Source organism: Nostoc parmelioides FACHB-3921, assembly GCF_014696625.1.
Classification (GTDB): Bacteria; Cyanobacteriota; Cyanobacteriia; order Cyanobacteriales; family Nostocaceae; genus Trichormus; species Trichormus parmelioides.
In genome coordinates this window covers 57,672-99,957 of the sequence record NZ_JACJQL010000024.1, presented here as the reverse complement: position 1 = coordinate 99,957, position 42,286 = coordinate 57,672, and the positions used below count along the sequence as shown (strand labels likewise).

General features: G+C 41.8%; 36 protein-coding genes and 2 tRNA genes. 19 read left to right on the top strand and 19 right to left on the bottom strand.

All coding sequences use genetic code 11. The annotated features are described in order from the left end of the window. Positions 1 to 522: 522 nt before the first annotated feature. A tRNA-Ala gene (locus H6G14_RS16980) sits at positions 523 to 595 on the bottom strand. Positions 596 to 1,142: 547 nt separating this feature from the next. On the opposite strand from H6G14_RS16980, the gene topA reads away from it, so the two are divergent. The 3 genes from topA (at position 1,143) to H6G14_RS16965 (ending at position 4,781) form a co-directional block, all read left to right on the top strand. Further along, a complete protein-coding gene (gene topA / locus H6G14_RS16975; RefSeq protein WP_190568517.1) occupies positions 1,143 to 3,329 on the top strand; it encodes a type I DNA topoisomerase in 2,187 nt (728 codons plus the stop codon). Between the two features lie 62 nt (positions 3,330 to 3,391). Then, a complete protein-coding gene (locus tag H6G14_RS16970) occupies positions 3,392 to 4,228 on the top strand; it encodes a sulfite exporter TauE/SafE family protein (protein WP_190568516.1) in 837 nt (278 codons plus the stop codon). Between the two features lies 1 nt (position 4,229). Then, positions 4,230 to 4,781: a DUF1634 domain-containing protein gene (locus H6G14_RS16965; RefSeq protein WP_190568515.1), complete on the top strand. Its 552-nt coding sequence runs from the start codon at positions 4,230 to 4,232 to the stop codon at positions 4,779 to 4,781. A gap of 19 nt (positions 4,782 to 4,800) precedes the next feature. On the opposite strand, the gene H6G14_RS16960 is transcribed toward H6G14_RS16965, so the two are convergent. After that, positions 4,801 to 5,595 carry a peroxiredoxin-like family protein gene (locus H6G14_RS16960; protein WP_190568514.1) on the bottom strand — a complete coding sequence of 265 codons (795 nt, stop codon included), beginning with the start codon at positions 5,593 to 5,595 and terminating at the stop codon, positions 4,801 to 4,803. Positions 5,596 to 5,802: 207 nt separating this feature from the next. Beyond that, positions 5,803 to 7,725, bottom strand: coding sequence for a DNA primase (gene dnaG / locus H6G14_RS16955; RefSeq protein ID WP_190568513.1), 1,923 nt, complete (start codon positions 7,723 to 7,725; stop codon positions 5,803 to 5,805). A gap of 159 nt (positions 7,726 to 7,884) precedes the next feature. Between dnaG and tftA the strand changes: the two genes are divergently transcribed. Beyond that, a complete protein-coding gene (gene tftA, locus H6G14_RS16950) occupies positions 7,885 to 9,237 on the top strand; it encodes a hormogonium tapered terminus morphoprotein TftA (protein ID WP_190568512.1) in 1,353 nt (450 codons plus the stop codon). A 32-nt stretch (positions 9,238 to 9,269) separates the two neighbouring features. On the opposite strand, the gene dprA is transcribed toward tftA, so the two are convergent. The 3 genes from dprA to H6G14_RS16935 all read right to left on the bottom strand — a co-directional run bounded on the left by dprA (position 9,270) and on the right by H6G14_RS16935 (position 12,056). Further along, positions 9,270 to 10,388 (bottom strand): DNA-processing protein DprA, encoded by a 1,119-nt coding sequence (gene dprA, locus H6G14_RS16945; RefSeq protein ID WP_190568511.1) that lies wholly within the window; start codon positions 10,386 to 10,388, stop codon positions 9,270 to 9,272. A gap of 146 nt (positions 10,389 to 10,534) precedes the next feature. After that, positions 10,535 to 11,191 (bottom strand): DUF2301 domain-containing membrane protein, encoded by a 657-nt coding sequence (locus H6G14_RS16940; protein WP_190568510.1) that lies wholly within the window; start codon positions 11,189 to 11,191, stop codon positions 10,535 to 10,537. Positions 11,192 to 11,255: 64 nt separating this feature from the next. Continuing rightward, positions 11,256 to 12,056 (bottom strand): SAM hydrolase/SAM-dependent halogenase family protein, encoded by an 801-nt coding sequence (locus H6G14_RS16935; RefSeq protein WP_190568509.1) that lies wholly within the window; start codon positions 12,054 to 12,056, stop codon positions 11,256 to 11,258. Between the two features lie 112 nt (positions 12,057 to 12,168). Between H6G14_RS16935 and pirA the strand changes: the two genes are divergently transcribed. From pirA to proB, 12 genes are all read left to right on the top strand, one after another. Continuing rightward, positions 12,169 to 12,324, top strand: coding sequence for an arginine synthesis PII-interacting regulator PirA (gene pirA, locus H6G14_RS16930; RefSeq protein WP_190568508.1), 156 nt, complete (start codon positions 12,169 to 12,171; stop codon positions 12,322 to 12,324). Between the two features lie 213 nt (positions 12,325 to 12,537). Then, the gene (locus H6G14_RS16925) at positions 12,538 to 13,950 is read left to right on the top strand and encodes a metallophosphoesterase (RefSeq protein ID WP_190568507.1); all 1,413 of its coding nucleotides are present in this window, start codon (positions 12,538 to 12,540) and stop codon (positions 13,948 to 13,950) included. 310 nt (positions 13,951 to 14,260) lie between these two features. After that, positions 14,261 to 14,692 (top strand): hypothetical protein, encoded by a 432-nt coding sequence (locus tag H6G14_RS16920; RefSeq protein ID WP_242053462.1) that lies wholly within the window; start codon positions 14,261 to 14,263, stop codon positions 14,690 to 14,692. Between the two features lie 158 nt (positions 14,693 to 14,850). After that, positions 14,851 to 15,819: an arsenosugar biosynthesis arsenite methyltransferase ArsM gene (gene arsM, locus H6G14_RS16915; protein ID WP_190568521.1), complete on the top strand. Its 969-nt coding sequence runs from the start codon at positions 14,851 to 14,853 to the stop codon at positions 15,817 to 15,819. 15 nt (positions 15,820 to 15,834) lie between these two features. Beyond that, entirely contained in the window at positions 15,835 to 16,794 is a 960-nt protein-coding gene (locus tag H6G14_RS16910; RefSeq protein WP_190568505.1) for an inorganic phosphate transporter, read from the top strand. Positions 16,795 to 16,836: 42 nt separating this feature from the next. Next, positions 16,837 to 17,844 carry an arsenosugar biosynthesis radical SAM (seleno)protein ArsS gene (gene arsS / locus H6G14_RS16905; RefSeq protein WP_190568504.1) on the top strand — a complete coding sequence of 336 codons (1,008 nt, stop codon included), beginning with the start codon at positions 16,837 to 16,839 and terminating at the stop codon, positions 17,842 to 17,844. 745 nt (positions 17,845 to 18,589) lie between these two features. Next, positions 18,590 to 18,796, top strand: coding sequence for a hypothetical protein (locus H6G14_RS16900; RefSeq protein ID WP_041456929.1), 207 nt, complete (start codon positions 18,590 to 18,592; stop codon positions 18,794 to 18,796). Positions 18,797 to 19,002: 206 nt separating this feature from the next. Beyond that, positions 19,003 to 20,247, top strand: coding sequence for a GNAT family N-acetyltransferase (locus tag H6G14_RS16895; protein WP_190568503.1), 1,245 nt, complete (start codon positions 19,003 to 19,005; stop codon positions 20,245 to 20,247). 129 nt (positions 20,248 to 20,376) lie between these two features. After that, entirely contained in the window at positions 20,377 to 20,832 is a 456-nt protein-coding gene (gene ruvX, locus H6G14_RS16890; RefSeq protein ID WP_010997251.1) for a Holliday junction resolvase RuvX, read from the top strand. Positions 20,833 to 20,972: 140 nt separating this feature from the next. Next, positions 20,973 to 21,551: a DUF3727 domain-containing protein gene (locus tag H6G14_RS16885; protein WP_190568502.1), complete on the top strand. Its 579-nt coding sequence runs from the start codon at positions 20,973 to 20,975 to the stop codon at positions 21,549 to 21,551. Positions 21,552 to 21,834: 283 nt separating this feature from the next. Beyond that, positions 21,835 to 22,374, top strand: coding sequence for a YqeG family HAD IIIA-type phosphatase (locus tag H6G14_RS16880; protein ID WP_190568501.1), 540 nt, complete (start codon positions 21,835 to 21,837; stop codon positions 22,372 to 22,374). A 269-nt stretch (positions 22,375 to 22,643) separates the two neighbouring features. Further along, positions 22,644 to 23,753: a glutamate 5-kinase gene (proB, locus tag H6G14_RS16875; RefSeq protein WP_190568500.1), complete on the top strand. Its 1,110-nt coding sequence runs from the start codon at positions 22,644 to 22,646 to the stop codon at positions 23,751 to 23,753. Between the two features lie 345 nt (positions 23,754 to 24,098). Here proB and H6G14_RS16870 read toward each other — a convergent pair whose 3' ends face one another. Further along, positions 24,099 to 24,566, bottom strand: coding sequence for a hypothetical protein (locus tag H6G14_RS16870; protein WP_190568499.1), 468 nt, complete (start codon positions 24,564 to 24,566; stop codon positions 24,099 to 24,101). Between the two features lie 265 nt (positions 24,567 to 24,831). On the opposite strand from H6G14_RS16870, the gene H6G14_RS16865 reads away from it, so the two are divergent. Continuing rightward, positions 24,832 to 24,916: transfer RNA gene (locus H6G14_RS16865), tRNA-Ser, on the top strand. Between the two features lie 6 nt (positions 24,917 to 24,922). On the opposite strand, the gene H6G14_RS16860 is transcribed toward H6G14_RS16865, so the two are convergent. Next, a complete protein-coding gene (locus H6G14_RS16860; RefSeq protein ID WP_190568498.1) occupies positions 24,923 to 25,303 on the bottom strand; it encodes a hypothetical protein in 381 nt (126 codons plus the stop codon). Between the two features lie 127 nt (positions 25,304 to 25,430). Between H6G14_RS16860 and H6G14_RS16855 the strand changes: the two genes are divergently transcribed. Continuing rightward, positions 25,431 to 25,622, top strand: a complete 192-nt coding sequence (locus H6G14_RS16855) for a hypothetical protein (protein WP_190568497.1) — start codon at positions 25,431 to 25,433, stop codon at positions 25,620 to 25,622. 68 nt (positions 25,623 to 25,690) lie between these two features. Here the strand turns inward: H6G14_RS16855 and H6G14_RS16850 are convergent, their stop codons facing one another. The 5 genes from H6G14_RS16850 to H6G14_RS16830 all read right to left on the bottom strand — a co-directional run bounded on the left by H6G14_RS16850 (position 25,691) and on the right by H6G14_RS16830 (position 29,210). Next, a complete protein-coding gene (locus H6G14_RS16850; RefSeq protein ID WP_190568496.1) occupies positions 25,691 to 26,527 on the bottom strand; it encodes a DUF4351 domain-containing protein in 837 nt (278 codons plus the stop codon). Between the two features lie 141 nt (positions 26,528 to 26,668). Beyond that, positions 26,669 to 27,901, bottom strand: coding sequence for a bifunctional phosphopantothenoylcysteine decarboxylase/phosphopantothenate--cysteine ligase CoaBC (coaBC, locus tag H6G14_RS16845; protein WP_190568495.1), 1,233 nt, complete (start codon positions 27,899 to 27,901; stop codon positions 26,669 to 26,671). Between the two features lie 76 nt (positions 27,902 to 27,977). Further along, positions 27,978 to 28,190 carry a protein IsiD gene (isiD, locus tag H6G14_RS16840; protein WP_011320507.1) on the bottom strand — a complete coding sequence of 71 codons (213 nt, stop codon included), beginning with the start codon at positions 28,188 to 28,190 and terminating at the stop codon, positions 27,978 to 27,980. Positions 28,191 to 28,344: 154 nt separating this feature from the next. Further along, complete coding sequence (locus H6G14_RS16835) at positions 28,345 to 28,989, bottom strand: dienelactone hydrolase family protein (protein WP_190568494.1); 645 nt, start codon at positions 28,987 to 28,989, stop codon at positions 28,345 to 28,347. A 2-nt stretch (positions 28,990 to 28,991) separates the two neighbouring features. Continuing rightward, the gene (locus tag H6G14_RS16830; RefSeq protein ID WP_190568522.1) at positions 28,992 to 29,210 is read right to left on the bottom strand and encodes a hypothetical protein; all 219 of its coding nucleotides are present in this window, start codon (positions 29,208 to 29,210) and stop codon (positions 28,992 to 28,994) included. 190 nt (positions 29,211 to 29,400) lie between these two features. Here H6G14_RS16830 and purH point away from each other — a divergent pair, with 190 nt between their 5' ends. After that, positions 29,401 to 30,921: a bifunctional phosphoribosylaminoimidazolecarboxamide formyltransferase/IMP cyclohydrolase gene (gene purH / locus H6G14_RS16825; protein WP_190568493.1), complete on the top strand. Its 1,521-nt coding sequence runs from the start codon at positions 29,401 to 29,403 to the stop codon at positions 30,919 to 30,921. A gap of 299 nt (positions 30,922 to 31,220) precedes the next feature. On the opposite strand, the gene H6G14_RS16820 is transcribed toward purH, so the two are convergent. The 6 genes from H6G14_RS16820 to H6G14_RS16795 all read right to left on the bottom strand — a co-directional run bounded on the left by H6G14_RS16820 (position 31,221) and on the right by H6G14_RS16795 (position 42,091). Next, positions 31,221 to 35,114, bottom strand: coding sequence for a PAS domain S-box protein (locus tag H6G14_RS16820; RefSeq protein ID WP_190568492.1), 3,894 nt, complete (start codon positions 35,112 to 35,114; stop codon positions 31,221 to 31,223). Positions 35,115 to 35,983: 869 nt separating this feature from the next. After that, entirely contained in the window at positions 35,984 to 36,712 is a 729-nt protein-coding gene (locus H6G14_RS16815) for a DUF3891 family protein (RefSeq protein WP_190568491.1), read from the bottom strand. 213 nt (positions 36,713 to 36,925) lie between these two features. Then, positions 36,926 to 37,618 carry a manganese catalase family protein gene (locus H6G14_RS16810; RefSeq protein ID WP_190568490.1) on the bottom strand — a complete coding sequence of 231 codons (693 nt, stop codon included), beginning with the start codon at positions 37,616 to 37,618 and terminating at the stop codon, positions 36,926 to 36,928. Positions 37,619 to 37,789: 171 nt separating this feature from the next. Continuing rightward, the gene (locus tag H6G14_RS16805; protein ID WP_190568489.1) at positions 37,790 to 38,062 is read right to left on the bottom strand and encodes a GlsB/YeaQ/YmgE family stress response membrane protein; all 273 of its coding nucleotides are present in this window, start codon (positions 38,060 to 38,062) and stop codon (positions 37,790 to 37,792) included. Positions 38,063 to 38,558: 496 nt separating this feature from the next. Then, on the bottom strand, positions 38,559 to 39,446 hold the full coding sequence (locus H6G14_RS16800; protein WP_190568488.1) for an ABC transporter substrate-binding protein: 888 nt from the start codon (positions 39,444 to 39,446) through the stop codon (positions 38,559 to 38,561). Between the two features lie 11 nt (positions 39,447 to 39,457). After that, positions 39,458 to 42,091 (bottom strand): TonB-dependent hemoglobin/transferrin/lactoferrin family receptor, encoded by a 2,634-nt coding sequence (locus H6G14_RS16795; protein ID WP_190568487.1) that lies wholly within the window; start codon positions 42,089 to 42,091, stop codon positions 39,458 to 39,460. Between the last annotated feature and the right edge of the window lie 195 nt (positions 42,092 to 42,286).

The following is a 42,286-nucleotide window of genomic DNA, read 5'->3' as shown; positions in this document are numbered from 1 at the left end:
ACCCTTTTATGTGGGGACTGAAGGGAGGGAACTTCAGGAGGAGACGGCTCCTCAGTAAAATAGGCTACTGCCTCTACGCACAACTTTCACGTCGCGCATCTCGGCTCGATACCTCAACGGCAAGAAAGCAACATTGGAGCAAAATATAGAAGAGTATTGTGAAGAAATTCGACATATCACTCAGAAGCTTCGCAATCAGGGAATATATCCCTCGGAAAAACGTGTATCAGAACAAATGACTATGCCAGGATACTTAAGATATCCGAAAGTTCGTTTGGCATTGCAATAAATGCTATGCCAGTTAGGTAAGTGAGTATATAGCTAACTTCGTTTAAGCAAAAATACTTATTGTATTTATAGCTATCTTTGATTCTTCTTTCCTTTTTACTAACTGATTTTTTGTGCGACAATTGACAAGCATAAGTTGTTTCTTGGCAACTTTTAGTGGAAGCATAAGCTTGCCGTTGCGGCAAAGTTATGGGTAAAGTCACAAAAACTAACAATAAATATTTAATGTATAAATGGAGCTAAGCGGGTTCGAACCGCTGGCCTCTGCAATGCCATTGCAGCGCTCTACCAACTGAGCTATAACCCCATAATTTTGATTCACTAAGATTTTTTAAAATTTTTAGTGATATACAAGATTATTTCGCTTTACTAGTATGCAGGTTTATGTAACTTAAGTCAAGACATATATATTAAGTTGTGTGAGAATGTGGGGTGATGATCAGCTACTCTGCTTTTAAGTTACACAATTCATCGTGATGGCTGTTGACAGTTAAACGTCTTTATTAGTAGTTATGCAATTTAGGCGCGCATTAGGTTATTGCTATATGGGGCGTGAGAGTAGAGTAATTTTATTTTTGCTGTTCCCTAAAACATTTACCAAAAGCCAGGTAAGGTTAATGCCTGTTTTAACTTAATTAACGAGCTAAATGCTGAAATAGTGGTTGATTTTGTTTCTTATTATTGTCATCTATGCAATATTTCGTATAGTACACAGATACTAAATTGTACTATACTTTAGGGTTGTCTAGTACAAAAAAACAAATCATATCAATTCTCCAAAATTCAGCAATAGATCGATTTCTCAGAAACCCTTGTGATATGTGCTTTCCTTACTTTTGAACTTGGAATTGTTTATGCCGAAACGCCTGCTAGTGGTTGAATCTCCGGGTAAAGTGAAAAAGCTCAGTCAGATTTTGGGTTCTGAGTGGATTGTCCGTGCTTCTTGTGGACACATTCGGGAACTGAGTGATGAGGGTGAGGATGCTTTGGGGTTCAGCATGGATGGTAGTAGTGTGCAGTGTCACTACGTACCGCGTGACCAACGCTCAAAAGAAACTATCCAGCAGTTAAAGAGTGCAGCGAAGCAGGTGAGTGAAGTTGTGTTAGCGACTGACCCGGATAGGGAAGGAGAAACCATTGCTTGGCATCTCAAGGAAGTTTTGGGATTGAGAGAACCGAAAAGAGTTGTCTATACAGAGATTACAGCCTCGGCGGTACAGAGTGCGATCGCTCATCCGCGCAAACTGGACTTAAATTTAGTCGGGGCGGGATTGTGTCGAGATTGTTTGGATAAGTTGGTAGGGTATAAGGGTAGTCCTCTGGTTTGGGCGTTAAATAATGGGGCTAAGAGTGTGGGGAGAGTGCAGAGTTCTACACTCCACCTAATTTGTCAACGGGAGAGAGAAATTCAAAGCTTTGTACCTCAAGATTATTGGAGTGTTTGGGTTGATTATGTTGAAGGTTTCCGCGCTTTCTATAAAGGTGCAGTCAACACTCGCTCAGACTCTCCAGAAGCAGAAGTAGAAATTCATGATGATGCGGCGGGAAATAGCACGACTGCGCCTGAATCTACCCGCGTACTGGCGGAAGCAGAAGCTAATCGTTTAGTAGAAGAAGCACGCCGTCATCCCCACCAAATCGTGCAGTATGAGGGAAAAGTTGCCAACCGTCAACCACCCCCACCTTTTATTACTTCCACCTTGCAACAAGCGGCTGGTTCTAAGTTGAAGTTTGCGCCAGAGAAGACGATGCAGTTAGCCCAAAAGTTGTATGAGGCTGGGTTGATTACATATATGCGGACAGACTCGGTAATGTTGAGTCCAGAGTTTTGTGAAAGTGCGCGTCAGTGGTTGGAACAAAATGACCCCCAGAATGTGCCAAAGCAGGTTGCAAGACATCGCAGTAGTAAGACAGCCCAACAAGGACACGAAGCGATTCGCCCCACTGATGTGTTTCGTCCTTCCGCCCAGTTGCGAATAGAACTATCCACAGATGAGTTTAACTTGTATGTAATGATTTGGAAACGGGCGATCGCTTCCCAATGTCGTCCAGCTCAACTACGAAAAACCGTTGTCATTACCCAGTCTGGTCAAATTCTCTGGCAAGCACGAGGGCAAGTAGTAGAATTTCTCGGTTACACCCGCTACTGGCCTAACCTCAGCAAGGATACCCTCTTACCCACCTTACAACAAGGGCAAATGGTAACTTTAGAAAATGCTGGTCACGAAAAGAAACAAACCCAACCGCCACCACGCTACAGCGAACCCAAGTTAGTACAACTGATGGAACGTAAAGGCATTGGTCGTCCCAGTACTTATTCTCCCACCATTGCCACCCTGAAGAAACGGGGTTATGTGGAACTGACCAAAGACAACTTACATCCAACAAATCTAGGCTTAGAAGTTGATACTTTCTTACAAAAAGCCCTACCGGATTTACTAGAGGCGGAATTTACTGCCAAAATGGAGAATGCCCTGGATGCGATCGCTGAAGGTAAACAACCTTGGCAGATATACTTGACCACTTGGAATCAAAGTTATTTTGCCCCGGCTTTAGCAAAAGCCAAGACCGTTGCTGTTGATTTAGCCAATCCAACGAAAACTTTCCCCGTACGTAAATACGATACTAGCCGGACTCGTTGCCCTGATTGCAATAACTTTCTCAGCAAAATTCCCAGCAGTAAACTGAAGAAAAAATACTTCCTCAAATGCACTAGCGGTTGTGAAAACACAGTCTTATTTTGGAGTGAATTTAGTAAGACTTGGCAAGCACCCCGAACAAAAGATGACAAAATGGCAGAAAATGGGGAAAAGAATCATCTCTCACCTGCAACAAAACTTCCTACTCAGTTGACAGCATACCCCTGTCCAGTATGTAAAAAACCTTTGGAGGAGTATACTTACACCAAAGATGGACAGAAAAAAACTATGCTGCGTTGCTCTGCACCCTCATCTCGCACTGATAAAAAACATCAAGATGTGGCTTATTTCCACACTGCTAAAGGTTGGTGGAGTCCTAAGTTTGGGGAAATAAACAAATGAAAGACTATCCCTCTCAACGTAAATAGGGATAGTCTAGTTTTACCAATCGTGGGGGATAAATTTTGAATATACTAGAATTTTCTCTGCTAGTTTGGCTTGGCTCATTTAGCGCTGGTTTTATAGGTGCGTTAACTGGGTTGGGGGGTGGGGTTGTCATTGTTCCCTTATTAACTTCAGTATTTGGTGTTGATATTAGATATGCTGTTGGCGCTTCCCTGGTATCTGTAATTGCGACATCCTTGGGGGCTGCATCTACTTATATTAAAAAAGGCTATACAAATCTGCGATTGGGGATGTTTTTAGAAGTTTCCACCACAATCGGGGCGATCGCTGGGGCGATGATTGCTACATTTGTATCTGTCAAAGCTTTGACTATTGTCCTGGCGATCGTACTGATGTATTCTGCGTATCTTTCACAACGACCAAGACTTGAGCAAGTAGAAGACGATATAGCAGACCCCATCGCCAACTACCTGCAACTCAATAGCACCTATCCTACTACTAATGGATTAATGCCTTATCACGTCCACGCAGTACCAGCCGGGTTTAGCATCATGTTAGTAGCTGGGGTGTTGTCCGGCTTGCTGGGTATTGGTTCGGGAGGATTCAAAGTTTTAGCAATGGATCAAGCCATGCGCCTACCCTTCAAGGTTTCCACCACTACCAGCAATTTTATGATCGGTGTCACAGCCGCCGCATCAGCCGGAGTTTATTTAGCCAGAGGTTACATTGATCCTGGTCTATCAATGCCTGTAATGTTGGGTGTATTACCCGGTGCTTTTTTGGGTGCGAGAGTTTTAATAGGTGCGAAGACGCAGATTTTGAGGATTATTTTCAGTCTGGTGTTAGTGGTAATGGCTTTGAAGATGGTCTACAACAGTCTAATAGGAGGGCTGTAAAATGTATGAATATAATTCTGGTATTTACTGGAACTCAACAGTACAGTCAGAAAGTGAAGTTGTGGTTACCTCGGTGCAGCTTCCAGAAGCGAATGAGAGCCAAAAATTAGAAGAATCACCAATTAGCGCTGTCGGACAAATTACTAGCATTTGTGAAATTGATGTTAGCAGGAATTTTGTCAAAACATCAACTGAACAGCAATTAGAATATTTACTCAGCAATCTTTTAAAATATGGTGTTTTGACAGCTAGTGCAGTTGTCCTAATAGGGGGCATACTCTACTTAATTCATCACGGTACTGAGCCTGCTGATTATCATATTTTTCACGGTACACCATCAGAGTTTCGTTCACCATCTGGTGTATTCCACGCAGTATTATCAGGTAGCCGCCGTGGCATCATTCAACTGGGGTTGTTATTATTAATCGCTATTCCCGTTTTACGCGTTGTTATATCTTTACTTACCTTCCTGCTAAAACGAGAATTTATTTACGTTATTATTACCTCTTTAGTTCTGGCGAGTTTAACTTATAGTCTAATAGGAGCTTATTAATAAATAAGATCATTACTACTTACTCGTATAAGAAAGATAAGGGATTGCTCATATTTTCTGCAAAACCCAGGATACCGCGATCGCGGTGTTCATAAATTAATGTGCCTTGAGAATCAAAGAGAAAAGTTCCTCCGCGCTGGGTCAAATAAGATGAATTTGGTACATAAGTACTCCAGTTGCTCAAAACTTCAGTCATATTTCGTAGACGCAGGGTTGCTAGTTCAAAAGGACGCTGAAAGCCTGTTCCGCCAGCAGCTTTGAAAAATGAACCTTTCATTGGTGGTAAAGGTGTACCCTTCACAACTTCCTCATCAGCAATTAACTGGGGTGCTTTCTTATCACCCTTATAACCCCGAAAAACTTCCTTGAGAGTTCCGGGACTACCAATTCCTGCACACATCAGCATTAAATTCAGCCATGCTTTTTGTGAACTTGATAGTATGGGGAATTGTAGCGATAAACCGCGATAAAGACCCAAAATACTGTGGATTTCCGCTTTTGCATCGACAAACAACCATTCTTGCGGGAAATTTGTATATTCGCAAAACTTGAGTCCAGAATTGCGATCGCCTATTCCAATAGCCCGAATTATAATTCCTCTGGCTGCGATTTGTTCTTTTTCTCTTTGTAGCCACCAAGCATATTCTAAATTATCAAAATCCCCCAACTGTGACCAAATTAGTACAAGTAACTTGGAAGGATAGATGCAGCTATCTAGAACGGGTTTAACTTCTCCGTCGCTAACTCGCAAGCGTTGAGTTTGACTCAAAATCGAATAAATATTTAAGGAATTAGAGCTGGCTTGAATATTCATGCAGGTGGGGGGGACAGTTTTTTAGTAAAATTCTAGCCGGATTCGGACATTTTGTTTTTTGTATGGGATCTATAGCGCTTCTCGTTTGTATGCGATACACTCTGACCTCTCTCCTACAAGGAGAGGCTTTGATGCTTACTCCTCTTCCCTTGTAGGGAAGGGGTTGGGGGTTAGGTCTGTATTAAACTTAACTGCAAACCGCTATATTTACAACAATTCTGTTAGGGAAAATTGCCGTTGTCGGTCTAGTTCTTGTAGCTTGATTTTTTCGGTGTAGAATGCCTGATAATATGATTGCCATTTTTCTGGTTCAGTTTCAGGGTCAGTTTCTTGCCAGAGTTCCAGAAAGTGACGATAACGCTTTTCTGTTAATACTCGTTCCATACAGGCGATCGCTGCTTGTACAACTTGGGGAGTCCGCATAATCTCTTTTTTGGTTTTCTCATTGAGATGAAACAGATGAGAAATTACCCCAAGTTCTTCAGCTAGTTCTAAATATATATCTTGTAGTCGGGAAACTAAATCAATCTGTTCGCCTGGAGACTCTAAGATTTGTTGCCACAAAAATCTATGGTGGGATAGGCTAAACTCTAAATTTCTGGTTTCTAGTTCTTCAATAATCACTCGACGCTGTTCGGGACAATGGAGGTAAATCCGCAGTAATAGCGCCTCGGCTAGTTCTAGCAGGCTGCGATCGCCATTGAGGGGAGAATTAGGACTAGGAACTAGGGAAAGGCTTCTATTCGTCCTGGTTGACAGGGGTTTGCTATAGGTGGCGGTGGCTGGGGTGATTTGGGTGAGGAGATTTTCCACTCGCAGGGGGATGAGTCTGGTGTCTCCTAAGCTGAGGATTTCTGCACAGTAAGAAACGTAATAGTTGCGGGTATCGCCGTTAACTATATTTTTGAGTAATTTGACAAATTGCTGTGTAACTTGCTGAAAATCAGTCGCTTGTTTTAAATCACGGTCTTTGGTAATCTGCTGAATCTGCCAGTTCAACCATAATGGTGCATTTGCTAATAGTTGTCCATAATCTGCTGGTGTATGGCTACGCAGATATTCATCAGCATCTTTGCCATCGGGAATGTTGAGAATTTTCAGTTGCACTTCGCCTTTGTAAGCTAAATCGGCAATTTCCCCGATCGCCCGTTCGGCGGCGTTGGTTCCGGCTTTATCTGCATCAAAGTTGAGTACCAACTGTTTTGAGTCGGTGTAGCGCAATACGAGCCGCACTTGTTCTAAACTCAGGGCAGTACCCAAAGAAGCCACAGCATTATTAATGCCGGCTGCGTGGAGGGCGATCGCATCAAAATAACCTTCCACCACCACTGCTTGATCAAACTGGGAAATCCCCGTCTTTGCTTGGTCGAGGGCGAATAGGGTTTTACCTTTATTAAATAGTTCTGTTTCTGGTGAATTTAAATATTTTGGCTGTTCATCTGTCAACGTTCTCCCACCAAAACCAATTACCCGTCCTTGGATATCACGGATGGGAATCATGAGGCGATCGCGGAACACATCATAATATCCCGCGCCTTCCTTGCGGGGTTTAATCAAACCTGCTTTTTCTACCAGATGCACCGGGTAATGCTTGTCTTCCACCAAATAACGATGGAGAGTTTCCCAGCCTGCGGGTGCATAACCCAAGCCGAACTGTTGGATTGTTACTTCCTGGAATTGGCGATCGCTGCGTAAATACTGCATCGCCTTTTGTCCTTGTGATTGTCTGAGGGCGTGTTGATAAAAACTCGCCGCCGAAGCCAGCACCTCATACAACTGTTCTCGCAACGATATCTGACGCTGTAATTCTTGCCGTTGTTCTGGTTCCAGGGTTTGGACTGGGACTTGGTAGCGCCTAGCTAAATCTAACACCACATCAGCAAACGATCGCTTGCCCAATTCCATCAAAAACTTAATCGAATTTCCCCCAGCCTGACAACCAAAGCAATAATACATTTGCTTAGTTTGGCTGACAGTAAAACTAGGTGATTTTTCATCATGGAAAGGACACAAGCCGACAAAATCTTTACCCCGCTTGCGTAAAACCACATATTCCGATACCACATCGACAATATCAGCCCGATGTTTAACTTCATCTATCGTATCTGGATGGAGGCGCGGAATTTGCATTTTGGTTGGTTGCTAGTTGTTAGAGACGCGATTAATCGCGTCTGTACAATTGTCAGTGGTCAGTATATCTCTTCCCCCTCCCCATATAATTATTGTTGCCAAGCCCAAAATAGTGTATAGAATTGCTTACGCTTAATTTTATCAGAGGAAATACGGGAGATGGGGCGTATTTTTATTTCGGCAGCCCACGGAGGCAGAGAAGCGGGAGGAGTAGATCCAGGCTCAATCGCTGGGGGGACGACAGAAGCCAGAGAGATGATTCTGCTACGAGATTTAATTGTGACAGAATTGCGATCGCGGAGTTTTGAAGTTTTGTCTGTTCCTGATGATTTGAGTGCGGCTGATACTATCACCTGGATCAATGCTCGTGGTCGTCGAGGTGATGTATCCCTAGAAGTCCATGCTGATTCGGCGAGTAGCCCGGCTGTAAGGGGTGCTAGTGTGTTCTATATTGCGAGTAATAATGAGCGTAAAAGCAACGGGGAATTGCTGTTAGTTGGATTGTTACGCCGTGTACCCCAGTTACCAAATCGGGGAGTCAAACCAGATACAGACAGTGGTTTAGGTAGATTGGCCTTTTGTCGGCAGATTGCGATCGCTTCTTTACTCATGCAGGTGGCTTTTCTCAGCAGTCCTGAGGATCGAGCTTTGCTGCAAAATCGTCGGCGCGATTTCGCTTTGGGTATTGCTGATGGTTTGGCTTCATGGAGTCGAGTGATTGACCCTACTCCGGGAACCCCCGCAGACCCCAATTATCCACCCATCAATATTAATATTAACGGGCAGAATTATGCAGAGCAAGGAATCTTAGTTAATGGTAACGCTTACATTCCCATTGATTTAGTCGATCGCCTGCGGATTGATTTATCAAAAGCACCAAATGTCAATCGCATCACCTATCGGCGAATTGTCTATGTCAAAGCGGTGGAACTGCGAGATTTTAATGTAGCCGTTAGCTGGGATGCAGCAACACGCACCGTCACCTTACGTTCCAATTTGGTAGTGTGTCCTGGTCAAATTGACAGGATCATGTCCAATGGAACGACCTCAGAAGTGCAAATGCAACTATTCTTGAGAAACAATAACGAGAATGCCTTAGCCCAATTTCCTGACTTACCTAAACTCTATCGAGAAGAAGCCAGCGCCGAGGGCGTAAATTATGACATTGCTTTCTGCCAAATGTGTGTAGAAACAGGATTTTTACGCTTTGGTGGAGACATTAAAGCAGAACAAAATAACTTTGCTGGTTTAGGTTCCATTGGTGGCGGTACAGAAGCAGCAGCTTTTCCTAGTGCCAGAATTGGTGTCAGGGCGCACATCCAGCACCTCAAAGCCTACGCTAGTCTAGAACCCCTAGTCAATGAAGTAGTAGATCCCAGATTTCGCTTCGTCACCCGTGGCGTAGCAACAAAAATTGATGAACTTTCAGGACGCTGGTCAGCCGATTTAAATTATGGGTCAAAAATCACCGCTATGGTGAGACGTTTATACGAGTCCGCCGGCTTCTTTTAATAGTGAATCCGGTTTAAGCAAAGCCCAAAACTCTAACATTTTTGATACCTCATCCCTGGTAGCTGCGAAACTATACCCATCAATTCCAACTGTAATAAAGCACTGGAAACTGAACCAGCATTCATACCTGTTTGCTGAATAATCAAATCGAAGGGTAAAGCATCAAAGCTAATAGCATCAAGTACCCGTTGTAGTTCTGGTGATAAAGTTGGTAAACTCAACTGCTCTGGTACTGATGATTTATCTACCATATCCAATTGTGGTATTGCTCCCAGCATTTTTAAAAGTTCATCGATTTCTCGGATAATTAAAGAAGCGCCTTGGCTAAGTAATTTTAAACAGCCTTGGGATGGATGATCATCTACTCTGCCGGGGAGTGCATAAACATCCCTACCAAAATCATTGGCGTAGGTAGCCGTAATTAATGCGCCAGACTTGATTGGTGCTTCCATTACCAAAATGGCGCGACTTAACCCAGCAATAATTCTATTACGACGAGGGAAGTGAGCGCGATCGGGTGGGGTCTTGGCAGGATATTCACTCACAACCAATCCATTGGTCAAAATCTGCTGGTACAAATCCCGATTTTTATGGGGATAGACGACATCTACACCTGTACCCAAAACTGCGATTGTCCTTCCCCCAGCTTTTATAGTTGCACTGTGGCTTACCGTGTCGATTCCTTCCGCCATACCAGAAACCACAGTGAAGCCATTTTTAGCTAAAGCAGTGCTAATTTGCCGAGTCCAGCGTATGCCATATTCTGAGGGTTGACGCGTCCCGACAATGCCCACTAAGGGTTTATTTCCCCAATTTTCTTGTAAATCCACCTCACCCTGATAGTACAACATGGGCGGTGGGCTGGGAGTTTCTAACAACAAACGGGGGTAGTTGGTATCGGCTGGTGTCCAGAAATGGGGGTTTTCTTCCTCATGCTGGATGAGTAATTGTTCTGGGTAAAGACGCGATCGCTGTTTTACCACTTTTTCTAAAGTCTGTAAACCAAAGCCCTCAACTTCCCCTAACTGCGCCTGAGTAGCATTCCAAGCTGCTGCTAATGTACCGAAATGCTGCTGTAGTCGTCGTAGTAAAACAGGCCCAACCCCCGAAATTTGCGCCCAAGCTAACCAATAGGCTCGTTCTTCACCCACATTCCCATCCTCACACCCACTGGGTTGAGTATTCCCAAATTTGGGGGGTTGGGTATCGGGGGTTGGGGATTGGGGATTAGGGACTGGGAAAAGTTCTCCCCTGCCTCCTCTGCCTCCCCTGCCTCCCCTGCTTCTTATTCTGTCTCCTAAACTTTGACTGAGTTTTTATCTTTGAGGTAGGCAAATACGGATTTATCACCAATATCGGGGGGAATGGCTTGTATTGCCTTACGTACAGCAAATATTACAAATAAGATTGCCCAAGCTCCTAATAAAATTTGTTCCCATTGAGTTGGTAGAATGCCCACCATGTGTCCTAATAAAAGTGTGGGTACGAGGAAAGTTAGGACTTTGGTTTCTAAACGATAAAAGCAAAACGCTTCTTTGAAATAAATCCCTGTTAACGCTGCGAAGGTAAAACCAATTCCCAATATGGTCAAAGGTTGATTGTATACAGTCACAGCAAAAGGTTGACTGTCGGAATGTCCGAAGATAAACGCAGCAATGCTACCAATTATCCAAAAAACCTGTAATAGTCTGTGCAATGGTGCAAGATAAATATGAATCGTCAATAAACTTACTCCCAGCGCCAAACTGAAGCAAGTGTATAAGGGAGTTAGGGCTTGAATAGCAATAGGATTATTGGTGAATAATACTAAAGCAGTGCCAATGGCAAAACTCAAGGCTGCTACCATTAAACCAGAACGGTAAATAATCACACCATTGCGATCGCTCTGATTAATCGTAAACTCCCCAAACTGACCTTGATAAACTTCCGGTGCAGATATTGTTGATGTAGTCATTAGTCATTAGTCCATATTCATTAGTCAACAGTCAACGGTTCTCACCTTGCCTTTATTCACTAGTCTAATAACTAATGACTTCTAGAGGGTCTTGCAAGTTAATCTGTAGCTGTGAATGTGCATCACCACTGTTGATGGCAATTTCTACCCAGCCATGACTACCAATTAAAGCCGCAGCCTCTCCCAATTTCACATCACTATAGGTATCACACCCCGGAATCATCAAGCCACTAACTTGCACACACCATTTTTTGCCTTGTATGCAATCACCCGGAATATTACTGACTAAATTACCAAAGTAATCTATGTATTGAATACCACCAGACCAACCAGTTGCTGTCTGAGTACAGTTTTTCATATTCATCTGTACCAAACTGGCTGGTTCAATTTCTTGCCCCAGATGTTGAAGAGATACACCACTAGCAAGATGAGCGCCGACTGGGGCAAAAATATCTCTACCATGAAAAGTTTTGCTAGGTTCAAGAGTACGCCAATACTGGGAATTAGTTAGCTCCACAACTGCGATAGCTGGACTTTGAGCTAGTACACCGCTAAATATGCCATTATCAGGCCCCACTAGAAACCCATCTGCAAATTCTACTGCGATCGCCCGTCTTCTACTACCCACCCCCGGATCTACCACTACTATATGTACAGTCCCTTCTGGGAAGTAGGGATAGGCATTCATCAAACAAAACCTAGCAGCAGCAATATTTTGTGGTGGTATTTGATGGGTTAAATCCACTACCTGTAATTTAGGGTTAATTTGGGCAATTACTCCTTTCATTACAGCTACATACACATCGCGATCGCCAAAATCACTTAATAAAGTCAACACAGGCTGATCAGACCAATTTTTCGGCATAACCAATCAACGTATATATATTAAATTAATATTTTCTGTAACATACACTACGAAACTTATGCTATGTTAGGAAGAACAGACATAAAGCAGAAAAATTAAGAAGGTTAATCCTATGAGCCAAGCTAGATTTAAGGCAAATAGCACTGCCAAGGAAGTACACAGACAAAATATTCAAAGAAACATACAGCACCGCCTAGAAGTAGCTAGAGCGCAAGGAGATGAAAGACTAATTCGGCAACTAGAAGCTGAATTAAGACAATTTGCCTAAATTTAATACTCATTGTTCATAGTTTTGTTGTGTTTATCCCGCTTAGGCGGGTTTTTTGTTGGAAACTCACGCTAACCATTAATATTCTTCCTTCCCAACTCCTGCATAAAAACTAAAACCTCAACGTGTAACTCAGCAAGAGGTTCAAAGGCTAAGGCCAGACTTCCACACACAGAAAACGAGGTTGATTGTTTTTTCTACAGGAGATACAAGATGAAAAAGATTAATCGCAGAAAGGCAATTAAAACAGTATTTCTTACTAGCTGCGCTATGTTTGGTTTGCTAGCGCCATTTGGTACACAGATGCAATATGGTTTAGCGCAATCCAATGATAATTTCTCAATGATCATAGTATCAGATACTCAATATCCTTGGACAGCAAACACCGACCAAGGAATAGAGGAAACCGAAGACCAAAAAAAGGCGGGTTCAACTATTGCTAATCAAAATCATGTCAATAGTGTGAACTCATTGGTACAGCAAGTAGGTAATGTCAGAGGAACAATCCTGAATGGAGATATCACTGCTTTTGGACATAGTTGGCAGTTAGATAAGTACAAAGAAATCTGGACAAAGCTTTCCGTCCCCGTTTATCCTGGTCTTGGTAATCATGATTACGCCAATAACGTTGATGACTGTTACGCAAACAACTGCGCCATTGGGATGGTCGAGTATGTGCGGGATGCAATTAAAAAACTCAATCCCCGCAGTTTTGATTATCGTGAAAGTAACAGCTATAAATTTCCCGAACTCCGCACTGAATATATCGGTAGCCTAGCTTATTCCTGGGATGTGGGTAATATCCACTTTGTCCAAATGCACAACTATCCCGTATATGAAAGAAAATTCGAGGGTTTTGATGCTAGCGCAGCTAAACGCAAGATTGTGCAGATTAAGCATTCTTTGGACTGGCTAGAAAAAGATTTAACTCAAGCAAGAAATGAAGGCAAGGCTATCATCCTCAATTATCATGATTCAGATGATAACTGGAAAGATAATTATGCACCGGCAACTTATGAACAGCTAAAGTCACGCTTTAGCGACATCCTGAAAAAATATAACGTGTCAGCCGTTTTTGCAGGTCATTATCACACAAGAATTGGCAAAGCTGAACCATATAACAATTTTTCCAGCGTTTATGGAAGTGTACCTGTAATCTATAGCGGCTCCGCCTCTCAGAACAACTATCTACTGGCACGTTTTGAAAATGGACAAATGACCGTGGAAAAAGTGAGTAGCGCCAACGGTGGCGCGTTACGCACACCTGACGGTACATACACACTGAAAACAGGTACTCCAGCAACACCCATTGCACCTGCACCAGAACCAGGTTCGATTACATTTTTCAACCAAGGTGGCTATGTAGCGCGTTATAACCTCAGCTACACATCCGGCGGACAAAACGCATCATTTAGTACTGGGAATATGGCTTTAGGTAATAAGAAGCGGTACGATTTACCAGCCGATGCTACAAATATCAAGGTTCGTGGTGAAGCCAAAACTGGACTCATCTGGAATCCGTGGCGTGATATTTTCAATCGTTCAATCGAACATCCTCGTGGGTCGATATGCTTCAAAAGCTACAGCACGACCTTAAACGCAAAATGGAACAATAGCTGTAACTAATCAGCTGTGATACTAAGTTTCTCGGATAAACATCAAAGAAAAATCCGAAAAGTCTCATAACTGATGGGTAGATATGAGTATAGATTTTAATCCATAGGATTAGTATTTGATTTTTTAAATCCATGCTTGCTAGGTAATACTTATCAAAATTCTGATACTACATCCAAATCCCGAAACTTTTGCAGGCAACATACACCAAAAATAATCAAATCTGATTTTTATATCAGATTTGATTCAAGCTCTATCGCCCAGTGAAGTATAAATTAATCAAATTAATGGACTGAACATGAACATTTATTCTCAAAAAAAAATGAAGTCTTTGTTATTCATCTTAGCTACGACTTTAGGCACATCCTTATCATTTACTGGTAGTGTTAATTCTGCTATTGCTTCAGAACTAACAGCTAATAAAAATTCAGCAGTAAACGTTGGAAATATAGCCAGCCTTAGAACTTGTCCCAAATATGCGGGAGGGGGAAGATTATCAGCCAGAATTGAAACTCCTAATTTCATTATTCATCTTTGCGAGCGACGGAAAAAGCTGTTTTATACAGGCATTTCTAAGCACACAGGTAAAGGGATTTATTCTCTGCCAGCTTATGTGGAAGAAGGTACAGGATATGTCGCTAAAAATGGCAAATATGAATATATTGTTACTGGTGCCAGTCTAGATATTATCAAAAATGGCAAAGTTATACAGTCGGAAACTGTAACTAAATTTACCAGTGATTATGCCAATTAAACATATCTAATATCTAAGTTTTTATCATCCCTATTGTCTGTCAATGGGGATTTTTGGCGTTGCTGTATCCCGGTATGATTGGACTCCACTGCAAACCGCTATATATTGAGAATGCAGAGAATCAACTCTACAACCCAACACTCAATATCAAGACCGCCATGACCTATTTAGAAACAGCCGCACAGTTTTATAGTGAAGTTGCCCAAACGCCGGAAGTGGGTCTGTGCTGCGTTCAAAGTACACCTCTACAACTACCAGGGCTAAAAATTCCTTTATCCATGCAGGAAATGAACTATGGTTGTGGAACCACTGTTCATCCTACGGAACTTGGCAAGCAACCTACCGTCTTGTATGTTGGTGTGGGTGGTGGGTTAGAAGCATTGCAATTTGCTTATTTTTCTCGCCGTCCTGGTGCTGTGATTGCAGTTGACCCAGTTGCCGCGATGCGAGAAGCAGCCGCACGTAACCTAGAAATGGCTTTAACAGACAACCCGTGGTTTGAAAGTAGTTTTGTAGAGATTCGTGAAGGTGATGCCTTTAATTTACCTGTGGCAGATGGGTCAGTTGATATCGTGGCTCAAAATTGTTTGTTTAACATTTTCGAGCCTGAAGATTTGACCCGTGCGCTCAAGGAAGCGTATCGGGTGTTAAAGTGTGGTGGACGGTTGCAAATGAGTGACCCTATTGCCACCAGTCCCATCCCGGCACATTTGCAACAAGATGAACGGTTACGGGCTATGTGTTTGTCTGGCGCACTGACCTACGAAGAATACACCCAGCGTATCATTGATGCTGGCTTTGGTCAGATTGAAATCCGGGCGCGTCGTCCTTATCGCTTACTAGATTCCCAAACTTACAACTTAGAAACCCATTTACTTTTAGAAAGTCTCGATTCGGTCTCATTCAAAGTGCCTATCCCAGAAGATGGCGCTTGCATTTTTACTGGTAAAACGGCAATTTACGCCGGTTGCGAAGCATTTTTTGATGACAAAGCCGGACATATCCTACAACGTGGCATTCCGGCAACCGTATGCGATAAAACTGCTGCTAAACTAGCAACGGTAAAGCCAAAAGAAGTAATAATTACTGATTCTACTTGGCATTATAACGGTGGTGGTTGCTGTTAATTTATACTGCTCAAAATGTTGTTAATTAGTCTGTTTATTGCTACCCTGTTCCTGGCTTATGCTAATGGAGCTAATGACAACTTTAAGGGTGTAGCGACGCTGTTTGGTAGTCGGACAACAAGCTACCAAACAGCAATTTTGTGGGCAACTTTTACGACTTTTGCAGGTTCTTTGACTGCTACATATCTAGGTAGAACAATAGTTAAAGAATTTACTGGTAAGGGTATTTTACCAGATGCGATCGCTAATGCACCAGAGTTTCATTTAGCCGTGGCGATCGCATCTGGCTTGACGGTACTACTAGCTACTACGATGGGATTTCCCATTTCCACATCCCACAGTTTAATCGGTGCAATGTTTGGTGCTGGACTGGTAGCTTTTGGACTCCAGGTAAATTTTGCCATTTTAGGAATCTATTTTATTTTCCCCCTATTATTAAGTCCTATTATTGCTATTGCCTTCAGTGCAGGAATTTACAGTTTGATTAATTATTTAAGTATTAGGCTGAATTGGCAGTTAAATCAAAAACTAATTGATACCATTCATTATATCAGTGCTGGTATATTCAGCTTCGCTAGAGGATTTAATGATACTACCAAAATTGTCTCCCTAATCCTAATTATCGATTATTTCTCACTTGCTGGAGCAATGATTACCATCGCAATGGCTATGGGTCTCGGTGGTTTACTCAACTCTCAAAAAATTGCTGAAACCATGAGTACAAAAATTACCTCCATGAATCGTATCCAGGGATTATCAGCCAATATCATTACTAGTATTCTAGTGATTCTTGCTAGTAATTTTGGGTTGCCTATATCTACAACCCATGTCGCAGTCTCTTCTATTTTTGGTGTAGGATTAGTTGGTAGTAAAGCCAATAAATATATTTTTTATCAAATTTTATTAGTCTGGTTCGTCAACCTACCTATTGCAACTATTATCGGCGGTATCACCTATAGACTATTACAAGGTTAGCAACACTCCCATATTTTAACTTATATTCAGGAATATTCATCAATGACAACTACACCAAGCACTACCATAAATACAAACATAACTCCTTTTCATTCTCAGTTAAATGCTCCCTTAACTAAACAAAAAATCAAGGTTTTACAAATTAATTTAGGTAAACGCTGTAATCTTGCTTGTACACACTGTCATGTTGAAGCTAGTCCAAAACGTACAGAAGAGTTATCAACGGAAATCTGTGAACAATTAATCGAGGTAATTCATCGATTTCCGCAAATTAAAATTGTCGATTTAACTGGTGGCGCACCAGAGATGAACTATGGATTTAAGCCATTAGTAGCAGCCGCACGCCAACATAATAAACAGGTGATTGTCCGTTCCAATTTAACTATTTATTTTGTAGAGGGATTTAACGATTTACCTGAATATTTTGCTGCCAACAAAATCAGAATTGTAGCATCTATGCCTTGTTACCTAGCAGATAATGTCGATAAAATGCGTGGTGCAGGTGTATTTGATGATTCAATTCAAGCATTGCAATGGCTCAATCAAGTTGGTTATGGAATAGACCCTAGTTTAATTTTAGATTTGGTTTATAATCCCCAACTACCTACAAGTGAAAAATTTTCTCTAACTCCTGATCAGAATAAATTAGAGCAAGATTACAAAACTTTCTTACAAAAACATTTCAATATCGTATTTAACAACCTGTTCACGATTACCAATTTACCAGTTGGTAGAACTAAACTCTATTTAGAACGAAAAAAACTAGAAACTAGTTATTTGCAGTTTTTAGAATTGCATTTCAACCCTCACACGGTAGAAAATTTAATGTGTCGCAATCAATTATCTGTAGACTATCTAGGTAATATATATGATTGTGATTTTAATCAGATGATGGATTTACCAGCGAAAACTCTTAATGGTGATGCTCTAACTATTGCTAAATTAATCGAGGCTGGTAGTTTGGATCTGATTAATGAAATTCAAACTGCAAACTATTGCTATGGTTGTACTGCTGGTTGTGGTTCTAGTTGCAGTGGTGCTTTGGTGTGACAGGTAAGACTAAGCCGTAAATAATTGCTCTATGTCAGCAAAGGCTAATTTTGTTACAAACAGTGTTATTTCGCATTGAGAATAGCTGAGATTGGTTTATGATGTATTTAGTTTAAATCTCCTCACACCACATTAAAAAAACCGTGGATTACTCAATGTTTCTACGGTTTTTATTTTTTGATTAAAGATAAAAATATTACTCTTGACCAAATATTTAATGATATGAGTGAACTACCTACACTGACCTCTGGGTGAGACTTGAGATGAATTGCTGTTTCAGCTAAAATGTTGCAGTAGACTGGGATAAAATTAAACGCAAATGCACGCAGATAGACGGGGATAGAATTTCTGTTATTGCACTATTTTTAGCCTTGCCAAGCCAGTACAAACAACTCTAAGCGCCAATTATTAATTTCTTTCCAAAAAATCCTGTTACCAAAATTGTTACAGGTGTATCACTACTGGGCGGTTGCCCTATGATGGTCTTCAGTTAAGCTCCTCACACCACACGAAAAGCCGCGAAACAAGTAGTTTCGTGGTTTTTTCTTTGTCGTTGTATAGTCAGGGGCATAAGTTTTAGATGAGTGCTGAGTAAGATATTCTTCCCCTACTCCCTACATTTTCTCTAAAGCAAATGCAAACAACCGTTAAACTTCATTGCGAAGTAAGAAGCCAAGTGAAACAACGTGATAAGTTTTGATGATGTGACGCAATCGCACCAGAGGATAAGGAGAACACGGTGGCAATCGAATCAAACTTATTAAACGGCACAGTTCTACCAAAAGAAGAAATCAGCGAATATGTTGCCAACCTCCAGCTACACATGACTTTGCAAGCACGTAATTTAGTTCCACCCTTAAGGCAGACTCAGACTATAGAAGATAGTAGACAACAATTGCTGCATCAAACCCAAGCTAATTTTGAGATGCAGGCTTCTCGGCAAAGATTATAATATAAAAAGACGTAAAAATAACAGAAAAACAAATAAAATAAAAGCAGATATTGTTGGTTCCGCACCAAAAGTGTTACCCTCAAGTCTGCTTTTTCCATTTTTTGTAGTCTTCAGTTACGAAAATCACCCTTTGGGAGCAATAGCAAAGAGCGGAAAGCCGTTAAAATTATTGCAGCAGTTCCTCTGATCCAATCCGTTAAGGCTAAATGGCAGCTCACATCAACATGACTTCATTACTTCCTCGAAATCTTAGCGTTGTCATCCGGCCAGTCTATTATCGGGACTTGGACGGAATTGAGCGTATATCTCAAGAATCATTTGCAGCTCATACCCCCCAAGGCGCTAGTTCTATTGCTAATCGGATGCAATGGTTGCGTCGCTGGTATGGGTTACTCAAGTTTTTGAGTTGGTTCCCCAACCCGTTACAGTACCGCTTTTGCGCCTATGTAGCCGAACAGGGGCGGATGCTCTTAGGGATGATTCAAGTTTCGCCGTTTAACCGCACACGCAGCACTTGGCGAGTTGATCGGGTGATTTTGGATCGGGCTGTCGATAAGCAGGGGATTGGCTCACAGCTACTACGCCACTGTTTTGAAGGGATTTTAGAAGCTCGTACTTGGTTGTTAGAAGTTAATGTCAATGATACAGATGCACTAGCGCTTTATCGTCAAAATGGATTTCAGCGTCTGGCAGAAATGACCTATTGGGAAATAGATCCCGAATTATTAAGTGAATTAGCGCAAGCCGAGCCAGATTTACCCAATCTTTTGCCAGTCAGCAATGCTGATGCTCAGTTGTTGTATCAATTAGATACAGCATCAATGCCGCCGTTGGTACGTCAAGTATTCGATCGCAACACCCGCGATTTTAAAACCAGTTTGTTCGGCGCTTTAAGAGATGCAGTCAAACAATGGGTGACAAAAATTGAAGTTGTAAGCGGCTACGTGTTTGAACCACAACGCAAAGCAGCAATAGGTTATTTCCAATTACAGCTAGACCGCAAAGGGGAAACGCCCCATGTTGCCACGTTGACAGTCCACCCTGCTTATACTTGGCTATACCCAGAATTATTGTCTCAACTGGCACGAATTGCCCAAGATTTTCCCCAACAAGGCTTACAACTAGCCTCCTCTGATTACCAACCAGAGCGAGAAGAATATTTAGAACGTATTGGTGCCAAACGGATAGAACACACGCTGATCATGTCTCGTTCTGTCTGGCACAAACTGCGGGAGTCAAAATTTGTCTCTCTAGAAGGGATTCAATGGACTGATGTTCTCCAAGGACTGCAACCCGCGCGCAAACCCATCCCCGGAGGGATGTCTTGGGTACACACCAGACAGCAATCATCCCCAGATATCCCAGTACCCAGTTCATCAGAACCGATGGCCTTTGGGATTAAAGAAGTACCCAATCAGCCAGAGTTAGAAGATGGGGAGATTGGGGAGTAGGAAATAGGGGGCAGGGGGCAGGGGAAGCAGAGGAGGCAGGGGAAGCAGAGGAGGCAGGGGGGCAGGGGAAGCAGGGGAAGCAGGGTAAAGAAAATTGGCAACTGACAACTGACTAATGACAACTGACTAATGACTAAATACATTTCAGCCTTGGGATTGGATGTGGGGCGTAAGCGTGTTGGGGTGGCTGGATGCGATCGCACTGGGTTGATTGCTACGGGAATTACCACCGTTGAGCGCACATCTTTTGACCGGGATGTCCAGCAAATACAAAATATAGTTAATGAACGCCAGGTACAAGTTCTGGTTGTGGGTTTGCCATATTCAATGGACGGTTCCTTAGGATTTCAGGCTCGTCAAGTGCAGAAATTTACGTCAAGGCTGGCTAAAGCTTTGCAGTTACCTGTGGAATATGTTGATGAGCGACTGACTTCTTTTCAAGCTGAACAGATGCTCATCGCTGAAAATGTTTCCCCATCACGGAATAAAGGTTTAATTGATCGTAAGGCAGCAGCTTTAATTTTGCAGCAGTGGTTGGATATTAGACGAACTAATGCTCAGAGTTCAGTGGCAGTAGAGTATTGATACCTTTGAACATGATATTCTGAAAGCTGTTACACAGCAGTTGTATCTAAGATTAAAGCTATTTGCTTGACATGATATGTCATTCAAGAGCAAAGCTTTGTTTACATCTGTTGGTACTTATAAAGTCTCACACCTTGGCTATGTTTTCCTCTCCATTTTCCGAAGATAACGACAATGCTCCTAATGGTTCCATCACCTTAACCGATGAAAAAGGGCGATCGCTTGAATGTTATGTAGAACATTCGCTCTCGGTAGATGGACAAGAATATGTTTTGCTGCTTCCTGTCGATTCACCCATAGAAATTTTTGCTTGGGAAGGTGAAGACGAAGACGAAGAAGCAGTTCTAGTAGAATTTGATGATGCGATTATTGACGAAATTTTCCCCACTGCTCAGGCTGTCCTAGCAGAACAAAATTTAGTACTCAAGCAGACTGCTTATGCTTTGACTGTAGCTGGCGATTTACCACCAGTGGAAGAGTCGGAGCTATTCACTCTAGAAATTGAAGAAGAAGAAGCAGCAGATTTAGAACCAGAGCAACTCCAGTTACTTGCTAACTTCTATCATGACGAACAGGAGTATGCAATTTATACGCCTCTTGATCCCCTGCTGTTTTTCGCCAAAATTACAAAGACTGGTGAGCCTGTGCTACTCTCCCCAGAAGAGTTTCGTAAAGTGCAACCCCTATTAGAAGAACAACTTTTTAATGAAGTTGAATAATATCAAAAGTTTTCAGTTAAAAATTAAAAGATAACATTTTTAATTTTCAATTGAGGATTACCAATCATAGTTAGTTGCACCATAAGACAATTCGATCCCCAAGGTCAAGCCGTTTTAGGAACTATCGGTTGGCTAACTTTGTTATTACCTCACCACGGTAATCAATATAAATCTATACAGAATGTCAAAATCTCAAGATATGTGGGTTTTGGCATTTTAAATTTTGTAGGTGTAGTATTGCCTTGGGCTATTTCACATTTTAAGTTAAGCGCAGAGATAGAGTATGACTTGGCACAACTTTTTACAGCCGGATTTGATTTTGGCGGGTTCAGTGTTGAACCTCACACCAGATATTATTCAGCACCACCAGCTCAAGGGGTTGGTTTTGGATGTAGATGAAACCTTAGTACCGATGACAGTGGGTGATGCTTCACCGGAACTGAAAGAGTGGGTAGAGCAGATTCGCAGCGTTACGGCGCTGTGGTTGGTGAGCAATAACATGAGTGAAGCCCGCATTGGGGGAATTGCCCGTTCTTTGAACCTACCTTACTATTTAGGTGCAGCCAAGCCCTCACGCCGTAAGATTAGGGCGGCACTGCAAGCAATGAATTTACCCGTTGAGCAGGTAGGGATGGTAGGCGATCGCTTATTTACTGATGTTTTAGCTGGTAATCGCTTGGGTATGTTTACCATTCTGGTAGAGCCAATTATCCATCCTGATGCAGCCCTGCGCTCCCACCCCATCCGCAATTTTGAAGTTTGGTTCTCAGAGATTTTAGGAGCCTCTATTAACCCTGAGCATACAAAAAGTTACAAAAACTGACAAATGTTAAATAACTAAAATCTAAAGAAATAATTAAAGAAACCCATGAACAGCAAAAAATCGGGGATCATAGGTATTAATAACATGGGGTCAGCAATAAAAGACCCTAGTACATAACAAGTAACTATAAATTAGTAAAGCGTCAGCCTTCACTTATAGAGGGACTGGCGCTTTACTATTGAGTAGTTAGTCCAGAGTCAATAGTCCAAAGTCCAGAGTAAAAACTATTGACCATTGACTATTGACCATTGACTATTGACCATTGACCAATGACCAAAACAATTGTCGTCAAAATTGGCACATCTAGCCTCACCCAACCAGAAACCGGACAATTAGCCCTCTCCACCATTGCAACTTTGGCGGAAACACTCTCTTATTTAAGACAGCAAGGTAATCGGGTGATTTTAGTTTCCTCTGGGGCTGTGGGAGTCGGTTGTGCGCGGTTGGGTTTAACAGAACGTCCCAAAGCGATCGCCCTCAAACAAGCGGTAGCCGCAGTGGGTCAAGGTAGATTAATGCGGGTATATGACGACTTATTCACCACCTTGCAACAGCCGATCGCCCAAGTTTTGCTAACTCGCAGCGATTTGGTACAACGTAGCCGTTATCTCAACGTATACAACACCTTTCGGGAATTACTCGCCTTGGGGGTAATTCCTGTAGTCAATGAGAATGATACTGTTGCTGTGGATGAACTGAAATTTGGTGATAATGATACCCTTTCAGCTTTGGTTGCTAGTCTTGTAGAGGCAGACTGGCTATTTTTACTCACGGACGTAGATCGATTATACTCAGCCGATCCCCGTTCTGTCCCCGATGCCCGACCAATTTCTTTGGTAACAAGCATCAAAGAATTAGCAGACTTACAAGTACAAACAGGTTCTCAAGGTTCTCAATGGGGTACTGGGGGAATGATGACGAAAATTTCGGCGGCGAGAATTGCGATCGCGGCGGGAGTACGTACTGTGATTACTCAAGGACGATACCCCCGCAATATCGAAAAAATTATCCAAGGGGAACTGATTGGGACTCATTTTCAACCCCAACCAGAACCAACTTCCGCCCGTAAACGTTGGATTGCTTACGGTTTAGTGCCGGCGGGTAAATTATACTTAGATTCTGGTGCGATCGCCGCTATAGTTAAGGCAGGTAAATCCTTATTGCCAGCAGGAGTTAAAACCGTTGCAGGTGAATTTGAGCCTCAAGATGCAGTACAACTATTAGATCCTCAAGGTAACGAAATTGCCAGAGGATTAGTTAACTACAGCAGCAATGACTTACAGAAAATTTGTGGTCGTCATTCTAAAGAGATTCCGACGATTTTGGGTTATTTAGGTGCAGAAACAGTGATCCATCGAGATAACCTAGTATTGACTTAAAAAAGAAGAACCCCGATACCTAACGGGGTTCATGTTACTTTAGCCACAAGTTTTACCATAAAAAAGTTTTAAATAGCACCCTGGAAAATAGGTAAAAGGTAGGAAATCCCACCTTTGTACAGAGCTTATCTTTTAGCCTGGGTTTAATATTACACAGGCGTTTGACGAAAATATTACAATCTTATGAAATTTGTGTGTAGATGAAGAGAGCGATCGCTTAAGGGACTTCCAATTAAAAAAATATACTATCATTTGGATGGCAAGGGGGCAGGGAGCAGGGGGAAAGACAGTTGTTTGGAAGCAGATAAATTGGATAGTTTATTTTCTGGAAGTCCCTGAGTAAACTTATCCCTGAATAATGTCGCTCAATTCACTATGGTTGCGTTTTACTTCTGACCAAAAAGCTAGCCAAAAAATAACTAACATCAATATAGGCATTCCTATTAATAATGCAGCCATCTGACTAGGCATAGTATCTGTGACGGTTGTAGGAACGATCGCACTATACCAAAACAAAAGCCAAAACCCTAAAAATGCCATTGCAGCATTATCTACGCTCATCTGCACATGAATTAGGGTTTGCTGGGATTGCTCTTCAAAACGTCCTCGAATCACTGGGAAAAATGAGTGGCGGTAATCAATTATGCGAATAATTTGAAAACCCTCTTCAGATATGCTTCCTTGATAGGTAGTATGTTTCCTTGACAATCTCAATGCTTTTGGGGGTTCAATGTTTGCCCTCAGTCGTTGCAAAACTATCGGCAGTGAGTCAGGTGTCACAATTGTCAAGGTTTCGTATGGTAATATTTTCATGGTGCTTTAAGCTACTTGCTGAAAATAAACCCTGATAATCTGCGGAAAACATCAGCATCAAATTTTTCATTACAGGGTCTTGTTTTGAGTTTTCCCCTAGTCAAGACTTCTCTAACAAGTGGTTAAATGCTATTATTTTGTTCGGAAAACTGAGCTTTGCCATTTCTGATTGCTAGCGATGGGTAGGCGATCGCTTCACCTAACGAGATGCTATCATGGCAAAAGGAAACTCTGTATCAACAGTTTCCTAAATGAATAAATATCTGGAGAGGTGTCCGAGTGGTTGATGGTGACGCACTCGAAATGCGTTTTGGGGAAACCCAACGGGGGTTCAAATCCCCCCCTCTCCGTCTTTTTTACATCATTCTCAATAAGTCAATTACCTCAGTTAGATGATTCTTAGCCTTGTACAGCGCCAGTAATCTCTCTTGCTGGTATCTATTGGGGTAATCCATCTGCCTACCTTCAAAACTCAGTCTGAGTAACGCTGATTGTTCACAGGTAGGTGTTGCCATCTCGTCTAGGATTTGTCCCATTGTCTCAAGACCAGAGAATGTAGGAGGTTTTAGCCCCCTTCCATCCTCTAACTGCTGGAGTGCTAAAGCCGGGAACGCCATTAAGGTAGTGATATAGCTAGCCTTCTGTCCTCCTGTTCCCGTTGGTTTTAAGCCATACCGTTTCACCAGTAGATTTAATTGGGGGATAGTCAACAGTTCTAATTCAGCACGACTAAACATAAAATAGATTCATCCATTTGTAAAAGTGGTATCAGTGGGTAACAACTTTCTCAGGGTAGATACCCACTGACTAAAAATTGAAACAGATGCGCGCAACTGATTCAATCTTCAGATACATTTCTCAACAATGCCTAATCCCAAAGGAACACCCGAAAATTTAGAACCATCAAAACCAAAGGGTGAGGAACCTATGACTGCTAACCTTAGTTTTCGTGTCACCGAGTCGATGAAACAAGCGGTTAAGGCACAACATGACCCTGCTCAATTCTGTAGAGACGCGATACAAGAGAAGCTAGATAAGCTTTCTAGTGAAGAATAGAGACAGTATTTGATTGCCCAGAAGCGATCGCCTTTGGGCATTGTAACCAAACATTTTACCTACATTACTTAACTACTCGTATTTCGCTCAAGCCAAGCAACTAAATCAGATACATTTGAAAAACTTAAAAATTCTTCTCCCAAGGCTTCTAACTCTTCAGTAGATAATGTTTTGATACGCTCCACTATTGATGAATCTATCTCATCAAAGCGTCGATTTAACAGTCGATTTAAAAAGCGAAAAGCTTCCTTCTGCTCACCCTTCTGCTCACCCTTCTGCAAAATATCTTGATAAATAACTGATTCCTGCATAATATCCTCGCTTAATAACTGACGAATCAAACCCTTCTCAAACCGCAAACCAGCTAAAATCTCGGTGTAGGCTGCTGTATTTTGCCTTGTCTCTCTATCTGAAATTCTAGCGACTTCCTGAGCAACCTGCGATAATAAATCTCGTGGAGAGTCAGTTTGACACAAAGGTGCTAACGGTAACAATGCCAAATTACCCAAAAATAAGCTAGAATCTTGCTCCCACATTCTGACTGCACGATAGCGATGTATAGTTGTCTCATTCACATACTCTTCAGTAAAAGCAATTTCATCATCTGTCTCCTGCAAAAATATTACTACCTGTGCAATTCGACATTTGTACTGACGTTTTAATCTCACAGAATAATCCAGCATTCGGAAAGGAATCGCGGGAGTAGACTGTGTTAAAGTCTGAAATTCAATATGCAAAATCAGATTGCCAGTTTGTAAAAAAATCACAGAATCTGCGCGAATAGGCTCTAAACTTAATTCAGTTTTTAAAACTTTAACATTGGTAGATTCTTCACCTATTAACCATCGAATAAAATCTTTTGGATATTTCTCTGCAAGTGCCTTACAAACATTATCAAAACTCACAATAATAACCAAGTTAATCTCATAATTATATTATTATTAAATGGGGATATATTGGTTCCTGACTTCGTGAGGTATATTGTCAACGCTACTAACCTTGTTTGATAAGATTGGAGTATACCTCAATTGCTCTGTCTTACTAACTCATAGTGTCAGGTTACCGACAAAATCGAATAGATGGTGAGCTAGTTGCAATTTAGAACAAGGTGGGATTGTCACTTGTCTATCTTGGCTATCTAAGAAGATGGCTTGATTATTATCACTACCAAAACCGCTATCTGCTTTGTCGATGGGGTTTGCCACGATCGCATCTAATTTTTTACTATATAACTTTTCTCTAGCTGGTGTAACTATATCCCCTGTCTGGGCTGCAAAACCAATTAAACGCTGATGGGGTTGTTTGAGTTTGCCTAATTGAGCAACAATATCTGGTACTGGTTCTAAAGGTAAAAACTGGGGGAGCGATCGCTTGGGTAATTTTTCTGTACTATAGTCTTGAGGTTTGACATCAGCTACAGCCGCAGACATAACTATGATATCTGCATTGGGTAAATATTCCAGCATCACCTGTTGCATTTCTTCGGCATTGATAATGGGAATTGCTTGCACACCCAAAGGTACATCCCAACTCGCCACGCCATGTACCAATGTTACCTTTGCGTCTCTGTGTAAAGCAGCTTGGGCTAAAGCCAATCCCATTTTACCCGTGGAAGGATTACCAATAAACCGCACCGGATCAAGATACTCCCTTGTACCTCCCGCACTAATCAAAACTCGTCTCCCAGCTAAATCTCGCTTACCTTGAGTATGTAATAGGGATTGAGTGTAAGCCAAAATCTCTGGAGGTTCGGCCATTCTACCAGCACCGACGCGATCGCACGCTAATAATCCCGATGCTGTACCAATACCATGATATCTGCTATCTGTTAACAACTGCTGCCAATTACGCTGCACCGTTAACTGTTCCCACATATCAGTATTCATCGCCGGCGCTAACAACACGGGACAAGTGGAAGCTAACACCGTATTGGTGAGTAAATTATCAGCCATCCCGTAAGTTAATTTAGCTAAGGTATTAGCTGTGAGGGGGACAATTACCAACAAATCAGCCCACTCACCCAACTCGATATGCAACGGACGAGAGTGAGTAGGTTGCCAAAAATCATCATCTGTATAAGCAGGGTGACGGGAGAGGGTTGATAAAGTTAAAGGCGTAATAAATTCCTGGGCGGAACGAGTCAAAATAACTCGGACTTCCACCCCAGATTTAAATAAACTTGAAACGACCTCACAAACTTTATAGGCTGCAATACCACCGCCCACAGCAACGATAACTCTACCTTTTCGATTGTCAGCTTGCGGTTGAGTATGAGCCATAACAAAAACCGAATATTAAGGAGTTAGGTATAATTCTTAGTTACGAATTATTTCTAACTCCTGATTATCAAAATACCTATGCTTCGTCGTAGGGTTCCAAATCTAACAGATGGATGTAAGATTCTACCAACTCTGGACGCTGAAATGCGATCGCCCGCAGTAGATGCCAGTCATTTAAACCATCAAAAGCATTGCTGTAATTGTCCATCTCTAGACGAGTAGCCAGTTCCTCCACCTCTGCTGCGGTCATGGCAGCAATTTCTTTTTTGGAAATGCTTAAAGTTTTCATAATGCTTGCCCCTCCCTTATGCAGCATTTGCACCCAGCACGGGTTAAGTGGCGCTGTAAAGTGCCACTCAATCTATCTTACTCACTAGATGGCATGGAATTCCTAAAATTTTTCAGGATTTATACCATATTTTGTAAAAAAATTGTAACTCAGACTAAACAAGTGCATTCACAATGAAATTTCTGGCTACATTTAACATTTCCAAATTGATTTCATGCCCTGTATCAAATTCATGATATTGGACGGAAACACCCAGTGATTCTACGGTTGTGCGTGCTTTGATAGCAGCTTGTAGGGGTACAACTTCATCCCTTGTACCATGTAGGATCAGTGTTGGGGGAATGTTAGTATTATCGGGGCTAATGGCTTCAGGATGTAAATACCCACTCATCACCACCAAACCAGCCAAGGGTAATTTTGAGCCGACATCAAAAGTCATCGCCCCACCTTGAGAAAATCCACTTAAGATAGTGCGGGATAAAGGCACACCAGTACTACTTTCTAAAGAAAGCACAAAATCTTTCAGCAGTTCCCGACTTTGCGCCAATCCCTCATACATATTTTCTTGTCTCAGGTCATACCATGACCTACCAAGGGGAGTATAAGGATATGGATAAGGTGCATTGGGAAAGACAAACTGGTAATCAGGTAAATTGAAATAGGGTAACAAAGATGCCACATCCTCAGCATTAGCACCCCAACCATGCAAAGTCACAACTAAGCCGGCGGGTGTTTGAGAGTTAGCTGGGGGAACGGTAGTGAATTGCAAAGACAGAGGTTTGCTCCTAAAATCTGACACTCCTAGTAGATTCTATCTCTACAGTGCAAAGGCAAACAGAAGAGTTGTTCGGCTTCACGGGTGATTTTTTGGAATTCTTTATTGAGAAATTCGTAGGGAGGTTCCCCATTAATTAATGCAGATGTTTCTGGAAAAAAGAACTGCATGGCTTGGGGAAAATATGCTTCGAGAATTTCTTTCCACGGGCTATTAAAATTAGCGCGATCGCCTAAATTATTCATGAATTGATGGAAAATAAACTATGTGCAACATCCAATCCCCGACTTCCGCAAAAATTAGGGATCAGGATTTAGTCAGTATTCTTAAGGAATGTTAGCAAAAAGGGATTGGTTACGAATTATCCTCAGTGCTCTTGAAGTGAAGCCAGGGTTGTGTGAAAATTGGGGTCTTTGGCATCTGAGGAATTGAGACATGGCGCGTCTAGCACTGCTGAGTGTATCTAACAAGACTGGTTTAATTGACTTAGCTCGTCGCTTGGTAGAGGAATTTGAGTTTGATTTAATCAGCAGTGGGGGGACAGCCCAAGCCCTCAAGGATGCGGGTTTACCTGTGACGAAGGTTGCAGATTACACGGGTTCACCAGAGATTTTGGGTGGACGGGTGAAAACTCTACATCCCCGGATTCATGGGGGGATTTTGGCTAGGCGGGATGTACCTAGTGATTTGACGGATTTGGAAAATAACCAAATTCGCCCGATTGATTTGGTGGTGGTGAATCTTTACCCGTTTGAGGAAACTATTGCTAAACCAGGGGTGACGTTGGCGGAAGCGGTGGAACAAATTGATATTGGCGGCCCGACGATGTTACGGGCATCATCGAAGAATTTTGCCCATCTGACAGTATTATGTGATCCGGCGCAGTATGATGAATATCTGCAAGAATTACGGCAAAATAACGGAGTAGCTTCCTTAGAATTTCGGCAAAAGGCGGCTTTGAAGGGGTTTTTACATACGGCGAGTTATGATAGTGCCATTGCCTCTTACCTCTCAGGCACACAACAGCATACCCTAAGCGGTACTGAATTACAATCTCTGCGTTACGGTGAGAATCCCCATCAGCCAGCAGCTTGGTATCAAACTGGGACTACGCCAACAGGGTGGGCAGCAGCCAAGAAACTACAAGGTAAGGAACTGAGTTACAATAATTTGGTTGACTTAGAAGCCGCCCGGCGCATTATTGCAGAGTTCACTGATACACCAGCCGCCACGATTATTAAACATACCAATCCCTGTGGTACGGCGTTGGCAGATACCATTGTGGAAGCTTATCAAAAGGCTTTCAATGCTGACGCTACTTCGGCGTTTGGGGGGATTGTCGCCCTGAACCGTCCTATTGATGCAGCGACAGCCAGTGAGTTAACTAAGACGTTTTTAGAATGTGTGGTTGCACCTGATTGTGATGCAGAAGCGCAAAAAATCCTCTCCAAGAAATCTAATGTGCGGGTGTTGACTTTGGCTGATTTGAGTACCGGGCCTAAAACTTTAGTCAAACAAATCGCCGGGGGTTTCCTGGTGCAGGCTGCGGATGATATTGCTGCTGATACAAGTCAATGGCAAGTAGTCACAGAACGCCAACCTACACCCGATGAATTAGCAGAATTGCTATTTGCGTGGAAAGTCTGCAAACACGTTAAATCTAATGCTATTGTTGTGACAAGCGATCGCACTACTCTAGGTGTAGGTGCAGGACAAATGAACCGCATTGGTTCAACGAAAATTGCCCTAGAACAAGCTGGGGACAAAGCCAAAGGTGCAATCCTCGCCAGCGATGGATTTTTCCCCTTCGATGATACCGTCAGAACCGCCGCCGCCGCAGGTATTAGCGCCATTGTCCAGCCAGGGGGAAGCCTGCGGGATCAAGATTCCGTCAAGGCTGCTAATGAATTGGGTTTGTTGATGGTGTTGACTGGGGTGCGGCATTTTTTACATTAGGAGGCAGGGGAAGCAGGGGGGGCAGGGGAGGCAGGGGGAGAAACTTACTGCAATATTTTCGCCCAGTCCCCAATCCCTCACAATGGTGCAGTTAGGAAAGTGTCACTGATAACATGAGCTTTGGTTTCAAGGCGGTGTTATCTTCTAATAGTGTGAGGAGCAAGTTGAAATTAAGAGCGCTTAGAGTGGAAACACGGTAACACTTCTGGGCGCTTTTTAATTTATGGCTGTTGACGGTTGATTGTTGACTGTTGACCGACTTGAAAGCTTTTGATTGTCAGGGTTTTATCTTGGCAAAATTACGAATTACTTTGAATCAGGTTGGCTATGACTGTGGCTAGTTCCGATGGTTCTACAGGTTTGGTTAAATGCCTTTGGAAGCCAGCAGACATAATCTTTTGAAAGTTGGTTTCGCCGGCAAAGGCGGTGAGAGCGATCGCTGGTAGTTTTGTGCCGGATGCTACTTCCATTGTTCTGATTTGCTTAATCAGCATATAGCCGTCAACTTCTGGCATTCCAATATCACTTAATAATAAATCTGGTTTGGTGTGAGCGATCGCCTCTAATGCTTCATTTGCTGAATTGACTGCCTTAACTTCCACTCCATACTGTTCCAAAATAAAACTGAGTAGTTCTAAAGTATCGGCATCATCATCTACAACTACCATACGCAAGCCTTGCAGATTTGGGGTGGTGTCTGGAATAAAATGCTCTTCATATATCTGCGAAACAGCAATCAGGGGTAGTTTGACTGTAAATGCTGTGCCTAATCCTTCTCCTGGGCTTGTTACCTGGACAGAACCACCGTGGAGTTCTACAAGATGACGAACTATGGCTAACCCTAACCCCAGTCCCCCGAATTTTCTTGTTGTTACCTCGTCAGCTTGGCGGAAGCGTTCAAACACATAGGGGAGAAAGTCGAGACTAATACCTTTTCCTGTATCCCTGACTTGAATGTGGGCTAAAGAACCAACTCTTTCTAGGCTGACTTCTATTTGACCGCCTTCCGGTGTGAATTTTACGGCATTGCTCAGTAGATTCCACACTACTTGTTGTAAACGGTTGGGATCGCCTTCAACTCTGCACACATGAGATGTTAACTCAGTTTGGATGTGAATCGATTTACTTTCAGCCGTTAAGCGTACAGTTTCCAATGCTGCTTCGATGGTGGTGACTAAGTCAACTGTGCAGACATTCAAACTCAGCTTACCGCGCAAAATCCGAGAAACATCTAGTAAATCGTCGATTAACCGGGCTTGTAATTTGGCATTGCGTTCGATCACCTCTAGGGCTTGATGAGTCTTGAATGTATCCAGTTTGCGGCTCTTGAGGAGTTTTGCCCAGCCGAGAATGGGATTGAGGGGCGATCGCAACTCGTGAGAAACTATTGCCAAGAAATCATCTTTCATCCGGTTGGCTCGTTCTAACTCTATCCTGGCTGCACGTTCCTGTTCCCAAGCCTGGGCGCGTTCTTCAATTGCTAACTTTTGGTCGTGAATATCTGTGCAGGAACCAAACCATTTCAAAATTTGACCATTTTTGTCTCTTAAAGGAAAAGCTCTGCCTAAATGCCAACGATATTCCCCATCAACAGCACGACGCAAACGATACTCAATATCATAGTCTTTGCCAGTATCAAGGCAATCATGCCAGTGTTCTATTGTGCGTTCCACATCATCAGGATGTAGTATCTTTTGCCATCCTTCGCCTTGGGTTTGTTCTAATGTCGTTCCTGTATAGTCATACCAACGTTGATTGAAATACTCATGGTAGCCATTAGGCTGGGTAATCCAAAACATTTGCGGCATGGTGTCCGCTAGTGTGCGGAACATCAATTCACTTTGTTGTAGAGCGGCTTCTGCTTGTTTGCGATCAGTTAAATCGAGAATAAAGCACACCCATGTTAATGGGCTGGAACTTAATCGGGCAGCACCTAATAAAATAGGAACACGAGAGCCGTCTTTACGGATATACTCCTTCTCAAAGGGAATGCAGAACCCAGAGTTTATCACTTCCGCCACCTTGGCTTGATCCAGTTCGCTGTATTCTGGTGGAGTCATGTCTTGCCAACGCAACTTTCCTGTGAGCAAGTCTTCCTGGGTATAGCCCACCATTTTCAGGAAGGCATCGTTAGCAAAATTAATTCGTTCTGAATCTGCCTCAATAATGCCAATAATACTCGATTGCAATAATCTTTTTAATCTAGCCTCACTTTGCTGTAGCGCTGCTTCTGCTTGCTTGCGCTCAGTCACATCGATATTCACTCCCACCATCCGTAATGGTTGACCATGATCATCATAGAAAACTCTGGCTCTCGATTGTAGCCAACAAAGGCTTCCGTCCTGACGAATGATGCGAAAATCACTAAAAAATTCCTTCGAGCCTGTGTTCAACAATTCCTGCAATTCCACTTCTACCCTAGCTAAATCATCGGGATGAACACATTTTGCCCAGTCTTCAAAAGTACCGCCAAATTCACCAGGCTGCAATCCATAAATTTCTTCTAATTCTTGTGACCAAACATTGATATTACTAGGCAATTTCCAGTCAAAACTGCCTATTTTTCCTGACTTCTGTGCTAAATCGAGCCATTCTTGTTTTTGTTGTAACAAAGACATCAACTGCTGGCGTTCGGTAACATCCAAAAATGCCCCAATCACACCTCGGACATTACCATTTGGATCGCGTAAAGGGATAGCCTTACCGTAAATGTGTCGTACATCCTCCGGGCTGAAGACAAATTCAACTTCCGCTTCCACTTCTTGTCCAGTCAGTCCGGCTTGCTGCATTGCCAACTCATTCAGAGGAATATCTTGACCATTTTTTTGGATTTTAAAAGGAAAGGGATATCCTCCACTAGCTGGGGTTGCGGTCATTACAGAACCTGGTGGTACTCGCATCATGTCATAAGCAGCACGATTGACGCTCATGGAATGGCAATGAGGATCATGTGCAATCCAGACGGCAGCCGGCACAGTTTCCATGATCGTTTCGAGTTCTTCTGCCCGTGCTTTTGCTAGCGCTTCACTTTGCCTGAAAGCGGCTTCTACCCGTTTACGCTCAGTAATATCTACATTCACCGTGACTGCATTAACTATTGTTCCCTTGGCATCACAAATGGGTACGGCAGAATTGAGGATGGTTTTCCGTTTGCCATCAAATGTTTCAATATCAATCTCTTCCCCAATTATCGCCTCACCTGTAGCTAGGGTACGGGCTAGTGTCCATTCTTCTGCTGTCAGGGGTTTACCTGTATCCGGCCACCATCCTTTATATTGATGATATTGACTGGTGTTATCGAGCAAGGGCGCATCTTCTCCCCAAATCGCTTTTGCACCAGGATTAATTTCTAAAAGCTGTCCTTTAGCGTCAGAAATCACTACTCCCATTGGCAGAATATCAAGGATGGCGCGCAGGCGTTGGCGTTCGAGGTCACGCTTTGCCTGTCCCTGTGCTAGAGTCTCTTCAGCCTGCTTACGCTCTGTAATATCTGTGAGCATGGCGATCGCACCAGAAAATCTTCTATGCTTATCCAGTATGGAACTGAGAGAAACAATTACCCAAAGTGACGCTCCATCGTGGTGTTGTAAACGTAAATCAAACTTCTGTTGCGTTTGGTGATGGTACTTTTGCTGTTGCTCTAGCCATTGCTCAATTTCCAACTGCGCCTGGGGTTCCAAAAAATTAAAGATTGAGCGATCGCTTATTTGTTCAACGCTGTAACCAAGCATTTGGGCAAGCTGAGGGTTGACATATTCTGTCTTTCCTTCACTGTCAAATATCCAAATCCCTTCATGGGCTGTCTCTAACAAGTGGTGATAATTCACTTTCAACTTAGCTAGTTTTGCCTCAGACATTTGCCTCGCAGCACGGACTTGCGAATTTAACGAACTAATTAATACTGCTACGGAGCCAAAGACGATTAAATTGAGTAAATCACTCCCTTGGTTAACAAATAGTGAATTGAATGGCGCGATAAAAAAGTAATTCTTCAATAAAATACTCAAGACTGTAGCAACTAAACCTGGTGCTAATCCTCCGTACCAACTACTAAAGACTACAGATGCAAAAAACAGTGGTGAAATCTCTACTTTGAAATATCTTCCCAGCGTTAAACCTAGCAACAGCGCCAATACTACCGATAAAATAGAAATACAATAACGCTGCAAATGAGAGCGCTGGATATTTGACATACTGCGATTAATCCTTAGCAGTAACGTTTTGATGAAAAATCAAGTATTTTTTTTGCAAGTGGCAACAATCTTGAGATACATATTACAGATTGATTAGTCGGAAATCTTACTTTTGAAGTAGGAAACTGGGAAATAGGTAACTTTTATAACTTGGTGTTTTACAAAGTTCATAAATACAACTTCATTTCTTCGAGAGCTTTGTTTGGCAGTCTGGTTAATGTTGCCTTTAAAATTATAGCTTTGTTGGATTCACATAGTGTTTTGCTTAAATCAGCTTAGTCGGGGAATAAGTGGGATATCTTATGTTAAGAATCTTTACTAAGTTATTACCGATCCCGATATTTTCTTTAAAGAATTCATAAAGAGTCACACATTATACTTGTCTTCTCAAAAAATAAGTGATACGTTCTATTTGTGTGTGAGGAGCAAGTTAAAAATAGAAAGCGCCTGGGGTGGAAACACGGCAACACTCCCAGGTGCTTTTTTGTAGAGTTGTGGGTGTTAGTTGTCCCAGTGAACAGGAATGGGAAAATTTCGGCGAAGTACTCCTATTTTGTGCATATAGCAAACTGTCACAGGATAGATTTACTATTTATGACCGCAAGTGCTATTGTTTATTTGTGTGTGAGGAGCAAGTTAAAAATAAAAAGCGCCTGGGGTGGAAACACGGCAACACTCCCAGGCGCTTTTTGATTGAGGCTATCCTGGGACTTTTCTGTGCAGTTGGGGAAGTGTCACACAATATACTTGCTAAATAAAATAACAAGTGATATTCTCTATTTGTGTGTGAGGAGCAAGTTGAAACTAAAAAGCGTCTGGGGTGGAAACACGGCAACACTCCCAGGCGCTTTTTAATTATTGGCAAATTGTTAATTTTTAACGAAAGTCCACTCTAGCACCTTGATAGGAGCTGTTTGTAGGGCTTGAGTTAGTTTGGCGTTACTGGCAAATTTGACTTCTTGTAAGTCACAAGCTTCCACATTGACCGTAAACTTATCGTCTTCAAAAGGCCAAGGTTTGACTGTGACTAAATTATCGCTGCGTTGCATGATGTCATAGCGTTGACCATCCGGGCCTTTACTAATTTCTAAAAACCGTTCATCGGCAGGTAGTTCTTTTTGACATAAGATGAGAGACAGGCGATCGCACCACTGCATGAACCTATAGGCTGCATCTACCTCATCTTTTTCTATCCCTAGTTCTTCACGCCAGCGCTTTTGATTTTCTAGCTGTTCATCCAAAAAAGCGTCTAATTCAGCCGACTGTCCCCGTTTTGGTTCTGTCAAACGGCTAATGTGCATAGAAATTAATAAAGTTACCCATCGTCCCCGGTAACGAGCATTTTTAACAAGACTCGCCAGTTTTTCCACAGAAGCTTCTTTGTTCATCATGAAATCCATTGGCGCGCCTGCTTCAGTTAAATTATCTTCCTCCCATTCTTTCTCTAAATCATCGTGATGAGAAATTGCTGCTAAGGTTTCGTATATTCTGGTGGGAGCGTTTTTCCGTTGCCATTGTCCTGCTATTTGTGCTGCTAACAATGCGTGGGAACGATGATAAATCACTTCCCATCCGGTTGGTGTTGCATTCACAATCACAAATCCATCTCCTAAAGTTTAAATTGTGATTTTTAAAATAAATTCTTATCAAATATAAGTAGGTCAACAGAAATAATTATCATGAGGATAAGGGAGGTTTTAGCATATTTAATAAATTAGTTACCCAACTTGGAAATACATCCGTCGGGTAACTTCATTAATAGACCTGTTTGCACCCCAAACCTAACTAAACTTTAATTACAACGTATGGAATTAGGAATGTTTTTCTAGTGGGTTAGCAACATATTTGAATGTTGGCTCGGAGTTCCAAGGGCCGCGTTCATCATGACCGTTACCATTGGATGATAGGTTATAGTAGAGTTCTACTGTTTCGTCAGGTTGGACATTACCAAAGAATGGATCTGTTAATTTACCCAGTGAATCTAAAGCTTTCATAAACATCTGGGTATGAGAAATTTCTCGTGTGAGGAGATGAACTAGAGTTTGCTTAGTTCCTTCGTCTGGTGATAGTTTGATTAGCTCTTCGTAGGTTTGACGCGCGCCAGCTTCCGCCGCAATGTTCGCCCTCAAATCCCGAACTACATCTCCACCTTCATTGAGGTAATTTGCTGTCCAAGCATTACCTTGACTATCTAAGAAGTGAGGCCCAATACCCCTGACAGCAAAGAGAGTACTTTTATAAGCCTCTGTTTGATCTACGTTTTTCGTATGCGCTTCGATGAGTTTGCCAACCATCTCTAAATGGCTAAATTCTTCGATGGCGATATCTTGCAGCATATCTTTAATTCCCGCGTTTTCAACGTGGAATGACTGCACCCAGTATTGTAAAGCTGCTGATAGTTCTCCCGTTGCTCCGCCAAATTGCTCTAGAAGCAATTGAGCAAAACGAGGGTTGGCTTCACCGATATCTACGACGTGAATCGGCTCTTTCTTGTGAAAAAACATGAATTGCCCCTGTGATTATTTTCAACAAAGAGAAGACTAACCAAACATTCAGTTGCTAGCCAATCTATTTAAACTGCTATAGGAAGGCAAAAGTATTTAACTATTCGGAGTCAGTCAAACCAGAAACTTAATATTTAAGTAGATCTTGAGTTCGCCTTTCGCCTGTTAAAGCTATACACTTCTGCTTCTGCTGAGTAGTCCCCACAAATAAATAGCAACCATCGCACCAAGGACAGCAATTAACAGACCAGGAAGACTCAGACTAGTAGCTGTCAACTGTAAAGTTCCCGTTGCGAATAGGCTATATAAACTGCCGCCAATAAAAGCACCGATGATACCTAAAATCATTGTGGACAGGATACCACCGCCTTGTGTACCTGGATAAATGGCTTTGGCGATCGCACCAGCTAATAAACCTAATACTACCCATGCAATAATATTCATAGTTACCTCAAAAAATTAACTTGCATCTGTATTAAGATTACTAAGTCTGCTTTACAATTGTTTCTCCCAAATGAGATAAATACAAAATCCAGAAGATAGATATAAAAGCTTTCTGCTAACGGAATACAGACATATTTATATTCCTGCTTCTTACCATTAATTGTTTAATAAATGGATTTTCTCAAAAGACTTTTCTTAAAAAAAGAATCCAAAAATACGTAACTATAAAACAGAAATATTGACTATCTTTCTAGAGAAAGATATTTAAATATAGCTGTTGACGGTTGACAGACTTGTCAGCCTTGTTTTACGAGGGCTTTATCTTAGCTGGATGTTTCAATTAATACCAATTCTCTATGAAGTTGGGCCAAATTAATGATGTAGAGACGTTGTATGCAACGTCCCTACTCACAAACCCCATCTCATGGATAAATTAACACTTCATGAGATCTGATTGATAATTGTAAAAAACAGATCATTGCTATGGTACAAGTCCCTAATTTGATGCTGTCTGGCGTAACTTATTAGTCACTTCTTCCACTGTATTTACGCTAGTAGGACTAATTAAACCATCATGATGGAAAATGTAGACTTGGTTATTTTGTGTTGCTTTTAGTTGATTCCAAAAAGGTAGTTTTTTAAAATCATCTGGATTCACATTATCAGATTCCATGATAAATATTTTCTCTGGATTAGTAGCTAGTATTTGCTCTTGTGAGAGAGTTAAATAGCCTTGAAATCTGGTATTAGCTTGTAAATCTCCTGTGACATTTTTGTATTCAAATTTCTCTAGTAAATCACCAGACCAACTATTTTTATTAGGGGATAAGGTTGGCTGAGTACTAACTAATACTAAAACAGATTTACCATTTTCGGGAATTTGAGCTATGAAGGATTGGTATTTATCTAAAATTGGTTTCGGGTCAGCGCCGATACGTCCAGCTAAATCTTCTGTCAAACTTTTCAAATCATCCCAACTCCTCGTTTCATGAGAAACTGTGTTAATTCCTAATTCCTGGAGTTTATTTAAAATCTGACCTTGAAATGTTTCTGAACCAATGACTAAATCTGGTTTTAAAGCCACAATTTTTTCTAAGTTAATGTTACCCCTCCCGCCAATTCTCGGTAATTCAGCAAATTTAGCTTTAGCCACTACATCGGTATATCTGCCAGCCGGAACAGCCAATAGTTTGCTTTTATCCAAGTTGTAAATTAAATCTGCACCTAACGGTGTCAATGCTACTACCCTGTTTGCTAATATGATTGGTTGCGATGCAGCCTGTTTTGTATCTGTAGCTGTAGAATTATTTTGATTATTTGTACAACCCCATAAATTAACAATCACCAAAAAAGACATCGCCCATAATATCAGATGTTTATTCATAACTAACCTCTTCAAAATCTCCAATTCAAACTAATAGCGAAATTTGTCCCAGGTTGAGTATAACGCCCCCGTTGCGCTGCAAAAGCTGTAGCATTACTATTAATTGTCCGCACATCAGCATACTGATAATATTCAGTATTAAAGATGTTATAAACACCAGCCGTTAATGTGAGATTAGGATTGATATTGTAGTAACCAACAAAATCCACTAAGGTATAAGCATCAGGTTCATAAAAATCGATTCTTCTGGTTGGTTGTCCACCATTCTGTACACTGGTTTGGTCATCAACTAATGCTTGTTCTCTAGCTTGAGCGACAAAAGTACCGATTAATTCTGCACCCCATATATCATTTGGAGACTGATATCCTAAACCAATGACGGCTTGTAAAGGATTAATCGTAGTTAAGGGGATATCTTTGGTTAAATCATTACCAATTTGCCAACCTAAAGCGCCTTTTAAGCTAAAACCACCAGGTTCTTGACTAAATCGGTAAGCTGTTTTAATTTCTAAGCCAAAAATTTCTGCATCTGGTATATTCTGCGCCTGAAAAATCTGGAAAGGAATCGCTCTTCCAGCCGTTCTAAATGTCCCGAAATCATTGGGGTCAAAACCAACAAATACAGATGGTTCAATGAAGTTTCTATAACGATTGTAGAAGCCAGTAATATCAAAATCAAATTGTTGAGAACGGCTACGTAATCCTAGTTCAAAGTTGTTGCTGGTTTCTGCTTGTAAGTCGGGGTTAGAAATGCCTTTATGGGGTCGTAATGGAATATCAGCGCGAAAAGCAAAATTTAGTTCGCTATATAGTGGGGGACGAAACCCACGGGAATATCTACTAAATAATGTTAACCCTGGAGATGGTTCATAGACAATTCCTAAGCTGGGAGAAAGTGCAGATGTGGAGTAGTTTACCGCATCAACACCTTGCTGTTTTTGTGTAAATTCAGGATTATTTGCTGTGGTTAAGTTGTAAACATCAAAGCGCAAGCCAGGGATTAATTTTACTTTACCATCACCAAAGGAAATTTCATTTTGTAAGTAAGTACCAAAGCGGAAAGTATCGCTATCAGGAAAGTCTTTCTGGGGGAATCCGGCTGCATTTACTCTTGTGCCTGTGGTAGTAATAAAGTTAAAGTAATTGCGCTCGTTGTAGTTGTGGGAAATTTCTAAGCCAGAGGTGAGACTATTTTTGATATCCCCTATATTAAAATCACTCCGGAGTTGAACATTTGCCCCTTGAACTCTGTCGGTTAAATCTTTATCTGCTGCTTCTGTTCTGATAGTTCCAGCACTGCGGACACTCCTGTTACTATCTTCTTCGGTAATTGCATTTTGGTAATAAAGATTCGCACGGGCAAATTGCAACCATGATTTGCTGTTGGGATTATCGTATTGATATCCTAAACTAAATCTGCTGCGAGTTGTTGTGACTTCTTCTTGTAAATCTTGAGTTGAAGCTTCAAAAATCATTCCCGGTAAGTTGGCGGTGGAGAATCGACTATCAGTAATGTTGTTGAAATATTCTCCAGTCAATTCCAGAAAACTTTCCTGATTAAAGTTATAAGTTAATTTTCCTAGAAAGTTATTGCGGGTTCTATCTTGGTCATCTTGATAAATGCTGTTTCCTCCAGCTACTTCTAATGACCCACTATCACGTCGGGTATAGATAAATAGGGTATCGATATTATCCAACCGATTTGCTTGGACAAATGTCCCGACAAAACCGCTATCTTTACTACTATATTGTGCGCGAACACTTGTATAAGAGTCTTTACCAATACTCTCTAAGAGACTTCCAGTTCTAGCGGTTGCAAAATTAACTGTTCCACCTAACGCGTCACTTCCTAATACTGCGGAATTATTTCCTCGGAAAATTTCTAAAGCGTTTAAGGTTTCAATATCTACAAAGTCTCTACCCAGACGAGTAGCACCATAGCTATATTCATAAGGTAGACGAATACCATCTACTTGCAGATTGACGCGATTTCCACTCAACCCTCGCACGTTGATTCCTTGTAAACCACCGCGACTGTCGTAGGGTACGGAAATCCCTGGTTCATAACGCAATAAGTCTCTAACATCTCGCGCTTGTTGTTTTTCTATTTGTTCCCTATCGATAATGGTGACGTTAGCTGGTGCTGTTTCATTTGCGTCACGGTTTCCCACGACGTTGAGTTCTATGGTATTTTCATCCGCTACTACTTTGGGTGTGGGAATGACACTCAACGCCAGTCCTTGTTGACTTTCTCGTTGTTCAACGTTTGGTAATGTTCCATCTCCAACGATTTTGATTTCTACTTCTGTTGCAGATTGTTGAGTGACGGTGAGAGAATTGATTCCTGGAATAGGTTTATCTTTAATGAAGTTATTACCGTCAGGAAGATTCAGTTTGACATTGCTTAATTTAATAACTACATCGGTGCTATTTTCAATAATTTCCCCTTCAGGAATTTCTCCACTAGCTGTTTCTATGATGATGCTGATTCCTTTGTCAACTTCCTCAATATTAATGGCTTTGATTTCAGTTAACTTGGCATTTTCTGCCTGATTAACTGGAGTATTATTGACTGGTATTTCATTTCCCAGTGCAGCTATAGGAATTGTCACTGCCAAAACTGCTGTGAACAAATAATATTTCATGAACTCTCCTCAGCAAAAAAAATTAAGACGCACGAAAATCACGCCATTAATATCATGATTAATGGCAAAATGAAGTTATAATATTTACCTTCATCTATTTATGAATTGGGTAAATATTATTGGTATGAGATTCTGTGAAAAATCCAATTTTTGGTGGTTTTTAATATCTCTGCGATGCAGGTTTTATCTTGATCA

Bases quoted from the DNA above. Each gene is read 5' to 3' on its own strand.
- H6G14_RS16870 (WP_190568499.1), bottom strand. From the start codon at position 24,566: ATGAAAATATTACCATACGAAACCTTGACAATTGTGACACCTGACTCA.
- arsS (WP_190568504.1), top strand. From the start codon at position 16,837: ATGACAACTACACCAAGCACTACCATAAATACAAACATAACTCCTTTT.
- H6G14_RS16895 (WP_190568503.1), top strand. From the start codon at position 19,003: ATGGCAGCTCACATCAACATGACTTCATTACTTCCTCGAAATCTTAGC.
- purH (WP_190568493.1), top strand. From the start codon at position 29,401: ATGGCGCGTCTAGCACTGCTGAGTGTATCTAACAAGACTGGTTTAATT.
- H6G14_RS16885 (WP_190568502.1), top strand. From the start codon at position 20,973: ATGTTTTCCTCTCCATTTTCCGAAGATAACGACAATGCTCCTAATGGT.
- H6G14_RS16880 (WP_190568501.1), top strand. From the start codon at position 21,835: ATGACTTGGCACAACTTTTTACAGCCGGATTTGATTTTGGCGGGTTCA.
- H6G14_RS16925 (WP_190568507.1), top strand. From the start codon at position 12,538: ATGAAAAAGATTAATCGCAGAAAGGCAATTAAAACAGTATTTCTTACT.
- tftA (WP_190568512.1), top strand. From the start codon at position 7,885: ATGGGGCGTATTTTTATTTCGGCAGCCCACGGAGGCAGAGAAGCGGGA.
- H6G14_RS16800 (WP_190568488.1), bottom strand. From the start codon at position 39,446: ATGAATAAACATCTGATATTATGGGCGATGTCTTTTTTGGTGATTGTT.
- ruvX (WP_010997251.1), top strand. From the start codon at position 20,377: ATGACTAAATACATTTCAGCCTTGGGATTGGATGTGGGGCGTAAGCGT.
- H6G14_RS16795 (WP_190568487.1), bottom strand. From the start codon at position 42,091: ATGAAATATTATTTGTTCACAGCAGTTTTGGCAGTGACAATTCCTATA.
- H6G14_RS16940 (WP_190568510.1), bottom strand. From the start codon at position 11,191: ATGACTACATCAACAATATCTGCACCGGAAGTTTATCAAGGTCAGTTT.
- H6G14_RS16805 (WP_190568489.1), bottom strand. From the start codon at position 38,062: ATGAATATTATTGCATGGGTAGTATTAGGTTTATTAGCTGGTGCGATC.
- H6G14_RS16965 (WP_190568515.1), top strand. From the start codon at position 4,230: ATGTATGAATATAATTCTGGTATTTACTGGAACTCAACAGTACAGTCA.
- H6G14_RS16960 (WP_190568514.1), bottom strand. From the start codon at position 5,595: ATGAATATTCAAGCCAGCTCTAATTCCTTAAATATTTATTCGATTTTG.
- proB (WP_190568500.1), top strand. From the start codon at position 22,644: ATGACCAAAACAATTGTCGTCAAAATTGGCACATCTAGCCTCACCCAA.
- H6G14_RS16860 (WP_190568498.1), bottom strand. From the start codon at position 25,303: ATGTTTAGTCGTGCTGAATTAGAACTGTTGACTATCCCCCAATTAAAT.
- coaBC (WP_190568495.1), bottom strand. From the start codon at position 27,901: ATGGCTCATACTCAACCGCAAGCTGACAATCGAAAAGGTAGAGTTATC.
- H6G14_RS16910 (WP_190568505.1), top strand. From the start codon at position 15,835: ATGTTGTTAATTAGTCTGTTTATTGCTACCCTGTTCCTGGCTTATGCT.
- isiD (WP_011320507.1), bottom strand. From the start codon at position 28,190: ATGAAAACTTTAAGCATTTCCAAAAAAGAAATTGCTGCCATGACCGCA.
- H6G14_RS16830 (WP_190568522.1), bottom strand. From the start codon at position 29,210: ATGAATAATTTAGGCGATCGCGCTAATTTTAATAGCCCGTGGAAAGAA.
- H6G14_RS16855 (WP_190568497.1), top strand. From the start codon at position 25,431: ATGCCTAATCCCAAAGGAACACCCGAAAATTTAGAACCATCAAAACCA.
- pirA (WP_190568508.1), top strand. From the start codon at position 12,169: ATGAGCCAAGCTAGATTTAAGGCAAATAGCACTGCCAAGGAAGTACAC.
- topA (WP_190568517.1), top strand. From the start codon at position 1,143: ATGCCGAAACGCCTGCTAGTGGTTGAATCTCCGGGTAAAGTGAAAAAG.
- H6G14_RS16935 (WP_190568509.1), bottom strand. From the start codon at position 12,056: ATGCCGAAAAATTGGTCTGATCAGCCTGTGTTGACTTTATTAAGTGAT.
- H6G14_RS16920 (WP_242053462.1), top strand. From the start codon at position 14,261: ATGAAGTCTTTGTTATTCATCTTAGCTACGACTTTAGGCACATCCTTA.
- dnaG (WP_190568513.1), bottom strand. From the start codon at position 7,725: ATGCAAATTCCGCGCCTCCATCCAGATACGATAGATGAAGTTAAACAT.
- H6G14_RS16810 (WP_190568490.1), bottom strand. From the start codon at position 37,618: ATGTTTTTTCACAAGAAAGAGCCGATTCACGTCGTAGATATCGGTGAA.
- H6G14_RS16820 (WP_190568492.1), bottom strand. From the start codon at position 35,114: ATGTCAAATATCCAGCGCTCTCATTTGCAGCGTTATTGTATTTCTATT.
- arsM (WP_190568521.1), top strand. From the start codon at position 14,851: ATGACCTATTTAGAAACAGCCGCACAGTTTTATAGTGAAGTTGCCCAA.